The sequence below is a fragment of the Kitasatospora sp. NPDC056731 genome (assembly GCF_040687675.1).
Taxonomy (GTDB): Bacteria; Actinomycetota; Actinomycetes; order Streptomycetales; family Streptomycetaceae; genus Kitasatospora.
Genome location: NZ_JBFBNR010000016.1, coordinates 1 through 56,908, shown reverse-complemented (window position 1 = coordinate 56,908; position 56,908 = coordinate 1). Strand labels below are relative to the sequence as shown.

At 72.2% G+C, this 56,908-nt stretch carries 46 protein-coding genes, 1 tRNA gene and 2 pseudogenes; 22 read left to right on the top strand and 27 right to left on the bottom strand.

Annotated features, from left to right (window positions below; genetic code table 11):
- Nucleotides 1-61: 61 nt before the first annotated feature.
- The 3 genes from AB0R04_RS18710 to AB0R04_RS18700 all read left to right on the top strand — a co-directional run bounded on the left by AB0R04_RS18710 (nucleotide 62) and on the right by AB0R04_RS18700 (nucleotide 6,219).
- The gene (locus tag AB0R04_RS18710) at nucleotides 62-3,025 is read left to right on the top strand and encodes a BTAD domain-containing putative transcriptional regulator (protein WP_363372465.1); all 2,964 of its coding nucleotides are present in this window, start codon (nucleotides 62-64) and stop codon (nucleotides 3,023-3,025) included.
- 537 nt (nucleotides 3,026-3,562) lie between these two features.
- On the top strand, nucleotides 3,563-4,261 hold the full coding sequence (locus AB0R04_RS18705) for a class I SAM-dependent methyltransferase (protein WP_363372626.1): 699 nt from the start codon (nucleotides 3,563-3,565) through the stop codon (nucleotides 4,259-4,261).
- An 80-nt stretch (nucleotides 4,262-4,341) separates the two neighbouring features.
- The gene (locus tag AB0R04_RS18700; RefSeq protein ID WP_363372462.1) at nucleotides 4,342-6,219 is read left to right on the top strand and encodes an ATP-binding SpoIIE family protein phosphatase; all 1,878 of its coding nucleotides are present in this window, start codon (nucleotides 4,342-4,344) and stop codon (nucleotides 6,217-6,219) included.
- Nucleotides 6,220-6,288: 69 nt separating this feature from the next.
- On the opposite strand, the pseudogene AB0R04_RS18695 reads toward AB0R04_RS18700, so the two are convergent.
- Nucleotides 6,289-8,475 (bottom strand): annotated as a pseudogene (locus tag AB0R04_RS18695) (MMPL family transporter).
- 155 nt (nucleotides 8,476-8,630) lie between these two features.
- On the opposite strand from AB0R04_RS18695, the gene AB0R04_RS18690 reads away from it, so the two are divergent.
- Complete coding sequence (locus tag AB0R04_RS18690) at nucleotides 8,631-9,254, top strand: TetR family transcriptional regulator (RefSeq protein WP_363372459.1); 624 nt, start codon at nucleotides 8,631-8,633, stop codon at nucleotides 9,252-9,254.
- Between the two features lie 21 nt (nucleotides 9,255-9,275).
- Here AB0R04_RS18690 and AB0R04_RS18685 read toward each other — a convergent pair whose 3' ends face one another.
- Nucleotides 9,276-10,226 (bottom strand): LysR substrate-binding domain-containing protein, encoded by a 951-nt coding sequence (locus AB0R04_RS18685; protein ID WP_063347990.1) that lies wholly within the window; start codon nucleotides 10,224-10,226, stop codon nucleotides 9,276-9,278.
- A gap of 192 nt (nucleotides 10,227-10,418) precedes the next feature.
- Between AB0R04_RS18685 and AB0R04_RS18680 the strand changes: the two genes are divergently transcribed.
- Both AB0R04_RS18680 and AB0R04_RS18675 read left to right on the top strand, forming a co-directional pair.
- Nucleotides 10,419-10,970, top strand: a complete 552-nt coding sequence (locus AB0R04_RS18680; RefSeq protein ID WP_063347991.1) for a peroxiredoxin — start codon at nucleotides 10,419-10,421, stop codon at nucleotides 10,968-10,970.
- Between the two features lie 3 nt (nucleotides 10,971-10,973).
- Nucleotides 10,974-11,516 (top strand): alkyl hydroperoxide reductase, encoded by a 543-nt coding sequence (locus tag AB0R04_RS18675; RefSeq protein ID WP_063347992.1) that lies wholly within the window; start codon nucleotides 10,974-10,976, stop codon nucleotides 11,514-11,516.
- A gap of 75 nt (nucleotides 11,517-11,591) precedes the next feature.
- On the opposite strand, the gene AB0R04_RS18670 is transcribed toward AB0R04_RS18675, so the two are convergent.
- The 4 genes from AB0R04_RS18670 to AB0R04_RS18655 form a co-directional block, all read right to left on the bottom strand.
- Nucleotides 11,592-12,983 carry an AI-2E family transporter gene (locus AB0R04_RS18670; RefSeq protein ID WP_363372455.1) on the bottom strand — a complete coding sequence of 464 codons (1,392 nt, stop codon included), beginning with the start codon at nucleotides 12,981-12,983 and terminating at the stop codon, nucleotides 11,592-11,594.
- 471 nt (nucleotides 12,984-13,454) lie between these two features.
- On the bottom strand, nucleotides 13,455-14,213 hold the full coding sequence (locus AB0R04_RS18665) for a transglycosylase SLT domain-containing protein (protein WP_208869075.1): 759 nt from the start codon (nucleotides 14,211-14,213) through the stop codon (nucleotides 13,455-13,457).
- A 433-nt stretch (nucleotides 14,214-14,646) separates the two neighbouring features.
- Nucleotides 14,647-15,981 (bottom strand): PhoH family protein, encoded by a 1,335-nt coding sequence (locus AB0R04_RS18660; protein ID WP_363372453.1) that lies wholly within the window; start codon nucleotides 15,979-15,981, stop codon nucleotides 14,647-14,649.
- 206 nt (nucleotides 15,982-16,187) lie between these two features.
- Complete coding sequence (locus AB0R04_RS18655; RefSeq protein ID WP_208869076.1) at nucleotides 16,188-16,982, bottom strand: isoprenyl transferase; 795 nt, start codon at nucleotides 16,980-16,982, stop codon at nucleotides 16,188-16,190.
- A 443-nt stretch (nucleotides 16,983-17,425) separates the two neighbouring features.
- On the opposite strand from AB0R04_RS18655, the gene AB0R04_RS18650 reads away from it, so the two are divergent.
- Nucleotides 17,426-19,039 carry a glycosyl hydrolase family 18 protein gene (locus AB0R04_RS18650; protein WP_363372450.1) on the top strand — a complete coding sequence of 538 codons (1,614 nt, stop codon included), beginning with the start codon at nucleotides 17,426-17,428 and terminating at the stop codon, nucleotides 19,037-19,039.
- A gap of 140 nt (nucleotides 19,040-19,179) precedes the next feature.
- Here the strand turns inward: AB0R04_RS18650 and AB0R04_RS18645 are convergent, their stop codons facing one another.
- Nucleotides 19,180-19,890, bottom strand: a complete 711-nt coding sequence (locus AB0R04_RS18645; RefSeq protein WP_363372624.1) for a prepilin peptidase — start codon at nucleotides 19,888-19,890, stop codon at nucleotides 19,180-19,182.
- A gap of 99 nt (nucleotides 19,891-19,989) precedes the next feature.
- Between AB0R04_RS18645 and AB0R04_RS18640 the strand changes: the two genes are divergently transcribed.
- Nucleotides 19,990-20,715, top strand: coding sequence for a hypothetical protein (locus AB0R04_RS18640; RefSeq protein ID WP_363372449.1), 726 nt, complete (start codon nucleotides 19,990-19,992; stop codon nucleotides 20,713-20,715).
- Between the two features lie 100 nt (nucleotides 20,716-20,815).
- Complete coding sequence (locus tag AB0R04_RS18635) at nucleotides 20,816-22,030, top strand: pyridoxal phosphate-dependent aminotransferase (protein ID WP_363372446.1); 1,215 nt, start codon at nucleotides 20,816-20,818, stop codon at nucleotides 22,028-22,030.
- A 202-nt stretch (nucleotides 22,031-22,232) separates the two neighbouring features.
- Here AB0R04_RS18635 and AB0R04_RS18630 read toward each other — a convergent pair whose 3' ends face one another.
- Nucleotides 22,233-24,059 (bottom strand): phosphoenolpyruvate carboxykinase (GTP), encoded by a 1,827-nt coding sequence (locus tag AB0R04_RS18630; protein ID WP_363372444.1) that lies wholly within the window; start codon nucleotides 24,057-24,059, stop codon nucleotides 22,233-22,235.
- Between the two features lie 285 nt (nucleotides 24,060-24,344).
- Between AB0R04_RS18630 and AB0R04_RS18625 the strand changes: the two genes are divergently transcribed.
- The gene (locus AB0R04_RS18625; RefSeq protein WP_063351175.1) at nucleotides 24,345-25,040 is read left to right on the top strand and encodes a hemolysin III family protein; all 696 of its coding nucleotides are present in this window, start codon (nucleotides 24,345-24,347) and stop codon (nucleotides 25,038-25,040) included.
- On the opposite strand, the gene AB0R04_RS18620 is transcribed toward AB0R04_RS18625, so the two are convergent.
- The 3 genes from AB0R04_RS18620 to AB0R04_RS18610 all read right to left on the bottom strand — a co-directional run bounded on the left by AB0R04_RS18620 (nucleotide 25,011) and on the right by AB0R04_RS18610 (nucleotide 27,396).
- Nucleotides 25,011-25,493, bottom strand: a complete 483-nt coding sequence (locus AB0R04_RS18620) for a hypothetical protein (RefSeq protein ID WP_159398445.1) — start codon at nucleotides 25,491-25,493, stop codon at nucleotides 25,011-25,013. The two genes, AB0R04_RS18625 and AB0R04_RS18620, sit on opposite strands and share 30 nt — an antisense overlap.
- Before the next feature lie 371 nt (nucleotides 25,494-25,864).
- Nucleotides 25,865-26,713: a hypothetical protein gene (locus AB0R04_RS18615; RefSeq protein WP_363372441.1), complete on the bottom strand. Its 849-nt coding sequence runs from the start codon at nucleotides 26,711-26,713 to the stop codon at nucleotides 25,865-25,867.
- Between the two features lie 8 nt (nucleotides 26,714-26,721).
- Nucleotides 26,722-27,396 carry a papain-like cysteine protease family protein gene (locus AB0R04_RS18610; protein WP_363372438.1) on the bottom strand — a complete coding sequence of 225 codons (675 nt, stop codon included), beginning with the start codon at nucleotides 27,394-27,396 and terminating at the stop codon, nucleotides 26,722-26,724.
- 265 nt (nucleotides 27,397-27,661) lie between these two features.
- Here AB0R04_RS18610 and AB0R04_RS18605 point away from each other — a divergent pair, with 265 nt between their 5' ends.
- The gene (locus AB0R04_RS18605; RefSeq protein WP_079136260.1) at nucleotides 27,662-28,594 is read left to right on the top strand and encodes a hypothetical protein; all 933 of its coding nucleotides are present in this window, start codon (nucleotides 27,662-27,664) and stop codon (nucleotides 28,592-28,594) included.
- A 12-nt stretch (nucleotides 28,595-28,606) separates the two neighbouring features.
- Here the strand turns inward: AB0R04_RS18605 and AB0R04_RS18600 are convergent, their stop codons facing one another.
- Both AB0R04_RS18600 and AB0R04_RS18595 read right to left on the bottom strand, forming a co-directional pair.
- Nucleotides 28,607-29,227 (bottom strand): hypothetical protein, encoded by a 621-nt coding sequence (locus tag AB0R04_RS18600; RefSeq protein ID WP_363372436.1) that lies wholly within the window; start codon nucleotides 29,225-29,227, stop codon nucleotides 28,607-28,609.
- Nucleotides 29,224-30,975, bottom strand: a complete 1,752-nt coding sequence (locus tag AB0R04_RS18595) for an alpha/beta hydrolase (protein ID WP_363372434.1) — start codon at nucleotides 30,973-30,975, stop codon at nucleotides 29,224-29,226. The genes AB0R04_RS18600 and AB0R04_RS18595 overlap by 4 nt, the downstream gene beginning before the upstream one ends.
- Before the next feature lie 106 nt (nucleotides 30,976-31,081).
- On the opposite strand from AB0R04_RS18595, the gene AB0R04_RS18590 reads away from it, so the two are divergent.
- Nucleotides 31,082-31,399 (top strand): hypothetical protein, encoded by a 318-nt coding sequence (locus tag AB0R04_RS18590; protein WP_363372431.1) that lies wholly within the window; start codon nucleotides 31,082-31,084, stop codon nucleotides 31,397-31,399.
- Here the strand turns inward: AB0R04_RS18590 and AB0R04_RS18585 are convergent.
- From AB0R04_RS18585 to mca, 4 genes are all read right to left on the bottom strand, one after another.
- Complete coding sequence (locus AB0R04_RS18585; protein ID WP_363372429.1) at nucleotides 31,390-32,265, bottom strand: GNAT family N-acetyltransferase; 876 nt, start codon at nucleotides 32,263-32,265, stop codon at nucleotides 31,390-31,392. The two genes, AB0R04_RS18590 and AB0R04_RS18585, sit on opposite strands and share 10 nt — an antisense overlap.
- 39 nt (nucleotides 32,266-32,304) lie before the next feature.
- Nucleotides 32,305-34,413: a thioredoxin domain-containing protein gene (locus AB0R04_RS18580; RefSeq protein WP_363372427.1), complete on the bottom strand. Its 2,109-nt coding sequence runs from the start codon at nucleotides 34,411-34,413 to the stop codon at nucleotides 32,305-32,307.
- A gap of 78 nt (nucleotides 34,414-34,491) precedes the next feature.
- Nucleotides 34,492-34,683: a hypothetical protein gene (locus tag AB0R04_RS18575; RefSeq protein WP_063348010.1), complete on the bottom strand. Its 192-nt coding sequence runs from the start codon at nucleotides 34,681-34,683 to the stop codon at nucleotides 34,492-34,494.
- 49 nt (nucleotides 34,684-34,732) lie between these two features.
- Complete coding sequence (gene mca / locus AB0R04_RS18570) at nucleotides 34,733-35,638, bottom strand: mycothiol conjugate amidase Mca (RefSeq protein WP_063351176.1); 906 nt, start codon at nucleotides 35,636-35,638, stop codon at nucleotides 34,733-34,735.
- Nucleotides 35,639-35,878: 240 nt separating this feature from the next.
- On the opposite strand from mca, the gene AB0R04_RS18565 reads away from it, so the two are divergent.
- Nucleotides 35,879-36,295: a DUF4307 domain-containing protein gene (locus AB0R04_RS18565; protein ID WP_363372422.1), complete on the top strand. Its 417-nt coding sequence runs from the start codon at nucleotides 35,879-35,881 to the stop codon at nucleotides 36,293-36,295.
- Nucleotides 36,296-36,736: 441 nt separating this feature from the next.
- A complete protein-coding gene (greA, locus tag AB0R04_RS18560) occupies nucleotides 36,737-37,237 on the top strand; it encodes a transcription elongation factor GreA (protein WP_063348012.1) in 501 nt (166 codons plus the stop codon).
- 108 nt (nucleotides 37,238-37,345) lie between these two features.
- On the opposite strand, the gene AB0R04_RS18555 is transcribed toward greA, so the two are convergent.
- The 3 genes from AB0R04_RS18555 to ilvA all read right to left on the bottom strand — a co-directional run bounded on the left by AB0R04_RS18555 (nucleotide 37,346) and on the right by ilvA (nucleotide 40,765).
- A complete protein-coding gene (locus tag AB0R04_RS18555; protein ID WP_063348013.1) occupies nucleotides 37,346-38,203 on the bottom strand; it encodes an ABC transporter permease in 858 nt (285 codons plus the stop codon).
- Between the two features lies 1 nt (nucleotide 38,204).
- Complete coding sequence (locus AB0R04_RS18550; protein WP_363372419.1) at nucleotides 38,205-39,296, bottom strand: ATP-binding cassette domain-containing protein; 1,092 nt, start codon at nucleotides 39,294-39,296, stop codon at nucleotides 38,205-38,207.
- A gap of 257 nt (nucleotides 39,297-39,553) precedes the next feature.
- A complete protein-coding gene (ilvA, locus tag AB0R04_RS18545; protein WP_063348014.1) occupies nucleotides 39,554-40,765 on the bottom strand; it encodes a threonine ammonia-lyase in 1,212 nt (403 codons plus the stop codon).
- 122 nt (nucleotides 40,766-40,887) lie between these two features.
- Between ilvA and AB0R04_RS18540 the strand changes: the two genes are divergently transcribed.
- Nucleotides 40,888-41,370, top strand: coding sequence for a MarR family transcriptional regulator (locus tag AB0R04_RS18540; protein WP_063348015.1), 483 nt, complete (start codon nucleotides 40,888-40,890; stop codon nucleotides 41,368-41,370).
- A 174-nt stretch (nucleotides 41,371-41,544) separates the two neighbouring features.
- On the top strand, nucleotides 41,545-44,433 hold the full coding sequence (locus tag AB0R04_RS18535) for a SpaA isopeptide-forming pilin-related protein (RefSeq protein WP_363372416.1): 2,889 nt from the start codon (nucleotides 41,545-41,547) through the stop codon (nucleotides 44,431-44,433).
- A gap of 172 nt (nucleotides 44,434-44,605) precedes the next feature.
- On the opposite strand, the gene AB0R04_RS18530 is transcribed toward AB0R04_RS18535, so the two are convergent.
- Nucleotides 44,606-45,760: a cystathionine gamma-synthase gene (locus AB0R04_RS18530; protein WP_063348017.1), complete on the bottom strand. Its 1,155-nt coding sequence runs from the start codon at nucleotides 45,758-45,760 to the stop codon at nucleotides 44,606-44,608.
- A gap of 187 nt (nucleotides 45,761-45,947) precedes the next feature.
- On the opposite strand from AB0R04_RS18530, the gene msrA reads away from it, so the two are divergent.
- Nucleotides 45,948-46,613 (top strand): peptide-methionine (S)-S-oxide reductase MsrA, encoded by a 666-nt coding sequence (gene msrA / locus AB0R04_RS18525; protein WP_363372413.1) that lies wholly within the window; start codon nucleotides 45,948-45,950, stop codon nucleotides 46,611-46,613.
- 138 nt (nucleotides 46,614-46,751) lie between these two features.
- Nucleotides 46,752-47,114, top strand: coding sequence for a cupin domain-containing protein (locus AB0R04_RS18520; RefSeq protein ID WP_363372410.1), 363 nt, complete (start codon nucleotides 46,752-46,754; stop codon nucleotides 47,112-47,114).
- Between the two features lie 26 nt (nucleotides 47,115-47,140).
- Here AB0R04_RS18520 and AB0R04_RS18515 read toward each other — a convergent pair whose 3' ends face one another.
- The 3 genes from AB0R04_RS18515 to AB0R04_RS18505 form a co-directional block, all read right to left on the bottom strand.
- Nucleotides 47,141-48,427, bottom strand: a complete 1,287-nt coding sequence (locus tag AB0R04_RS18515; protein ID WP_363372408.1) for an Ig-like domain-containing protein — start codon at nucleotides 48,425-48,427, stop codon at nucleotides 47,141-47,143.
- A 192-nt stretch (nucleotides 48,428-48,619) separates the two neighbouring features.
- Entirely contained in the window at nucleotides 48,620-48,955 is a 336-nt protein-coding gene (locus AB0R04_RS18510; protein WP_063348021.1) for a hypothetical protein, read from the bottom strand.
- A 500-nt stretch (nucleotides 48,956-49,455) separates the two neighbouring features.
- A complete protein-coding gene (locus tag AB0R04_RS18505; protein ID WP_063348022.1) occupies nucleotides 49,456-50,856 on the bottom strand; it encodes a cystathionine beta-synthase in 1,401 nt (466 codons plus the stop codon).
- Nucleotides 50,857-51,112: 256 nt separating this feature from the next.
- On the opposite strand from AB0R04_RS18505, the gene AB0R04_RS18500 reads away from it, so the two are divergent.
- The 3 genes from AB0R04_RS18500 to AB0R04_RS18490 all read left to right on the top strand — a co-directional run bounded on the left by AB0R04_RS18500 (nucleotide 51,113) and on the right by AB0R04_RS18490 (nucleotide 54,741).
- Nucleotides 51,113-52,195: an SGNH/GDSL hydrolase family protein gene (locus AB0R04_RS18500; RefSeq protein ID WP_363372405.1), complete on the top strand. Its 1,083-nt coding sequence runs from the start codon at nucleotides 51,113-51,115 to the stop codon at nucleotides 52,193-52,195.
- A gap of 62 nt (nucleotides 52,196-52,257) precedes the next feature.
- Nucleotides 52,258-53,478 (top strand): acetyl-CoA C-acetyltransferase, encoded by a 1,221-nt coding sequence (locus AB0R04_RS18495; protein WP_063348024.1) that lies wholly within the window; start codon nucleotides 52,258-52,260, stop codon nucleotides 53,476-53,478.
- Between the two features lie 291 nt (nucleotides 53,479-53,769).
- A complete protein-coding gene (locus AB0R04_RS18490) occupies nucleotides 53,770-54,741 on the top strand; it encodes a hypothetical protein (protein ID WP_363372402.1) in 972 nt (323 codons plus the stop codon).
- Nucleotides 54,742-54,846: 105 nt separating this feature from the next.
- Here the strand turns inward: AB0R04_RS18490 and AB0R04_RS18485 are convergent, their stop codons facing one another.
- The 3 genes from AB0R04_RS18485 to AB0R04_RS18475 all read right to left on the bottom strand — a co-directional run bounded on the left by AB0R04_RS18485 (nucleotide 54,847) and on the right by AB0R04_RS18475 (nucleotide 56,390).
- Entirely contained in the window at nucleotides 54,847-55,215 is a 369-nt protein-coding gene (locus AB0R04_RS18485) for a hypothetical protein (RefSeq protein ID WP_363372400.1), read from the bottom strand.
- Nucleotides 55,216-55,296: 81 nt separating this feature from the next.
- Nucleotides 55,297-56,169: a Bax inhibitor-1/YccA family protein gene (locus tag AB0R04_RS18480; RefSeq protein ID WP_363372398.1), complete on the bottom strand. Its 873-nt coding sequence runs from the start codon at nucleotides 56,167-56,169 to the stop codon at nucleotides 55,297-55,299.
- Nucleotides 56,170-56,308: 139 nt separating this feature from the next.
- Nucleotides 56,309-56,390, bottom strand: a tRNA-Leu gene (locus AB0R04_RS18475).
- A gap of 393 nt (nucleotides 56,391-56,783) precedes the next feature.
- Here AB0R04_RS18475 and AB0R04_RS18470 point away from each other — a divergent pair.
- Nucleotides 56,784-56,908, top strand: a pseudogene (locus AB0R04_RS18470) (ABC transporter ATP-binding protein); the annotation flags it as partial.

Here is a 56,908-nt window from a genome sequence, read left to right as displayed (position 1 = left end):
CGCGGCGGACCGCCGAGCGCCCTTTCACGGAATCGACACCACAGGCCATCGGGGGACTTTCATGGAGTTTCGGGAGACGCCGCAGACCCCTGCGCTGCGCTTCCAAGTCCTCGGTCCGGTCCAGGCCTGGCTCGACGGCAAGCCCCTCTCCCTCGGATCCCCCCAACAACAGGCCGTTCTGACCACTCTTCTGCTGCATTCCGGACGCCCGGTCACCACGCAGGACCTGGTCGACGCGCTCTGGGGCGAGCGGCCCCCGACCCAGGCCGTAGCAGCGCTGCGCACCTATGTCTCCCGTCTGCGCTCCGTCATCGAGCCCCGGCGGGAGGTGCGCCGGCCCGCCGAACTGCTGGTCTCGGTCGCCGACGGCTACGCGCTGCGCATCCCGGGCGAGGCCCTCGACCTGACGGTCTTCGAACGGCTCTCCGCCGAGGCCGCGGCCGCCCGGACCTCGGGAGACAAGCACGAGGCGCACCGACTGCTGGTCCAGGCGCTGGACCTGTTCAGCGGTCGTCCGCTCACCGGCATCCCCGGCCCCTACGCCGACGCCCAACGGCTGCGGCTCGCCGAGCGCCAGGTGGCCGCCGCCGAGGAACTGTGCACCGCCGCTCTCGACGTCGGCCTGCACGCCGAGATCGTCGGCGAGCTCAACGGTCTGACCGCCGGACACCCGCTGCGCGAGCGGCTGCGCGAGCTGCTGATGCTGGCGCTGTACCGCTGCGGACGCCAGGCCGAGGCGCTCGGTGTCTACACCGACACCCGCAAGCTGCTGATCGAGGAACTCGGGGTCGAACCGGGCGCGGGCCTGTCCGCGATGCACAACCGCATCCTCGCGGCCGACCCGGCGCTCACCCTCCCTGCCGTACCCGCCCACGCGATCCGCGAGGACGGTCCGGCCGCTCCCCCGGCACCGGCCCAACTTCCGGCCGACGTATCCGACTTCAGCGGGCGCTCGGAACTGGTGGACGACCTCTCGACGGTCCTGATGAACGCCACCGGCCAGGCCGTGGTGGTGACTTCGCTGGCCGGCATCGGCGGGGTCGGGAAGACCACCCTCGCCGTCCACGTCGCCCACCGCGTCCGCGGCGAGTTCCCGGACGGGCAGCTGTACGTCGACCTGCGCGGCGCCGGCACCTCGCCGGCCGACCCGGTGGCCGTCCTGGGCGACTTCCTGCACGCGCTCGGCGTCACCGACAGCCCCGACTCCCTCGAACAGCGCGCCGCCCTCTACCGGTCGCTGCTCGCCAGCCGGCGGATGCTCATCCTGCTCGACAACGCGCGCGACGCCGAGCAGATCCGGCCGCTGATCCCCGGCGTCTCCGGCTGCGCCGTGCTCGCCACCAGCCGCTCCCGGCTGGCCGGCATCCCGGGTGCGCAGTTGTTCGACGTCGAGGAGCTGACCCCGAACGAAGCGCTGGCGCTGTTCTCGGCCATCGTCGGCGAGCAGCGGGTCGCCGCCGAACCGGAGGCGGCCATGCAGGTGGTCACCGCCTGCGGGTTCCTGCCGCTCGCCGTCCGCATCGCCGCCGCCCGGCTGGCCAGCCGTCCGCGTTGGAGCGTCTCCGACCTGGCCAGACGGTTAGCCGACCAGCGGCGGCGACTGGACGAACTCCAACTCGGCAACCTCGCCGTGGAGACCACCATCGGACTCGGCTACGGCCAGCTCTCGGCGGACGAGGCCCGCGCCTTTCGGCTGCTCGCCCTGATCGACTCCCCCGACATCCCGCTGCCCGCCGCCGCGGCGCTGCTCGGCGCGAACGAGTACACCGCCGAGGACCTCGCCGAGGCGCTGGTCGAGGCGAACATGCTGGAGTGCTTCACCCCCGGCCGCTACCGCTACCACGACCTGCTCCGGCTCTACGCCCAGCGGCAGAACGAGCGGATCGGCGACACCACGGAGCAGGAGCGGGCGGTGCTGCGCCTGCTCGACCTGCTGATCCCGACCGTCCGCAACGCGGCCCAGGTCATCGAGCCGGACGACACGCTGCCCGAACTACTGACCACCCTCACCTCGCCGGGGCTCGACCTGCCGACGAGCCGGGCCGCACAGGACTGGCTGCGTACCGAGGGTGCCCTGCTGCTGAGCGCCGTCGAGGCCGCCGCGAAGGGCCCCAGCACCTTGCAGCGCGCAGCCGTCGACCTGTTGAACTACCTGTTCAGCATCGACCCGGACCCGACCCGCGGACCGCGCGTGGTCCGGGTCCTGGAGGCCGTCGGCGAGGACGCGCAGCGCCGTGCGGACTCCGCCGGGATCGCCCGGGTGTACTTCGCCCTCGGCACCCTGCAGTCCGTCACCAGCGATTTCCAGGGGTCCGAGCAATCCCTCCGCCGCAGCCTGGACCACCAGGAGCCGGGCGAGCCGACCGTCCTACTCCTGGCCACGGCCAACATGCTGGGCGTGATCCTGAACGTCGGCAACCGTCCGGCCGAGGCCCTGATGTTCCTGGAACAGGCCCGGGCCACCAGCCAGGCCGTCGGCGCACCGATCCTCGAGGCGCGGATCGTCAGCAACATGGCCCGGGTCCAGCACCGGCTCGGCATGACCGAGACAGCGGTCCAGTCCGCCGGCGACGGTGTCGCCGCCGCACGGGCGTCCAACAACGGCCCACTGCTCGCCCAGACCCTCTACCAGCTCGGCGTGGTGCTCTCCACCGCCGAGGCCGTCCCCCATCTGCGCGAGGCTCACCAGCTCTACCAGTCCCAGCGCAATCTCCTCTGGGAGGGCTACGCCCAGGCCCGGCTGGCCTCCGCCCTGCTCGTCGCCGGGCAGCCCGCCGAGGCCGCCGAGGCGGCCGACGGGTCGCTGGCGATCGCCCAGGAAATGGACTTCGCCTACTGTCAGGGGCTCGCCAACGCCGCGCTGGGCGAGTCGCTGCTCGCCCTGGCGCAGCCCGCCCGCGGGCTCGCCTGCCTGCGCGAGGCGCACGCGATCTTCACGCGGCTCGGTGTGCCGGAGGCCTCCCCCGTGGCGGACCTCATCTCCCAACAGCACACCGAGCCTCCCCCATCTTCCCCAGCGCCGTAGGTCTCCGCCCCCCGGCAGAGCCCCTACCCCCGTTGTGCGCGTCGGCGCCCCCGCAGCCCCCCGGCTGCGGGAGCGCCCTCAACGCTTCCCCGGCGCTGGACTCCACTCTGCACTCCGGCGATTGACGTTCGATAAACGCCCGACGGCCGGCCCTCGGCCCGGCGAAACCGCAGGTCAGCCGTTCCGCTACGGCGCGCCATGCGGCGCGCGGAGCCCGCGCGCACCACCCCCGCCCGCACCGTCGTGCTTCCGCAACCCCGTCCACACCGGCCCAAGCATGACGAGTTGGCTGGAAAGGGACCCCATGGCGCAGAGATCACGCATATTCTCAGATGCCAGTACACACACGAGTGTCTGCCGGCAACGTGTGGGCCGGCGAGGCAGGACGGGCGCCGGGGCGGACGGCATCCCGCTCCCGTGCGGCCGCGTGCAGCCGGCCGGAGGCCACGGGTGGAAGGGTGCCTCTCAATCGTGACGACCGGACAGATATCCGACTCGTTCCCCGTCGACGAGGACGCGGGAGACGACGGGCCCGACGTGCGGCGGCGCCGGGCGGCGCGTGCCCTGCAAGCCGTCGCCTTCGACACCATCGGCGCCGGGTACGGCGAGGCGTTCCCGGCCAAGGACGGGCAGCTGGCCTGCGGACGGCAGCTGCTGGCCGAGCTCGAACCCGGCGCGCGGGTGCTGGACGTGGGCTGCGGCACCGGGGACCCGACGGTCCGGCAGCTGGTCGCGGGCGGGCTGCGGGTGACCGGGATAGACCTCTCGGACGTGATGCTCTCGCTGGCCCGGCAGGCCCGGTTCCCGGGCGAACACCCGCCGGAGTTCCATCGGATCGACCTGTTCGATCTGGCCACCGAGCGCGCCGGGCAGGTCTGGAACGCCCCCGGACTGGGACCGCTGGGCAAGGACGGGTTCGCCGCCGTCACCGCGTTCTTCTCGCTGATCCTGCTGCCGCAGGACGAGATCCCGACCGTGCTCGCACGGCTGCGCGAACTCCTCCGGCCGGGCGGACTGCTGGCGCTCGGTATGGTCGAGGCGGATCTGGATCACGTTCCGCTTCCGTTCCTTGGCAGAGAGCTGCGGATCAATGGGTACCTGAGGGAGGATCTGGAGCGGGTTCTCGTCACGGCGGGCTTCACCGTCGAGGGGTGCTCGGGGCATCCGTACGCGCCGGCCAGCACCACGCTGCCGCCGGAGGAACAGCTGTTCCTGTGCTGTCGACGCGTCGGCTGACCCACCGGACGGCAGCAGGGCCCGCCAGCAGGACACCGCAGACCACCACAGAGACCACACCGAATCCAGGACAGGCAGCCGTGCGCGACCAGCTCAAGACCGAGGGCGGACAGCCGCCTGCCGTCCCGGGCCAGCGCGGCCTGCCCCTGGCACCGGCTTCAGCACCGGCACCGGCACCGGCACACCAACCGACCGCGCGCCCGGAGCGCGAGGACGTGGCGGGCCGGCTCGGCTACCTCGACCTGGCCACCCGGCGGATCAACAGCGCGCTCGACCTGTCCGCGACGCTGCGCAACATCGGCCGGGTGCTCGTCCCCACGCTGGCCGACGCCGCCGTGGTCCACTTGCGCGATCCACTGCCCAACGTCGAGCGCGAGCCCGGCTTCCCGGACGAGCTGCGGATCCACCACAGCACCGGCACCCGGATCGGACGGCGCGGCCGGCCCAGCGGAGCAGACGACCGGCACCGCTCCCGGTACGGCTCCCGCTCCACCGCCGACACCGGCCCCGCCACCCCGGTGACCCGCGGCGGGGCGCTCGCGCACGCCCTGCTGAGCCGCCGCCCCGCCGAGTCCGCGGTGCTCGGCGCGCCCGGCGCCGAACGCACCGAGGCACTGCTGCGCGAGCTGTACGGCACCCGCGGGCTGGCCCGGCTGGCCGCGGGCACGTCGGTGCTGGCCCTGCCGCTGCGCGGCCGCAAGGCCGTGCTCGGCCTGCTGGTGCTGATCCGCCGCCCTCCTGAACGCACCGGCCGGCCCGCCTTCGACGCCGCCGACACCGCGACCGCCGCGCACCTCGCCACCCAGGCGGGGCTGGCGGTGGACACCGCCCTGCGGTACGCCCGCGAGTGGGAGATAGCCAACGAACTCCAGCGCAGCATGCTGCCGTTGCGCCTGCCGCAGCCGCACGGCGTCCGCCTCGCCCAGCGCTACCTGCCGGGCGAGCGCGGCGCGCAGGTCGGCGGCGACTGGTACGACGCCGTGCCGCTGCCCGGCAACCGGGTCGCCCTGATCGTCGGCGACGTGATGGGCCACTCGCTCACCTCGGCCGCCATCATGGGCCAACTGCGCACCAGCGCCCAGACCCTGGCCGCCCTCGACCTGCCCCCGCACGAGGTGCTCTACCACCTGGACGAGCAGGCCCAACGGCTCGGCCGCGAACAGCACCTGGCGACCTGCGTGTACGCGGTGTACGACCCGATCGCCAACCGGGTGGTGCTGGCCAACGCCGGGCACGTCCCGCCCGTCCTGGTCCGGCCGGACGGCACCGCCGAGTTGGTGGAGCTGGACTCCGGGGCCCCGATCGGGGTCGGCGGGGTGGACTTCAACTCGGTCGAGCTGCCCGCCCCGCCCGGCTCGGCCCTGCTGCTGTTCACCGACGGCCTGGTGGAGACCCGCAGCCGCCCGATCAGCGACGGCCTGGAGGTGCTCCGCGCCCGGATCGCCGCCGCCCGCTGGCAGTCCCCCGAGCAGTTGTGCCAGGAGGCGCTGCGGATCCTGCCGCCCGGCGACCGCGGCGACGACATCGCCCTGCTGGGCGCGTGCTTCGACGGCATCCCGGCCGGGGACGTCGCGCACTGGTACCTCCAGCCGCGCAACGAGACGCCCGGCCGGGCCCGCCGGCTGGCCGCCCACACGCTGCGCCGCTGGGGGCTCGGCGAGCTCAGCGAGGCGACCGAGCTGATGATCAGCGAGCTGGTGACCAACGCCGTCCAGCACGCGACCCGCCCGGTCACCCTGAGCCTGGTGCGCACCACCCGGCTGCGCTGCGAGGTCGGCGACGACAGCCCGCTGCTGCCGCGGCCGCGCCGTACCGGGCCGGAGGACGAACGCGGTCGCGGCCTGCAGATAGTGGCCCGGTGCGCGGACCGCTGGGGCGCCACCCGGCTGGGCACCGGCAAGGTGGTCTGGTTCGAGCAGCGGCTGCCCCAGCCGCCTGTCGAGCCGCGGCTGCCGTAACCGGCCGCAGCCACCCGTCGAGCCACGGCTGCCGCGGCTCGACGGGTGGCTGCGGGCGCCCGGGAGCGATCAGACCCCGGCGGGCTCCTTCGCCTGCTGCTCCGCCGGCTCCAGCCGCGCGATCAGCTGCTCGCCCTCCATGTCGACCCGCGGTACGACCTTCTCCAGCCGCTTCGGGAACCACCAGGCGGCCTTGCCGAACAGCGCCATCGCGGCCGGCACCAGCGCCATCCGCACCACGAAGGCGTCCACCAGCACGCCCACCGCGAGGGCGAAGCCGATCGGCTGCACGATCGGGTCGTGGCCGAAGACGAACGAGCCGAACACCGACACCATGATCAGCGCCGCCGCCGTGACCACCCGGGCGCCGCCGCGCACCCCGGCCACCACGGCGTCCCGCGGCGCCTTCCCGTGGACGTACTGCTCCTTCATCCCGGAGACCAGGAACAGCTCGTAGTCCATCGCCAGCCCGAACAGCACGCCGATCAGCAGGATCGGCACGAAGCTCACCACCGGCCCGACCTTCGGCACGTCGATCAGGCCGTCCAGCCAGCCCCACTGGTAGACCGCGACCACCGCGCCGAGCGAGGCGGTGATGCTGAGCAGGAAGCCGGCCACCGCCTTGAGCGGGACGAGCACCGAGCGGAACGCCAGCGCCAGCAGCACCACCGCGATGCCGACGATCACCGCGAGGAACGGCGGCAGTGCCTGGCCGAGCTTGGTGGAGACGTCGATGTTGGCGGCGGTGGTGCCGGTGACGGCGATGTCCGCGCCGGTCGAGGTCTTGAGCGGCGCGCGCTGGTCGCGGATCTCGTTGACCAGTGTCCTGGTGCCGGCGTCGTCCGGTCCGGTCTGCGGGATGACGGTCAACAGGGCGGTGCGCCCGGCCTGGTCGACGGCCGGGGGCAGCAGTGTCCGCACGCCCGGCAGGGTCTGCAGCCTGGCCGCCACCCCCTGCACCACCTACTCCGGCTGCGACGCGCCCCCGGCGTCCACGACGACCACCAGCGGCGCGTTGAAGCCCGGCCCGAAACTCTCGCCGACCAGGTCGTAGGCCTTGCGCGCATCGGTGCCGGCGGCCTGCGAACCGCCGCCCGGCAGGCCGAGCTGGAGGCTGGCGGCGGGCACCGCGAGCAGACCCAGTCCGGCCAGTCCGACGAGCAGCACGGCCAGCGGGCGGCGGACCACGAAGCGGCCCCAGCGCTCGCCCAGGGTGGTACGGCCGCCGGTGCGCAGCGCCCGCTTCCAGACCGGCAGCCGGTCGATGGCGCGGCCGGCGAAGCCGAGCAGCGCGGGCAGCAGCGTGATCGCGACCAGGACGGCCACCACGACGGCGCCGGAGGCGGCCAGGCCCATCACGGTCAGGAAGGGGACGCCGGCGACGGCGAGCCCGGCGAGCGCCACGACCACGGTGAGGCCGGCGAAGACGACGGCGCTGCCGGCGGTGGCGGTGGCGCGGGCGGCGGCCTCGTCCGGCTCCAGGCCCTCGTCCAGGTGGCGGCGGTGCCGGGAGAGGATGAACAGGGCGTAGTCGATGCCGACGGCGAGACCGACCATCAGGGCCAGCACCGGCGCGGTGGTGATGATCTCGAACGAGCCGGACAGTGCCATGATCGCGGCCATCGCCACGCCGACCCCGACCAGGGCGGTCAGCAGCGGCAGCCCGGCGGCGACCAACGAGCCGAGGGTGATCACCAGGACCACCCCGGCGATGGCCAGACCGATCGCCTCGCCGCCGTCGACCTGCGCCATCCGGTTGTACGCGTCACCGCCGAAGGCGACGTCCAACCCGGCCGCGCGGGCCGGTTCGGCGGCGGCCTTGACGGCCTCGCGCTGCTGGTCGGTGACGTCGGCGAGCTTGTGGTCGAAGGAGACCAGGGCGATCGCGACCCGGCCGTCCGGTGAGACGGCGTGGGTGGCGTACGGGTCGGGCACCGCGGCCACGCCGGGGACGGCGGCGATCCGGGCGACCGTCTCGCTGACCGCCCTGCCCGCCTCGGGCGTGGTGGCGCCGCCGGGCGCGGGGGCCGCGAAGACGACCTGGGCGGAGCCGTGGCCCTGCTCCGGGAAGGTGTCCTTGATCCGGTCCAGGGTGGTCTGCGCCTCGGTGCCCGGCACTTTGAACTCGTCGCTGGTCTTGCCGGCGAAGGCACCCGCGGCCCCGCCGATCGCGATCAGCACGGCGATCCAGACCGCCAGCACCGCCCGCCGTCTCCGGAAGCAGTAGCGGCCCAGTCGGTAGAGGTACGTGGCCATGGGTGACCCCTCGGTCAGATCGTCGGGCAGGCAGGTGCCTGAACAGGTCGCGGCCCACCGTACGCGCAACCTTGTCAGGCGACAAAGTTAGTCGACAGGATCGAGCGACGGAATCGCTCGACGCAGTTGTCCGACCATGGCGATACCCTGGCTGGATGGCTCATGTCCCCGCCTCCGAACGCCGACCGCAACTGGTCCAGGCCGCCCTCGACCTGATGACCCGGGAGGGGGTCGCCGCCGGCAGCACCCGGGCGATCGCGGCCGAGCTGGGCGTGGCGCAGGCGACGGTGCACTACACCTTCGGCACCAAGAAGGACCTCTACCGGGCCGTCGTCGAGCAGCTGACCGCCGAGTTCATCGGCCACGTCCGCGCCGCCTACCCGGGCGACGGCTCCTTCGGCGAGCAGGTCGCCACACTGGTCCACGCGCTCTGGGAGAGTTCGACCGGCACGGACGGGCGCTGCCTGCTGCTGAGCGAGTTCGCGGCGCTGGCGATGCGCGACCCGGACCTCCAGGAGATCATGCGGGCGCTCCAGCACGGGATCGAGCGCACCGCCGCGGAGATGCTCACCACCCTCGCCGAGGCGCACGGCCTCGAACTGGCCGCGCCCGCCGAGGAGATCGCCGTCCACTTCCTCACCGGCTTCGACGGCCTCACCGACCGCTACCTGGCCCTGCGCGCGCCCGGCGAGCAGCCCGACCACGGCACCCTGCGGGCCCTGGACCTGCTGGTGGCCACCACGGTCGGACTCTGCCTCGGCGCCCCGGCGAAGCCGTAGGCACCGAGGCACGCGCACGCCCTAGGAGGCGATCCGGACCGGGAGTTCGGCCAGCACCTCGCGCAGCGCGGCCGCGAAGCGCTCGTACTCGGCGCTGCGGGCCGAGCCCGGGCGGGTGGCCAGCCCGATCCGGCGGCCGGGGGTCGGGGCGGCGAAGCGGACGGCGGCCAGCCGGTCGGTGCGGCCGGCCTCGACGTCCAGCGCGGTGGCGGGCAGCAGCGTCACCCCGAGGCCGCCGGCGACCAGCTGGACCAGGGTGGACAGGCCGGCCGCGCGGGTGGTGGAGCCCCCGGGATCGGCGCCGACCTCACGGCAGATGTCGAGGGCCTGGTCGCGCAGGCAGTGGCCCTCCTCCAGCAGCAGCACGTCCAGGTCGAGCAGCACGTCGCGCGGGACGTCGATCCGCCCGGCGAGCGGGTGGTCGGGCGGGGTGACCAGGACGAAGTCCTCGTCGAACAGCGGGATGTCGCGGGTCGGCGAGGTGCCGCCGGCCGGGAGCGCGAGCAGCAGGACGTCCAACCGCCCGGCGGCCAGCCCCTCCAGCAGCGCGGGGGTGCGCTCCTCGTGGACGTGCAGTTCCAGCTCCGGGAAGCGGTCGCGGACCAGCCGCAGCACGGTGGGCAGCAGGTAGGGCGCGACGGTCGGGATGACGCCGAGGTGCAGCGGCCCGGTGAACGGGCGGCGGGCGGCCTCGACCTCCTCGGTGAGGGCTTGCAGCGAGGCGAGCACCCGGCGTGCGTGCTCGCGCACGCGCTCACCCAGGGGGGTGATAATCACCCTGCGCGTCGTACGCTCGACCAGCTGCGCGCCCAGCGACTCCTCCAGTGCCGCGACCGCCCCGGACAGGGCCGGCTGGCTGGTCCCGGTGGCGGCGGCGGCCTCCCGGAAGTGCCGGTGCTCGGCGACCGCGAGGAAGGCCTTGAGCTGGGCGACGGTCGGCGCCCGGGGGCTGCGGACTGTGGCGCTCGCCACAGCGGCCTCGGGTTTGGCGGCGGCACCCCTGCGGGGGCGGGGCCGCGACGTGGGCGGTTCGGTACTGATAGCCATCTCCGATCAGACACATCAAGTGTAGCTATTTCCCTGATCAGTCCACGATGTGGAACCGTAGGACGTGTCCGGAATCCGGACAAAACTCCCCTCAGTCTCACTTCAGGAGAAGCGAACGTGCTCACGATCGGTGACAAGTTCCCCGAGTTCGAACTCAACGCCTGCGTCGACCTGGACGCCGCGAACGCCTTCGCCGAGATCAACCACAAGTCCTACGAGGGCAAGTGGAAGATCGTCTTCTTCTGGCCGATGGACTTCACCTTCGTCTGCCCGACCGAGATCGCCGCGTTCGGCAAGCTGAACGACGAGTTCGCGGACCGCGACGCCCAGATCCTCGGCGTCTCCGGCGACTCCGAGTTCGTGCACCACGCCTGGCGCAAGGACCACAAGGACCTGCGCGACCTGCCCTTCCCGATGCTGGCCGACGTCAAGCACGACCTGATGCGCGCCTGCGGCGTCGAGGGCGCCGACGGCACCGCCCAGCGCGCGGTGTTCATCGTCGACCCGAACAACGAGATCCAGTTCGTCATGGTGACCGCCGGCTCCGTCGGCCGTAACCCCAAGGAGGTCCTGCGGGTGCTGGACGCCCTGCAGACCGACGAGCTGTGCCCGTGCAACTGGACCAAGGGCGAGGACACCCTCGACGCCCAGGCCCTGCTGGCGGGCTGACCCATGGCCCTCGACGACCTGAAGGCCGCCCTCCCGGACTACGCCAAGGACCTCAAGCTCAACCTGGGCTCGGTCATCGGCAACTCCGACCTCCCCGCCCAGCAGCTCTGGGGCACCGTGCTGTCCTGCGCGATGGCCACCCGCAGCGCCGCCGTGCTGCGTGAGCTGGAGCCCGAGGCCAAGGCCAACCTCTCCCCGGAGGCGTACACCGCCGCCAAGGGCGCGGCCGCGATCATGGGGATGAACAACGTCTACTACCGGACGCTGCACCTGCTCTCCGACAAGGAGTACAGCACGATGCGGGCCGGTCTGCGGATGAACATCATCGGCACCCCGGGCGTCGAGAAGGTCGACTTCGAGCTCTGGTGCTTCGCCGTCTCGGCCATCAACGGCTGCGGCCAGTGCCTCGACTCGCACGAGGCCGTGCTGCGCAAGGCCGGTGTCGAGCGCGAGGTCGTCCAGGCCTCGATGAAGATCGCCGCCGTCCTCCAGGCCGTGGCGGGCGTCCTCGACTCCGAGGCCGCCCTCGCCGCCGCCGGCGCCTGACGGACCCCGCACCAACGCCGACGGGCCCTCCCGGACACCACGTCCGGGAGGGCCCGTCGGCGTTGCGCTTCGGCCTCAGCCGTCCGCGGCCGGGGCGGCGGAGGTACGGCCCGCGGCCTCGCGGGCGGCCTCCATGGCGGTGAAGACGGCCTGGCCGGCCTCGTTGCGGCGGCGCAGGTGGGTGATCACGGTGTTGGTGACGGCGATCAGCGGGACGGCCACCACCGCACCGCCGATGCCGCCGATGATGCCGCCGGCCGCGACGCCGAGGACGACGCCCAGCGGGTGCACCCGGACGGCCCGGCCGAGGATCAGCGGCTGCAGGATGTGGCTCTCTATCTGCATCACCGCGACCAGCACGATCAGCACCATCAGCGCCGTCCACGGCCCCTCGGTGACCAGGGCGATCAGCATCGCGACCGTGCCGGTGACGAGTGCGCCGACCAGCGGGACGAAGGCGCCCAGGAAGATGATCACGGCCAGCGGCATCGCCATCGGCACGCCCAGCAGGTCGATGCCGATGCCGATGCAGACCGCGTCGATGAAGGCCACGCAGACGGTGCCGCGCACGTACGCGGTGAGCGTCGCCCAGGCCTTCGGGCCGGCGCCGGCCATGGCGAAGCGGGAGTGCCGGGGCAGTCCGCGCAGCGCCCAGTTCCAGATCCGCGCGCCGTCGTAGAGGAAGAAGAAGGTGGTGAAGAAGGCCAGCGCCACGGCGGTCAGCACCTCGACGGCGATCTGCGCGCCGGTCAGGCTGGCCGAGGTGATCTGGTCGGTGTTGGTGGTGATCGCCTTGCCGATCTGGTCGGCGTAGTCGTTGATCTGCTGCTGGGTCAGGTGCAGCGGCCCGGTGCTCAGCCAGTCCCGCAGCTGGTCGACGCCGTCCTTCACCTTGCTGGTGACCGTCGACAGGTTGGTGGACACCTGCCAGACCACGAACCAGCCGACCAGCCCGATTCCGGCCAGGCCACTCAGGAACACCCCGCCCGCCGCCAGCGAGCGCGGCACCCCGTGCCGGCGCAGCCAGGAGACCGTCGGCTCCAGCAGCGCGGAGATCAGCAGCGAGGCCAGCACCGCGAAGGCGACCAGCCGCAGCATGTCGACGATGTAGAAGACGACGTAGAGCGCGCCGCCGAGCAGCAGCAGCCGCCAGGTCGACTCGGCGGCCACCCGCAGCCCCCAGGGCACGGCCTCGGCCGGGGTGGCGGGCCGGCCGGGGTGGTACTCCCGCGCCAGGCCTGGCGGTGCCACCGGCGAGGGGGCCGCCGGGGCGGCGGCCGGCACCGCGGCGGGTTCGACCCGCGGGGCCGGCACCGGATCGGGCGCCTCGGCCAGTGCGGGGACGGCGAGCTCGTGCGGGTCGGCCGCCATCGCGGCGCGCCGGCGCCGTTCGATCACGGCGGCCGCGCTCGCCACCACGGCCATGCCCTTGGCCACGGCCTTGAAGGCCTTTCCGCCCCGCGCCATCCTCGCTACCACCGCTCCCCTGCTGAGCCGCCGTGCCCGGCGGTACGCCGTGGGTCCCGCCACGGCCGTCAGGGATGACGCTACCCGGCGGGGGCCCGGCCAGTCCGGCCCCCGCCGGGTTCGGCTCGAACAACCTCACCATCAAACCGGGGCAAAACGCCAGGTTTCAGATGGTTTCGGACCGAGATCGCTGGGGAGGAGTCGGGACGAGGCCCCCAGGGGAGAGCGAGGCCTCGGGCCACGGACCAACTGCCGGCGGACCGGCCGGTGCGGGAAGCAACCAGGACCCCTTCCCGCGCCCCGCGTCCGCACCGGGCCCGCACCGCCCGCAGGCGCACTGGTCAGCGCAGCCCGGGCGGCGCGGCCCGACCCGGCTCCCGGTGGGCGGGAACGCGAAGGCCCCCGGTCGCTCGTCGGGCGAGACGAGCGGCCGGGGGCCGTCGGGAGTCCACCGCCGGGCGATGGCTGCTCCTAGTACCAGTTGTGGGACTGCCAGAACGACCAGGCGCCACAGGGGCTGCCGTAGCGGCTGTTCATGTAGCCCAGGCCCCACTTGATCTGGGTGGCCGGGTTGGTGCGCCAGTCGGCACCGGCCGAGGCCATCTTGGTGCCGGGCAGCGCCTGGACCAGGCCGTACGCGCCGGAGCTCCGGTTGGTCGCGGTGTAGTCCCAGCCGCTCTCGCGCTTCACGATCTGGCTGAAGCACTGGAACTGGGTGTCGTCACCGACGACCTGCCGGGCGATGTCCTGGACGGATCCGGGGCTGGTCGAGACCGGCGGGGCGCTGTTGTCGGTGGCGGCCATCGCCGAACGCGCCTTGGAACGGTTGGCAGCGGCCTCGTCGGCCTTGCGCTTGTCCTCGGCGGCCTTGGCAGCCTTGTCCGCGTCGGCCTTGGCCTGGGCATCGGCCTTCGCCTGGGCGTCCGCGGCGGCCTTCTGGCGCGCGGCCTCCTCGGCGGCCTTCTGCTCGGCGGCGGCCTTGGCCGCGGCGTCGGCGGAGGCCTGCTGGGCGGATGCCTGCTGGCCGATGTTGTCACTGATGGTCTGCGCCTGGGCGCCAGAGGGGACTTCGGCAAGCAGGGTCGCGCCCGCGACGTCGACCGTCTGCGTCGTCTTGCCCTCGCTGCCCGAGGCCACACCCACGACGGCACCGACAGCGGTGACGGCGGTGGCGGAGGCCACAGCGACTCCCCGGACCGAGATCCGAGTCACATGGATTCCTTCCAGCATCGCCCACGCGTGACCGTGCGGGCGCAACATGCCCCTTGGCACTGACCTCCGCAGGTGCTCTGGTCACGGGAGGTGCTGGCCCGGCGTCCGGCCGAGGTGAGGCGACCGGGCGTTGGAATCGGGCGGCGTACGGCTCATCGGTCTTCAATTGTGCGTCCACCGACCGGAGTTGGTGGACCATCCGGGGCCGGACTCGTGGAGTCCGGGAGCCCTGCCACGCCGTACGCGGGGCCTGACAGAACCCTCACCATGCCGCACCGGACGCTGTCGACGCAATTCCCGTTCGCGTGGCGCACGTCACATTCACCGCACGGGAGTTCCCCGGCCGGAAAGCACTCGATGTGATGAAAGGGATGAGGGCCCGCCCCGTCAGGAGCGGGCCCCACATCAAGAGTTGACCGTATTGTCCGACTATGTCCTGGTCAGGGACGGATCACGGGTGGATGTCCTCCAGCATCTCCGTGACCAGCGCCGCGATCGGCGAACGCTCCGAGCGGGTGAGCGTGATGTGCGCGAAGAGCGGATGCCCCTTCAGCTTCTCCACCACCGCCACCACGCCGTCGTACCGGCCCACCCGGAGGTTGTCGCGCTGCGCCACGTCGTGGGTGAGCACCACCCGCGAACCCTGGCCGATCCGGGACAGCACCGTCAGCAGGACGTTCCGCTCCAGCGACTGGGCCTCGTCCACGATCACGAAGGCGTCGTGCAGCGAGCGGCCCCGGATGTGGGTCAGCGGCAGCACCTCCAGCATCCCGCGGGAGATCACCTCCTCGATCACGTCCGGGGTGGTGACGGCGGAGAGGGTGTCGAAGACCGCCTGCGCCCAGGGGCTCATCTTCTCCGTCTCGGAGCCCGGCAGGTAGCCGAGCTCCTGCCCGCCGACCGCGTACAGCGGCCGGAAGACCATCACCTTGCGGTGCTGCCCCCGCTCCAGCACCGCCTCCAGCCCCGCGCACAGCGCCAGCGCGGACTTGCCGGTGCCCGCCCGGCCGCCCATCGAGACGATGCCGACGTCCGGATCGAGCAGCAGGTCCAGCGCCACCCGCTGCTCGGCGCTGCGCCCGCGCAGTCCGAACGCCTCGCGCTCGCCGCGCACCAGCCGGACCCGGCCGTCGCCGGTCACCCGGCCGAGCGCCCGGCCGCGCTCCGAGGTGAGCACCAGCCCGGTGTGCACCGGCAGCTCGTCCGCCCCCTCGACGTCCACCGCGGCGTCGTGGCCGGCCGCGAACAGCGCGTCCACCTGCTCCGCCGGGACGTGCAGCTCGGACATCCCCGTCCAGCCGGAGGTGATGGCGAGCTCGGCCCGGTACTCCTCGGCGAGCAGGCCCACCGAGCTGGCCTTGATCCGCAGCGGCAGGTCCTTGGAGACGACCGTGACGTCGTACCCCTCGGCCTGGAGGTTGCGGGCGACCGCGAGGATCCGCGAGTCCGCCTCGCCGCCGCCGACCCGGTAGCCGGCCGGCAGTATCGACAGGTCGGAGTGGTTGAGCTCGACCCTGATGGTGCCGCCGAGCTCGCCGACCGGGATCGGCTCGTCGAGCCGGCCGTGGCGGATGCGGTAGTCGTCGAGCAGTCGCAGCGCCTGGCGGGCGAAGTAGCCCAGCTCCGGGTGGTGCCGCTTGGCCTCCAGCTCGGTGACGACCACCACCGGCAGGACGACCTCGTGCTCCTCGAAGCGGGACATGGCGAGCGGGTCCGCCAGGAGCACGCTGGTGTCGAGAACGTACGTGCGCCGGTCTGGCGTCCGGCGGCTCTTGGAACTGACCACTAGGCCTCCAGAGCGGATGACCCTGCGTCATCCGCGGCAAGCCGGCCCCCGCTGCCCCGGTGGCCTCGGGACCGGACTGCCTGGAGTATTCCCAGGCGAGGGGCGGTGCATTCGCGCCCCCGGCGAACTGACGGATCATTGCCGGTGAACGTTTGGCCTCACCAGGGCTCCGGGTAGGCCAGCCCTACGGCGGTCACTTCACCCGTTCAGAGGCCCAGTCGCCGGTTGCGCTGCTCGAACGCCCGCAGCGCCCGCAGGAAGTCGACCTTGCGGAAGGCCGGCCAGTACGCCTCACAGAAGTAGAACTCGCTGTGCGCGCTCTGCCAGAGCAGGAAACCGGACAGGCGCTGCTCGCCCGAGGTGCGGATGATCAGGTCCGGGTCGGGCTGGTTGCGGGTGTAGAGGTGCTCGGCGATGTGCTCGACGTCGAGGATCTCGGCCAGTTCCTCGATCGAGGTGCCGCGCCCGGCGTGCTCCTGGAGCAGCGAGCGGACGGCGTCGGCGATCTCGTGCCGGCCCCCGTAGCCGACCGCGACGTTGACCGTGATGCCGTCGATGTCGGCGGTCTCCTCGGCGGCCCGCTTGAGCACGTCGGCGGTGTGCTGCGGGAGCAGGTCCAGCGCGCCGACCGGGTGGACCTTCCAGCGGCGGGCGGCGGCCAGCCCGGTGACGGCGTCCTCGATGATGCCCAGCAGCGGGACGAGCTCGTCGGCGGGGCGGTCGAGGTTGTCGGTGGAGAGCATCCAGAGGGTGACGACCTTGACGTGGGTCTCGTCGCACCAGCCGAGGAACTCGCTGATCTTGTCGGCGCCGCGCTGGTGGCCGTACACGGTGGTGCCCCCGGCGGCCTTCGCCCAGCGGCGGTTGCCGTCCAGGATCACGCCGATGTGGTGCGGGGTGCGGGCGAGGTGGACCTCGACCCGGCGGCCGTAGAGCCCGTACATCCCGCCCAGCAGGGTACGCAGACCCGGCGTCCGTTCGGCGACATCGCGCAGACCCATGATTCCCGGCCCCTCCGTGCTCGTTCAGCTGGTGCGTCAACGCCCCGGCGCAGCCTACTCCGGCGGGCAGGCACACGGTAAAGCCGCAGGTAGCGGTCTGGTCACGGTCCTGTACGGAGTCCGTCCCGACGGGCGTGTCACGGGCCTTGCCCGGCGGCTCCGACGGCGGACACGGAACGGTCTCCGAATCCTTAAAGAATCCGTAAGCCGACTGTCCAATGCTTGACGACCGGCAATGGTCTAGTCCAGCTTTTGATCCAAGGCGGAACGAACCCCACGGTCCCGCCCCACCCCCACGCACCACCGTGCACCACCATGCACCGCCGCGGTCGCCCACCCCCACGTACGACGACCCCACGCACCACGACGGACCTCCCCTCCCCCACACGCGGCCGCCGCGCCCCCCACCGCGGCGGCCGCTCCCTCCCCAGGAGCGTCACCCCATGGCCCGTACGCTGAACCAGCCCGCGCACAAGCGCCGGCGCAGCCCCCTCCCGGCCGTCGCGGCCGGCGCCACCGCCCTCGCCCTGGCCGGCGGCGGCCTGGCCCTCTTCGCCGGCGGCGCCAGCGCGGCCGTCGGCAACCTGGTCACCAACGGCGGCTTCGACAGCGGGCTGGGCGGCTGGAACTGCGCCGGCGCGGCGACCGCCGTCTCCTCCCCGGTCCACTCCGGCACCGGCGCACTGCAGGCCACGCCGGGCGCCGGCGACACCGCCGAGTGCACCCAGACCATCAGCGTGCTGCCCAACACCAGCTACACGCTGAGCGCCTGGGTCCAGGGCCCGTACGTCTACCTCGGCGCGCGCGGCACCGGCGGCACCGACCCGTCCAGCTGGTCGAACCAGAACAGCTGGAACCAGCTGTCCTCCACCTTCACCACCGGCGCGAACGCCACCAGCGTCACCGTCTACCTGCACGGCTGGTACGGCCAGAGCGCCTACCTCGCCGACGACGTGAGCCTGATCGGCCCCGGCGGCCCGTCCACCCCGAGCCCGACCGCCACCGCCACCCCGTCGCCGACCGCCACGCCCACCGCGACCTCCTCCCCCACCGCGACCGGCACGCCGACGGCCACCGCCACCCCGACCGCGACGCCCACCCAGACCGCCACGCCGACCCCCACGGCCACCGCGACCTCCACCACCCCGCCCGCCACCGGCCTGCCCGCGCACGCGGTCACCGGCTACTGGCAGAACTTCGACAACGGCTCGACCCCGCAGCGCCTCGGCGACGTGCAGAGCGCCTACGACATCATCGCGGTGTCCTTCGCCGACTCCGTGCCCACCCAGACCGGCGCGATCAGCTTCACCCTCGACCCCGGCCTGTCCAAGGCCCTCGGCGGCTACAGCGACGCGCAGTTCCGCGCCGACATCAAGGCCAAGCAGGCGGCCGGCAAGAAGGTCGTCCTCTCCATCGGCGGCCAGAACGGCGCGATCACCGTCGGCGACGCCACCGCCGGCAACAACTTCGCCAACAGCGCCTACGCGATCATCAAGGACTACGGCTTCGACGGCATCGACGTCGACCTGGAGAACGGCGTCCAGGCCGGCCCGCTCGGCAACGCGCTGCACACCCTCCAGGCCAAGGTCGGCCCCGGCTTCATCCTGACCATGGCGCCCGAGACGATCGGGATGTACAGCACCGCCGGCGCCTACTTCCAGCTGGCGCTGAACACCAAGGACATCCTCACCGTCGTCAACACCCAGTTCTACAACTCGGGCGGCATGAACGGCTGCGACGGCAAGGTCTACAACCAGGGCACCATCGACTTCATCACCTCGCAGGTCTGCACCCACATCCAGGGCGGCCTGCGGCCCGACCAGGTCGGCATCGGCGTCCCCGCCTCCGCCAAGGCGGCCGGCGGCGGCTACGTCTCGCCGACCGTGGTGAACAACGCGCTGGACTGCCTGGCCACCGGCAACAACTGCGGCAGCTTCGTCCCGCCGGCCAAGTGGCCGACCATCCGCGGCGCGATGACCTGGTCCACCAACTGGGACGCCAACAACGGCAACGCGTTCTCCAACGCGGTCGGCCCGTTCGTCCACAAGATGCCGTAACCCCCCACCGCCAATCCCCCACCGGCGCGCCGCTCCTTGAGGGTGGGGCCTGCGCGCCGGCGGCGGGGCCCGCCGTACCCGACCCGGTACGGCGGGCCCTCCCGCGTCCGGGCCGGTCCGGGCGCCACCGGGCCCGGGCGCTACCGGGCCAGCACCGCCAGCAGCGCGCCGAGCAGCAGGAACGGTCCGACCGGGAGGTCGAGCCCGCGCACCGGGCGCCGGCGGGCCAGCGCGACGGCGGCCCGCAGGATCGCCCAGAGCCCGGCGAGCACCACCGCGGCGAACAGCCCGCCGACCGCCACCGGCCAGCCGTACCAGCCGAGCAGCCCGCCCAGCGCGAACCCCAGCGGGGAGTCACCCGGGCCCAACGCGCCGATCCAGACCGCCAGTTCGAGCAGCGCCCCGACCGCGAGGGCCACCAGCAGGCAGCGCAGCAGCGCCCCCGGGCGCCCCTCCACCAGCGCCGCCACCGACAGCAGGGCGGCCACCCCGCCGGCCAGCGGCAGGGTCAGCCGGTACGGCAGCCGGCGCACCCTGGCGTCGACGAAGCCGAGTACCACGCCGAGCCCGGCCGCCCAGCCCAGCGCCGCGGCCGACGGCCCGTCCGCCGCGTACGCCAGCCCGGCGGCGACCACGGCCGCCACCAGCTCCACCGACCAGGCCCCCGCGCCCAACCGCTCCCGGCAGCCCGGACAGCGCCCGGTGGGCGGCAGCAGCCGCACCTCGCGCCCGCACAACGGGCAGGCACCGCACCAGGGTTCGCCCTCCGGCACGGCGAACCGGGCGACCAGCCCGCGCAGCAGCGGAGCCACCAGAAATCCGGCCAGCACCGCACCGACTGCGGCTACCATCACCGGCGCACCCCCTTTTCGATCAACGCCCGCACGTCCGTGCGGCACCCGGGGACCGGGCGGGGCGCACCGACCACATCATCCAACGGGGGAACGACCATGACGAAGACCCAGTCCATCCGGAGAATCGCGGCCGGCCTGCCGGCGGCGGCGCTCGTCCTGGCGCTGTCGGCCTGCGGGCCGGACAACGCCGACCCGGCGGCCGCCCCGAGCGCCCCGGCCGCGCCGCCCACCGGCGCCGCCAGCGCATCCGGCGCCGCCACGGCTCCCGGCGCCCCGACCGGCGCCGCGGCCCCCACCACCCCGGGCGCCCCGGCGGCCCCGACCGCCCCGGCCGGACCGCAGCCGTCCGTCACCGCCGGCGGCAACAACGTCACCCAGGTCAGCTACGACCGCCCGCTGCCGCTCGGCAGCGCCGGCCGCTACGTCGGCAAGAGCTCGGTGGTGGACGCCGCCGCGGTCTCGATCGTCAAGGGCACCGCCGCGGAGATCGCCCCGTTCAACCTCCCGTCGACGACCACCAGCGGCAAGACGCCGTACTACGTCACCGTCTCCTTCACCAACCGCACCGGCGCCCCGCTGGCCGAGGACGCCTACATGATGCGGGTCTGGGTGAAGCCCAAGGACCACTCGGCGGGCGCGCTGCCGGCCGCGACCCTGCAGAAGGCGATCCCGCAGTGCGACACCCGGTCGCTGGTCACGCTCGCGGACGGGCAGTCCGTCAAGCTGTGTGCCGTCTATCTCGTCCCGAACGAGGCCCCGCCCAGCTTCCTCACGTACGGGAACATCCTGGACACCGCGCCCCTGGTTTGGAAGGTCGGCTGACACCCCCGCCTGCCGATCCAAGGAGGCCGCTCCGGGCGGTCCGGTGCGCGTCCCGGGACGCGCACCGGAGTGCCCGGAGGTGCCCCTAAAGTAGGCAGGCATGCAGGTCATCCAGTCCAGCAAGCTCGCCAATGTCTGCTACGACATCCGCGGCCCGGTACTCGACGAGGCGATGCGGCTGGAGGAACAGGGCCACCGCATCCTCAAGCTCAACACCGGCAACCCCGCCGTCTTCGGCTTCGAGGCACCGCCGGAGATCCTCCAGGACATCCTGCGCAACCTCTCGACCGCGCACGGGTACGGCGACTCCAAGGGCCTGCTCGCCGCCCGCCGCGCGGTGGTCATGCACTACGAGGACCGCGGCCTGCACGGGCTGAGCGTCGAGGACGTCTTCCTCGGCAACGGCGTCTCCGAGCTGATCCAGCTGGCCATGACCGCGCTGCTGGACGACGGCGACGAGGTGCTCGTCCCGGCGCCCGACTACCCGCTGTGGACCGCCTCGGTCTCGCTGGCCGGCGGCACCGCGGTGCACTACCGCTGCGACGAGCAGGCCGAGTGGTACCCGGACCTCGCCGACATCGAGGCCAAGGTCACCGACCGGACCCGGGCCATCGTGGTGATCAACCCGAACAACCCGACCGGCGCGGTCTACCCGCGCGAGGTGCTGGAGGGCATCGTCGAGATCGCCCGCCGGCACCGGCTGGTGGTCTACGCGGACGAGATCTACGACAAGATCCTCTACGACGACGCCGAGCACATCCCGCTGGCCACCCTGGCGCCCGACCTCTTCTGCGTCACCTTCAACGGCCTGTCCAAGGCGTACCGGGTCGCGGGCTTCCGCTCCGGCTGGATGGTGCTCTCCGGCGACCGGCAGCGGGCCCACAGCTACATCGAGGGCCTGGCCGTGCTGGCCTCGATGCGGCTGTGCGCCAACATGCCCGCCCAGCACGCGGTGGCCGCCGCGCTCGGCGGCCGGCAGTCGATCCGCGACCTGGTGCTGCCCGGCGGGCGGCTGCTCGCCTCGCGCGACGCGGCGTACCGGCTGCTCAACGAGATCCCGGGGGTCAGCTGCGTCAAGCCCAAGGGCGCGCTGTACGCGTTCCCGCGGCTGGACCCGAAGGTCTACAAGATCAAGGACGACGCCCAGATGGTGCTGGACCTGCTGCGCTCCCAGCGCATCCTGCTGGTCCAGGGCACCGGCTTCAACTGGCCCGAGCCGGACCACTTCCGGCTGGTCACGCTGCCCCGGGCGGAGGAGATCACCGACGCGGTGACCCGGATCGGCGACTTCCTGAGCGGCTACACCCAGCCGTAACGCCGGAACAGCTGCACGCAGCCGCAACCGCAGCCGCGACCCCCGCGCCCGGCGCGCGGGGAAAGCACTACGGCCGGAGTCCCGGCCCGGGCGGTCTCCTTGGTCGGGGAAAGACCGTCCGGGGGAACTCCGGCCGTCCTGTCACTCGGCGGGCGCGCGGTTCGTGCCGCGCGACCGCCTCTCGCTCTGCTGAGGCTCAGGCTCAGCCGAGACGCGCGACGAGGCTCCGGTACTCGTCCCACAGCTCCTTCGGGGTGTGGTCGCCGAACAGCTCCAGGTGGGCCGGCACCAGCGCGGCCTCCTGGCGCCAGATGTCGGCGTCCACGGTGAAGAGCAGGTCGAGGTCCTCCTTGGACAGCTTCAGGTCGCCGAGGTCGAAGCCGTCGACGGTCGGCAGCACGCCGATCGGGGTCTCGACGCCCTCGCCGGTGCCCTCCAGGCGCTCGACGATCCACTTGAGGACGCGGCTGTTCTCGCCGTAGCCCGGCCAGACGAACGCGCCCTCGGCGTTCTTGCGGAACCAGTTGACGTAGTAGATCTTCGGCAGCTTCTCGGCGTCCGCCTGGGCGCCGACCTTCAGCCAGTGGGCGAAGTAGTCGCCCATGTTGTAGCCGCAGAACGGCAGCATCGCGAACGGGTCGCGGCGCAGCTCGCCGACGGTGCCCTCGGCGGCGGCGGTCTTCTCGGACGCGATGTTGGCGCCGAGGAAGACGCCGTGCTGCCAGGTGAAGGACTCGGTCACCAGCGGGACGGCGGTGGCGCGGCGGCCGCCGAACAGGATCGCCGAGATCGGCACGCCCGACTGGTCCTCCCACTCGGGCGCGATGGTCGGGCACTGCGCGGCCGGGACGGCGAAGCGGGCGTTCGGGTGGGCGGCCGGGGTGCCGGACTCGGGGGTCCAGTCGTTGCCGCGCCAGTCGGTGAGGTGCGCCGGGGGCTCCTCGGTCAGGCCCTCCCACCACACGTCGCCGTCGTCGGTCAGCGCGACGTTGGTGAAGACCGTGTTGCCCCACAGGGTGTCGATGGCGTTGGCGTTGGTGTCCACGCCGGTGCCGGGGGCGACGCCGAAGAAACCGGCCTCGGGGTTGATCGCGTAGAGCTGGCCGTCGGCGCCGAAGCGCATCCAGGCGATGTCGTCGCCGATCGTCTCGACCTTCCAGCCCGGGACGGTCGGCTGGAGCATGGCCAGGTTGGTCTTGCCGCAGGCCGACGGGAAGGCGGCGGCGACGTACTTGACCTCGCCGGACGGCGGGGTGAGCTTCAGGATCAGCATGTGCTCGGCCAGCCAGCCCTCGTCACGGGCCATGGTCGAGGCGATGCGCAGCGCGTAGCACTTCTTGCCGAGCAGGGCGTTGCCGCCGTAGCCGGAGCCGAAGGACCAGATCTCCCGGGTCTCCGGGAAGTGCGAGATGTACTTGGTGCTGTTGCACGGCCACGGCACGTCCGCCTGGCCCTCGGCCAGCGGGGCGCCGACGGTGTGCACGGCCTTGACGAAGTCGCCGTCCTCGCCGAGCTGGTCCAGCACCGCCTTGCCCATGCGGGTCATCACGCGCATCGACACGGCGACGTAGGCGGAGTCGGTGATCTCGACGCCGTACGCGGCCAGCGGGGAACCGACCGGGCCCATCGAGAAGGGCACGACGTACATCGTGCGGCCCTTCATCGCGCCGCGGAACAGTCCCTTCTCGCCCTGGAAGACCTCCCGCATCTCGGCCGGGGCCTTCCAGTTGTTGGTCGGACCGGCGTCCTTCTCCTGCTCGGAGCAGATGTAGGTGCGGTCCTCCACGCGCGCCACGTCCGTCGGGTCCGAAGCGGCGTAGTAGGAGTTGGGGCGCTTTTCCTCGTTGAGCTTCTTGAAGGTGCCCTGAGCCACCAGCAGGTCCGCGAGGCGCTGGTACTCCTCGTCGGAGCCGTCGCACCACTCGATGCGGTCCGGCTGGGTGAGCTCGGCGATCTCGTTCACCCACGCGAGCAGGCGCTGGTGGCGGGTGGGCGCGGAGGCGCTGAGAGCAGAGATCTCGTACGACACGATCGCTCCGTTTCACACCATCTCGGCGAGGAGGTGGCGTAGCGGGGGTCTGAGGGTGCTTGCAGCGTAGCTCCGGCTTCGACGCCAAACTGAGGCACAGCGTCGAAATTGACTCATCTTTTACTACAGTAAGTACGATTACCGGCCAGTAATAGGTCGTCCACATCCCGGCCCGGACGCCCTCGCAGGCACCTCGAACACTCCAAAACGTCCAAGAGTGATGATCGCCACTTTCCTACGCGTCAGTAACCTACGGCCCCGTAGGTAGCGGGTAGCATGCTGCGCATGACTGCTGAGCTCGTCGAGAGCACGGAGAACGAGGGCGCGGAGAACGAGGCCTCGGGACGCAAGCCGAAGTGGCGCGGCTGGCTGCACGCCGGGATGTTCCCCGCCACCGTCGCCGCCGGGATCGTGCTGATCTGCCTGGCCGACTCCACCCCCGCCAAGATCGCCTGCGCGATCTACTCGATCAGCGCCTGGCTGCTGTTCGGGGTCAGCGCGGTCTACCACCGCTTCGACTGGGGCCCGCGCGGGGACGCCGTGCTGCGGCGGCTGGACCACGCGAACATCTTCCTGATCATCGCGGGCACCTACACGCCGTTCACGATCCTGCTGCTCAAGGGCGCCGACCAGCAGGTGCTGCTCTGGGTGGCCTGGGGCGGCGCGCTGGCCGGAATAGCGTTCCGGGTGTTCTGGGTCGGCGCGCCGCGCTGGCTGTACACGCCGGTGTACATCGCGCTCGGCTGGGCCGCCGCCTTCTTCCTGCCGGACTTCCTGCACGCCGGCGGCGTCGCCGTCCTGGTGCTGATGATCGTCGGCGGAGTGCTCTACAGCATCGGCGGCGTGGTGTACGGGCTCAAGCGGCCCAATCCGTCACCTCGCTGGTTCGGCTTCCACGAGGTGTTCCACGCCTTCACCCTGGGCGCGTTCATCGTGCAGTACGTCGGGGTCTCACTGGTGGCGTACAGCGCGGCCGGCTGAACCCGGCGCGCCACGGCGGGCGGCCGCGCGGTCCACAGACCGGGCGACCGCCCGTTCCGCTGTCCAGGGGCGCTCGTACGGCGCCCGGCCCTGCGGCCGGCGCGAGTACGGCGGGTGGTCCGCCGCGCCGGCCTCCGGCCACGGCTCCACCGCCGGCCCGGCGGTGCGGCCACGCGCCTGCCGGGCGTCCAGCGCCTCGCGGGCCCGGCGGCAGCGCTCACAGTGCGCGGCGTCCGGGGTGACGGCCGACGGCCGGTGCCCCCGCGGGGCGGCCGGCCGGTGCAGCGCCCGCCAACGGCGACCCACGTAGACCATGAGCAGCAACACCTCGACCCCGGCGACGACCAGGACCAGCATCGCCCCGTTGATCAGATAGGCCGCGACCACGGCGAGCGCGGACGCCACCACCACCGCCGCACCCCACACCTGGGCGCTCGACTCCCTGCCGGCCATTCGACTCCCCTTTCCCGGCGCCGGGCTCGTGGTCGGCTCCGGCCGCCCCACCCCTTCTCCGCTCTCGGCACGCGTCAGTCAGCACTGACCGATTGCCACATGGTATCTACCGTCCGTCACCCGGAGCTGCCCCCGGGCGGCGAACGACAGATCAACGTTGCGTCAATTCCTTGTGCGGAAGCATTACTTCCAGGACACACCACGCAGCGCGCCCGCTCGGCTACAGGTTGACGCGCCGGGGCCGCACGCAGCACGGCGGGGCCCGGCTGTATCAGCCGGACCCCGCCGCATGTCTCGCATGGCGTACGTGTCGTACACGTCGCACACGTCGTGCACGTCGCACACGTCGTGCATGTCGTACCCGAGAGGCCCTACCCCCGTCGGACACCCGCCCTGCGCCGCACGGCCGCACCCGCGCCCACGAGCGCGGTGACGCCCAGGGCCGCGGCCGCCGTCACGGCCGGCAGCGCCGAACCGCCGCCCGCCGCCCGCTCCTGGTCGGCCGCCAGCTGGTAGCCGCCGCCCTTGCCCTCCCGGTCGTACGCCGAGCCGGGCAGCTTGTCCCCGTACCGCTCGTGCACCAGCTTCTGGTACGCGGCCAGCGACACCCCGCCCGCGCCCACCGAGCGCCGGGCCTCGTCGTCCAGCGGCAGCACCCGGCCGTCGCGCAGCACGTACCAGGCGTTCACCTGCGGCTCGCGGAACGCCGTACCGCCACCGCCGCCGGCCGCCTTCGCCGCGTAGTCGCTCTCGTCACCACCGGAGGCGATGTTGACCACCCGCCAGGAGTCACCCTGCCGGATCGTCCACACCGAGGCCGTCTGACCGTCCGCCGCGACCACCTTGCTCGCGGTGAACTCGGCCTTCGCCACCGGCGCACCCGGGGCGCCGGCCACGAAACCCGCGTCCAGGGTGTACACCGGCACGGTGTCGCCGGCCAGCCGCGGCGCGGCCGCGCTCGCCGCCTGCGCCTCCTGCGCCGCACCGATGGTCAGCTGCTGGGTCGGCGGGACGCCCTTGCGGGCGAAGAAGTGGCCCACCTTGTCGAGGACGGCCTGGTCCTGGACCACGCCACGGGCGTTCGCCAGGTCCGCGGCGGGCACCGGCACCGGGGCGCCGGCCGGCCCGTCCGCGTGCGCGGCCGGGGCCAGCGCCAGCCCGAGGCCGGCGGCGAGCAGGGCGGTGACGGCGGCCCGACGGGCCTTTCCGAGGTCAGTCATGGTCGCCCTCACGCGCCGATCCGGTACAGGGAGTGGGTCCACGAGAACGTGTTGTTGTTCACGTAGTAGTTGTAGTCCGCCCAGTTGTAGCGGTAGTTGGACGGCCACGGGTCGCCCCAGTACACCCAGTTGCTGCTGGTGTCGTAGCCGTAGACGACGTGCATGTGCCCGCCGCCGGAACTCCACTGGATCCGGGTCTCGATCGGCCGGTTCGCGTCCACCTCGGCCTGCACGGTGCTGTAGCGCAGGTAGCCGGTGACGTACGAACCCGGGTTGATGCCGGCCCAGTCCAGCCCGTTCTGCACATCGGCCAGCGAAGCCTGGCTGTTGGGGCAGCTGGAGTTGGCCGAACGGCCGAACGCGGCGTTGCAGAACTGGTTCTGGCTGTAGTTGTAGCCGAACCAGGTGGCGATGGTGTTCCCGCTCGCCGCCCAGCACCAGTTGGTCTGCTGTTGCTGCTGCATGGTGATGTTGAGCTTCTTGAACGTGCCGGCCAGATCGGCCGTGCTGCCGGGCGCGGCAACCTGGCGAACCTGCGCCGGGGCGCGGTCCTGGACGGGAGCGAGGTCCTGTGCGGGGGCGGCGAGCGCCGGAGCGGCCGCCACCGCGGTCAGCGCCGGGCCCAGCACGCCGAGGGCGAGCAGCGAGACCGCGCGGCGCAGCCGTATCCGTGGAACTGGCATGGGGGAAATGCCTCCTTGCACAAGCGGAGCGAGGTGCTGTGTGGGGGCGCGGTCCGGATCGCGCCATGAGCATCCCGCCACCCTCGGAGGCCGGTCAACGACCCTAAGGACCACCACAGTTCAGGTGTGAACGACCGGTCACAGGTGTGAACGCCACCCCGAAAACCCCCGCGTGGCACACCAGGACCGGTGACAAACCGCCGCCCTGATGTGAATATTCACGGTCAAACACGGTCTGCCCGAACCCGTCCCCCAGGAGGCCGTCATCCACCGCACCGACCAGGCCGACCTCACCGCCGCCCTCCGCACCGGCCCCTTCCACCTCGCCCTGCGCACCGCCATCGCCACCCGCGGCCTCACCCTCCACCGCATCCGACGCCACCTCGCCCTGCGCGGCGTCCACGTCGGCCTCACCAGCCTCAGCTACTGGCAACAAGGCCGCCGCCGCCCCGAACGCCCCGAATCCCTCCGCGCCGTCACCGCCCTCGAAGACGTCCTCGACCTCCCCGAACACTCCCTCACCCGCCTGCTCGGCCCCCGCCGCGCCGCCGACACCACCCCCGCCGGCCCGCCCGTACGCCCCTACCGCGACCTCATCTCCCCCGCCACCGCCGTCGACGACCTGCTCGCCACCATCGCCGGCCCCCGCGACACCGGCCTGCACACCATCACCCACATCGAACGCATCCGCCTCGGCCCCGACCGCCAACTCGCCCGCCGCGACTCCCAACACGCCCTCCGCGCCCACCGCGACGGCATCGACCGCTACCTCGCCCTCTACCAGGGCGACCCCGGCAGCGACATCACCCGCGTCGGCGTCCGCGCCGAAGAGAACTGCCGCCCCGGCCGCATCCGCCGCGACCAGACCCACCACCTGCTCGTCGCCGAACTCCTCCTCGACCGCCGCCTACGCGCCGGCGACACCCACCTCCTCGGCTACGGCTTCGACGACACCCCCTCCCCCGACCCCAGCTGCGAATACGTCCGCGGTTTCAACTCCGGCGCCGGCCAGTACGTCCTCCAGATCACCTTCCACCCCGCCGCCCTCCCCGTCCGCTGCCACCGCTTCGCCCTCCACTCCCCGGGCGAAGCCCCCTACGAAACGGAGGAACTGACCCTGGACGGCCACCACTGCGTCCACCTGGTCGCAACGGCACTGCGGCCGTGCCTGCTGGGAATCAGGTGGGACTGGGAGTGACGGGGGGCGGCGTCAGTGCGACCAGTACGGGTCGTCGACCACATCGACCTTGGCGTCGAGCGATGTTCGGACGAGCGGGGGCACGAGCTTGTACTCATGGGCGGGCTGGTACAGCACCCCATAAGCCGCTGCCCTGAACGTCACCAAGTAGGTCGAGTCCTGCTGTGGCCTCGCGTAGAACGTCAGGAACGTCTCACCGTCGAGCTGTCCGATTCCCCTCAGGGACTGGACCTCTTCAGAGGGGGCCGACCGGTCGGCCCCTCGGCTCCCGAGTGCGTTCCAGGCCTGAGTCACCTGGTCCATCAGGGTCGGCAGTTTCGCCCGTGAGATCACGGTCCTACTGATGACGACCTCCGTGACAACCGATCCCATGCTCGGCTCGCCGTCCCAGAGGTCGTCCTCCCGCTGCACCTCGAACTCGGCCCCCGCGTGGGTGAGTGAGGGTGAAATACCGTCCATGGTGACGCGCAGCACATGGTCGATCCGGCTCTTCGCCTCGCCCGTACCCACCCGGCCCGATCGATCGGCCAACGCCAATGGCCCGTACCCGTTGGCGAACAGCACCGCGCCGAGGGCCACCGTGACGACGAACGACAGCACGATCGAGCCGATCACCTTCCAGCGGGTCGTCATCGGCCCTCCGTCAGGTGAACGTCGTCGGCCTTGCCCGTCACGATCGAGGCGATGTTGCCCAGCGAGGGGCCGCCGGTCTCCGGGGCCAGGTACTTGGTGTGCATCCCGAAGTCCTCCCAGCTCCACGACTTGCTCCAGCCGTCGACGGTGAAGCGCTTGGCCCCGAAGGACTCGCTCGCCGGGTCTCTCCCGTACCAGAGGTCGTGCGGGTCGGCGCCGACCAAGCCGCCGAAGGGCCAGGGCACCGTCGCGGCGGTTGCCGAGGGGATTTGAGTGACCGGGTCATTGCCGGCCGCGCCCGCCCACACATGCCCGGCGGGCATCCCCAGGTCCGAGGCATGCGTCACGCCGACACCGGGACTACCGATGATCACCACGTCGTCCGGCAGCGTGTAGTTCCCCTGGTGGGCGGCCATCTTCGTGGCCTGTCCGACGAGGAGCGAGCCGTAACTGTGCCCCATCGAGGTGATGTGCGGGCCCTGGCCGCTCGTATTGGTCGCCCGGAGCCCGGTGACGAACCTCGCGTAATCAGGTGCACCCTTGACCGCCCGCTCAGGCGTGGCCGCTTTGATGTCGATGTCCGGCGGGTCGTAGCCGAGCCAGATGATGGAGGCCGCCGATCCACCGGGCTTGATCTTCTTGTTGGCCTCTCGCCAGACGTTCAAGGCGTTTTCCGCCTCGTTGGTGCCGGGCGTGGTGTCCGGCTTCGCCGGGCCGAGCGAGCCGGGAGTGGTGGTGATTCCTGGCACGTAGGAGGAGATGTCGGTGGCGGTATCGGGGTTCCCGAAGGAAAGGATCGCGCGGCCCTGGCCTTCGGTGCCGATGCCGATCAGGTAGGTGCGCGGCCGACCGTCCGTCGCCTTGGAGTCCTGGTAGAGGCGGTCCCGGATGGGCCTGAGCTTCTTGTACTCCGCCTCTTCCTCCTTCGTCCGGTTCCTGCCTTCGAGTTCCTTCACTCGCTTCTCCAGGTACGTCTGGTTGACGCCGTCCCGCACCTCCACCGGGACCCCGTCCAGGTTTCCGATGTTCTCCGGGTGGTGGTCGATGTACCACTGCCGGCCCGCCGGGTCGAGGCCGTTCCACCAGTTGTTGACCTCCGTCGGGGGCGCCCCCACGGCGGGCATGTCCCTGAGGTAGGGGGAGCCCGGGCTGTTCGCGGCCTTCTGGTCGGCCTCGGCGACGGCGAGGGTCAGCCCCGACTTGCTGGTCGCGTGCTGGGTGAAGCCCTTGAGCAGCCCCGCCAGGGCCTGGTCGGCCGCACTCGCCTCCGTGATGGCGGCATTGATCCGCTTGGCGACGTCCTCGGCCGCCGTCTTCTGTTTCGTCTCCCAGGTGGCGTCCACGGGGCCGGTCGCCGGGGGCCAGCTCACCGTCCCGGTGTCGCTGACCGTCAGTCCCTTGGCGGTGGCGTCGACGAGGGCCTGCCGGAGTTTCGACTGGGCGAGCCCGAAGAGGTCCGCGTGGTCCCGTAGGGTCTGGCCGATGGCGGCCAGTTCGGTTTCGGCGGCGTGCAGTTGGCTGGTGGTGCCGTCCAGTGAGCGGAAGGCGGCGTCGGCCGCCGGGCCGGTCCAGCCGGATCCGTGGACCCGGTCGGCGGTACCGCTCTTCCAGTCGGCGGTGTGCTGCGTGTACGCCTTGTGCAGCGCGTCGTAGGCGTCCGCCGCCGTGTGCAGGTCCTCCGGCTTGGCGTTCTTCAGGCTCGCGAGATCGAGGCGGTTCTCTCCCGCTTGCCGATCCGTGTCAACCATGAGTGCACCCCCCAGTACTCGCCGCTACCATAGCCCACGACCGACATCGGACGTCCGGGGGGACATCGTGCCGAGCGACCCAGGATTCACCGTCAAACCGGGCGAGTTGACCGCGGCCGGGAACAGCGCGCTGACCGTCGCCGGGAAAGTGCCCGACGAGACCGCGAAGTTGGCCGAGCCGAGCGCCAAGGCGGCCGGGAGTCTGGCGGGTTGGCAGAGCGGGGCGGCGTTGCAGGGGTGCGGTGCGGCCTGGAAAGCGATGTTGGACGGCCTGGCCGGTGACATGAAGTCGGCCGGCGGCAATCTGCTGACCTGCGCGCAGACGTATGTGAACGCGGACCATCTGCCGGCACCCGTCGCGACTTCGGCCGCCGACCCCTTCAACACGAAGGTGGTCGGCGGCCGTCCGGTCGACTACGCGTGACTTCCGTCCTGCGTCGTGAAGTTCAGGGTCAGGCAGTCCTCGACCGGCCGGTAGCCGATCTGCTGGTAGATGGAGTTGCTGGTCGGGTTGGCGAGGTCGGTGTAGAGCAGGACCTCGGCCGCCCCCTGGGCGAGGGCGTGGGCGGAGGCGGCGGCGGTGACGGCGCTGGCGTAGCCGCGTCCGCGCTGGTCGGTCGGGGTGTAGACGGGGCCGATGCGGGACATGCCGGCGATCACCGGGCTGCTGCCGGCCAGGGCGACGGGGCGGCGGCCGTCCTCCCACAGGTGGAGGCCGCCGGTGGCGATCCGGTCGTCGACGGCCTGGGGGATGTTGGGCAGGTCGACCCCGGCTTCGACGAGGAACTCCTCGTACCAGCGGATCGCCAGTTCGCGGTCGGCCGGTGTGGCGGGTCGGTGGTGGCCGGCGGGCGGGCGGGGCGGGTCGGTCAACTCGCCGAGCCGGTAGAGCCGTTCGTTGAAGCGGACGGACTGGTCGGCGCCGGTGGCGGCGGTCCAGGCCGCGGCGAAGGCCCGGACCGCGTCCGCACCTCCGCCGACGCCGGACACCTCGGTGAACTCGCTCCCGGCGGCGGCCAGTTCGACCGCCAGCTCGGCTGCCGCCGCCGGTGTGCAGGAGAGCCGGGGGCTGAACGGCGGCGTCTGGAGGAAGGCTCCTTCGACCGGGCCGCCGTCCGCCGGGTGCCACCAGCCGAAGACCGGTGGCCGCTGCCCGAACACGTCCAGGCCGCGTTCGGCCAGCCGGTGGACGACCGTGAGCAGGACGGTGCTCTCGGCCGGGCGGGCGGCGAGGAACTCTTCCGCGTGGCGCCGGAAGTCGTCGAACGAGCTGCTCAAGGTCCAGGTCATGGCCCATTCTGGCCCGGCCGCGCCCCTCCCACCAGCGGATTATTCGACGACGACGCCCAGCCGCTCGCCGAGGACTGCCGGGTCGGTGGTCGGCGCTTCGCAGGCGAAGTGCCGGCAGACGTAGGCGGCGGGCGCTCCGCCGACCAGCGGCCGGTCCGCCAGCAGCGGCACCTCCGCGCCACCGTCCTCCGCTGAACCGTCCGCCGGACCATCCGCCGGGCGCGCCGCCGAACCGTCCGCCGGGCCCGCCGGCGAGCCCACCGCGACGACCGCCCCGGGCGCGGTGCCGAGCAGCGCGGCCCGGCGCAGTGCGGCGGTGGCCGGGTCGTCGGCCGGGCCGACGACGGCGACTTCGCGCGGCCCGTCGAGCAGCGCCTCGGCGACGGCGAGGCCCCAGCCGATGAACCGGGGGGCCCGGGACGCGAGCGAGCCGACGATGCCGAGGGCCCGTTCGGCGGCCGTCCGGTGCCGGTCGGAGCCGGTGTAGGCGGCATAGGTGAGCAGGGCGCCGGCGGCGGCGGTCCAGCCGGACGGGGTGGCGTTGTCGGTGGGGTCCTGGGGGCGCCGGATGAGTTCCTCGGCGTCGTCGGCGGTGTCGTAGAGCGCGCCGGAGGCCTCGTCGGTGAAGTGCTTGAGCACGGTGTCGAGGAGTCCGCCGGCCAGTTGCAGCCAGGCGGCGTCGCCGGTGACGGCGTACAGGGCCAGGAAGCCCTCGGCGGTGTCGGCGTAGTCCTCCAGGACGCCCGCGTTGGTGCCGGCCCGGCCGTCGCGGGAGGTGCGCAGCAGCCGGCCGTCGGGGGTGAGGTGGACGGCGAGCAGCAGGTCGGCGGCGCGTTCGGCGGCCTCGACGAGGTCGGGGCGCTCCAGGAGGGCGCCGGTCTCGGCGAGGGCGGCGATGGCGAGGCCGTTCCAGGCGGCGACGACCTTGTCGTCGCGGGCGGGGGCGGGCCGCCGGGTGCGGGCCTCGAACAGCCGGGCGCGGATGGTCTCGCACTCGGCGAAGTCCTCGGGATCGGCGAGGAGTTGGAGGACGGAAGTGCCGTGTTCGAAGGTGCCGCCGGCGGTGACGGTGAACAGCCGGGCGGCGGTGGCCGCGTCGGCGGGGCCGAGCAGGTCGACCAACTGGCCTGGCTCCCACACGTAGTAGGCGCCTTCGGTGGACTTCCCGGTCTCCTCGTCGAGGCTGTCGGCGTCCAGCGCGGATGCGAACGCGCCTTCCGGGGTGCGCAGTTCGCGCAGCAGGAAGTCGGCGGTGGTCAGCGCGGTCCGGCGGGCCAGCGGGGAGCCGGTGGCCCGCCACAGGTGCAGGTAGGCGCGCAGCAGCAGGGCGTTGTCGTACAGCATCTTCTCGAAGTGCGGCACGACCCAGCCGGCGTCGACCGCGTACCGGGCGAAGCCGCCGCCGAGTTGGTCGTGGATGCCGCCTCGGGCCATCGCCTCGCCGGTGCGGACGGCCATCTCCAGGGCCGCCTCGGAGCCGGTGCGGGCGTGGTGACGCAGCAGGAACTCGACGGCCATGGCCGGCGGGAACTTGGGCGCGCCCCCGAAGCCACCGTGCCGGTCGTCGAACTCCCGACTGAGGGTGACCAGCGCCTGGTGCAGATCGGCACCGGCGGGCGGGTGGTGGGCACCGGCCGAGTAGACGGCGGCACGCTCGGCGAGGTCGGCCCGGATCCGCCCGGCGACCTCCGCGACCTCCTGCCGCCGGCCCCGCCAGGCGGCGTCGACGCCTTCCAGCACCTGCCGGAAGGACGGCATCCCGTGCCGGGGCTCGGGCGGGAAGTAGGTGCCGAAGTAGAACGGCTCCTTGTCGGGCGTGAGGAACACCGTCATCGGCCAGCCGCCCTGCCCGGTGGCGGCCTGCACGGCCTCCATGTAGACGGCGTCGACGTCGGGCCGCTCCTCCCGGTCCACCTTGACGGCGACGAACCGCTCGTTCAGGTACCCGGCGACCCCGGCATCCTCGAAGCTCTCGTGGGCCATCACATGACACCAGTGGCACGCGGCATACCCGACGCTGAGCAGCACCGGCACCCCGCGGCGCTCCGCCTCCGCGAACGCCTCCGGCCCCCAGGGCCACCAGTCGACCGGGTTCTCGGCATGCTGCAGCAGGTACGGCGAGGTCGCGTCCGCGAGACGGTTCGGCATGCCCCCCATCCTCGCGCATCGGGGGCCGGGCGCCGGGACGCCGGCTGCGGCGAGCCGGGCCCCGCACGCGCCCGCGCGCTACTCCTTGGGGGCTTCCGGCTCCTCCGCGAAGTCGACCTTCTTGAACTGCCGGTTCATGGACTTGGCCAGGAACCAGGTGGCCACGCCGAGGGCGGCGAAGACGACGAAGCCGAGGAGTCCGGGGGTGACCTTGGCGTCGTCGACGGCGAGGTCGGCGGCGAGGTTGACGAGGTTCACGGGGGCGCTCATATCTCTATGGTGGCCCGGCTCACGGGGAGCCGGGCCATCGGGGGGTGGTTCAGTCGCGCGTGTCGGCGGCCTCGACGGCCAGGGTGGGGGTGCGCAGGCCGGCGAACAGGTCGTCCTCCGGCAGGTCCACGTCGATCAGGGTACGGGCGAGTTCGTAGTCCTCGGTGGGCCAGACCTCGCGCTGGACGTCCAGCGGGACGCGGAACCACGGCCCGTCGGGGTCGATCTGGGTGGCGTGGGCGATCAGGGCGCGGTCGCGGGTCTCGAACCAGTCGCCGCAGCTCACCCGGGTGGTGATCTCGCGCTCCTGGCGGCCGCTCTTCTCCCAGCCCGCGATCCACTCTCCGTACGGCGAGTCGTGGCCGTGCTCGGTGAGGTACTGGTGCAGGGCGCGGATGCGGCCCATCGGGAAGCCGTGGTTGTAGTAGACCTTCAGCGGCTGCCAGGGCTCGCCGGCCTCCGGGTAGGCGTCCGGGTCGCCGGCGGCGTCGAAGGCCAGCATGGTGATCTTGTGGGTCATGATGTGGTCGGGGTGCGGGTAGCCGCCGTTCTCGTCGTAGGTCGTGATGACCTGCGGCTTGAACTCCCGGATCAGCCGGACCAGCGGTTCGGCCGCCTCCTTCACGTCCTCCAGGGCGAAGCAGCCCTCGGGCAGCGGGGGCAGCGGGTCGCCCTCGGGCAGGCCCGAGTCGACGAAGCCGAGCCAGGCCTGCTTGACGCCCAGGATCGCCCGGGCCTCGTCCATCTCCTTGCGGCGCACCTCGTGGATGTTCTCCTCGATGTACGGGTCCCCCTGGAGCTTGGGGTTGAGAACCGACCCGCGTTCGCCCCCGGTGCAGGTGGCCACGAGCACGTCCACTCCCTGCTCGACGTACATGGCCATGGTGGCCGCGCCCTTGCTGGACTCGTCGTCCGGGTGGGCGTGCACCGCCATCAGTCGCAACTGCTCAGTCAACGCCTTGCGTTCCTTCCACATATCGGGCGTTCCGCGAAGTCCGGTCCGCCCACCGTACGAGCCGCTCACGTCGGGGCCGCGTCGCCGCGGGACCGGCCGCGGACGTACCCCGGCCCGGTCGAGCCCCGCCCCCGCCGGACCGGCCGCGGGCGTGCCCCTCCTATAGTGACGGACTGGAGGAGCGTCGCATTCCCCCGCACCACTCGCGCGGCCCCTCCCGTCAGGAGAGGACTGGGTCCGATGAACGCGAGCACCACCACCCCGCAGCTGCCCGAGGGGCGCTACGGCCGGCGCGGCGACCGCGATTCGGACCGCCGCCTGAAGGTGGCCGGCGCGGTCTGCGGCGTGCTGGGCCTGGGCCTGGTGGCCTGGCTGGGCGGCTCCTACCTGCTGCGCGAGACCACGATCAACGGCTCGGTGCCGACCTTCCAGGCGGTCTCGGACTCCGAGGTCGAGCTGCACCTGGCGGTACGCAAGAGCGGCGGGACGGCCGGCAGCTGCACGGTCCGCTCGCAGGGTTCGGACGGCTCGGTGGTCGGGGTGGCCGACTTCCCGGTGCCGGCCGACGGCTCCAGCTACGACGCCGTGGTCACGCTGCGGACCACCGCCCGCGGCACCACCGCCGAACTGCTGGGCTGCACGCCGGCGAAGAAGTAAGCCCCCCGCGAAGAAGTAGGCCCGCGAAGAAGCGCGAAGGAGTGGGCCCGGCCGCCTGCGCAGGAGGCCCGCCCGCCGAGTCGCACCGGCACCGCGTCCCGCTCACCGGTACTCTGCCGGGCACCACCGGTACTCTGCCGGACACCGGCGCATAACCGATCGGGAGAACGGGCATCCGTAGGAAGTCCCGCACCCGGCCCGGAACGCACCACCGCCGTACACCGTGGCGCATTCGCTGTACACCGTGGCGCAACGCCGACGTCAATGGCGCGCCAACGACCCTTCTGCTTGTCGGCAGGACTTGTTAGGCTCGTGGTTTCGCCCCTTCCGCACCGGATGGTACGGGAGCGGGCGTTGCTTTGTAGTTACGACCGATATCACCACCAACCCTGCTGACGACTCACACCCGCAGCACAGCCCCAGCACCTACGAGGAGCACCCGTGACCCAGACCAGTGAGAACGTGACCTGGCTCACTCAGGCCGGCTACGACCAGCTGAAGGCCGAGCTGGATCACCTGACCGGGCCCTGGCGCATCGAGATCGCCCAGAAGATCGAGGCGGCGCGCGAGGAGGGTGACCTCAAGGAGAACGCCGGCTATCACGCGGCCAAGGAGGAGCAGGGCAAGTACGAGCTGCGCATCCGCCAGCTGACCCAGCTGCTGGAGCGCGCCAAGGTCGGCGAGGCGCCGGCCGACTCGGGTGTGGTGGCCCCGGGCATGGTCGTCACGGTCGCCTTCGACGGCGACGAGGACGACACCATGGAGTTCCTGCTCGCCTCGCGCGAGGTCGCCGGCTCCGACACCATGGACGTCTACTCGCCGCAGTCGCCGCTGGGCCGCGCGATCGACGGCAAGCAGATCGGCGACGAGGCGACCTACGAGCTGCCGAACGGCAAGCCCGCCATGGTGAAGATCGTCAAGGTCGTGCCGCACGCCGGCTGACCAAGCCTGATCCGGCCTGCCCAGGCCTGACCAGACCTGACCGACCGACGAGGGCGGCCGCGGAGTCCAGGGACTCCGCGGCCGCCCTCGCGGCGTACCGGGCGCGGTTCAGCCCACGGCCGAGCGGTACTTGCGCACCGACAGCCAGGAGAACACCGCGGTGATCAGCACCGACCAGAGCACCGACACCAGCGCGGCGTGCTGCATCGGCCAGGTGGCGTCCACCGGGCCGACCTGGTTGCCGAACAGGTCCCGGCAGGCCTGCACGGTGGCGCTGAACGGGTTCCAGTACGCGACCGTCTGCAGCCAGCCCGGCATCGAGCTGACCGGCACGAAGGCGTTGGAGACGAAGGTCAGCGGGAACAGCCAGATCAGGCCGGCCGAAGTGGCCGCCTCGGGGCTGCGCACCGAGAGGCCGATCAGCGCGCCGATCCAGGAGAACGCGTAGCCGAGCAGGAGCAGCAGGCCGAAGGCACCGAGCGCGTTGAGCACGCCGTCGTGGATCCGCCAGCCGACCAGCAGCGCGACCAGGGCCAGCACGATCACGGTGAACGCGGTCTGGCACAGGTCGGCCAGGGTGCGGCCGACCAGCACCGCCGAGCGGGCCATCGGCAGCGAGCGGAAGCGGTCCACCAGGCCCTTGGTCATGTCCTCCGCGATCCCGGCGGAGGCGCCGGCGACGGCGAAGGTGACGGTCTGGGCGAAGATGCCGGCCATCAGGAACTGGATGTACGAGTCGGAGCTGGAGCTCGCCCCGGGGATCTTGATCGCCCCGCCCATCACGTACGAGAACAGCAGCACGAACATGACCGGCTGCATCAGCCCGAAGACCACGATCTCGGGGATCCTGGTCATCCGGCGCAGGTTGCGCTTGGCGACCACCCAGGAGTCGTGCAGGGTGGCGGCGATGCCGCGGCGCTGCCTGGGCATCGCCTCGCCGATGGCGTGCTCGGTGGCGGTGCTCATCTCAGCGCTCCGTTCCGGCCGCGACGGCCTGCTTGTCCGGTCCCTGGCCGTCGGAGCCGTCCGGCCCCTCGGCGGACGGCCCTTCGGCGGGCGGCCCGCCCTTGCCTCGGCCGCCCCGGCCGCGGCCGCCGGAGCCGTTCTCCTCCTCCACCGCCTCGGCGACGTGGCCGGTGAGGGTGAGGAACACGTCGTCCAGGGTCGGGCGGCGCAGGCCGATGTCGTCGATCTCGATGCCGCGGGCGTCCAGTTCGCGGATGACGTCGGCGAGCACCCGGGCGCCGCCGCTGACCGGCACGGTGATCCGGCGGGTGTTCTTCTCCACCGCCGGCTCGCCCAGCGCGTACCCGGACAGCGCCGCGACCGCGTCGGCGACCAGGCCCGGCTCGTGCACCACGACCTCTATCCGCTCGCCGCCGATCTGGGCCTTGAGCTGGTCGGCGGTGCCGCGGGCGATCACCCGGCCGTGGTCGACGACGGCGATGTCGTGCGCCAGCCGGTCGGCCTCCTCCAGGTACTGGGTGGTGAGCAGCAGCGTGGTGCCCTGCTCGACCAGGGTCTCGATGACCTCCCAGAGCGCGAGCCGGTTGCGCGGGTCGAGGCCGGTGGTCGGCTCGTCGAGGAACATCACCGGCGGCCGGACGACCAGCGCGGCGGCGAGGTCGAGGCGGCGGCGCATGCCGCCGGAGTAGGTCTTGGCGGTGCGGTCCTTGGCCTCGGTGAGGTTGAACCACTCCAGCAGCTCCAGCGCCCTCACCTTCGCCTGACGGGCGCTCATCTGGTAGAGCTCGCCCACCATCTGGAGGTTCTCGAAGCCGGTGAGGTACTCGTCGACCGCCGCGTACTGGCCGGACAGGCCGATCAGGCTGCGGACCTTGTTGGGGTGCTTGAGCACGTCGACGCCGGCGACCACCGCGCGGCCCGAGTCGGGGCGCAGCAGGGTGGTGAGGACCCGCACGGTGGTGGTCTTGCCGGCGCCGTTCGGGCCGAGCAGCCCGAGCACCGTGCCCTCGGGGACGTCGAGGCTGACGCCGTCCAGGGCTCGTACGTCGCCGAAGGTCTTGACCAGGTTCTCGGCTTGGATGGCTGGCGCCATGGCCTGCCTCATCTCCTCGGACGAATATGGGCGATCTGTCACACTCTGCCCCTTTTTCGGGCATGCGGGCGACTCGGTTTTCGCCTACCAGGGCACAGAACGCGATGTATCGCGAGTCTGGCAGCACGCGATATATCGCGTCAAGGCATAGGGCTCCGCCATCGTGACAGGGACCACTGACATCCACCGAGGCCCGCCCCGCACCGTCCGGCGCCCGAGACACCCAGCCCCCCAAGCGCCTCAGGCGCCTTCCGAACTCAGCTGGAAACGACGTACCCCGCGTCCCGCAGCTCGCCGACCACGGCCGCGCAGTGCTCCGGCCCCTTGGTCTCCAGGTGCAGGTCCACCTCGACCTCGGTCAGCCCCAGCCGCGGGTCGATCCGCACGTGCGCGACGTCCAGCACGTTGGCGTCCAGCCTGGTCAGCACCCCCAGCAGGTCGGCCAGCGAGCCCGGCTTGTCCGCCAGCCGCACCCGCAGCGACAGGTACCGGCCAGCCGCCGCCAGCCCGTGCCGCAGCACCCGCTGCATCAGCTGCGGGTCGATGTTGCCGCCGGACAGCACGGCCACCACCGGCCCCTCGAAGGAGTCCGGCTGCTCCAGCAGCGCCGCGATCGGGGCCGCCCCGGCCGGTTCGACCACCAGTTTCAGCCGCTCCAGGCCGAGCAGCAGGGCCCGCGACAGCGCGTCCTCGGAGACCGTCCGGACGCCGTCCGCCAGCGAGTTGATCACCTCGAACGGGATGTCCCCGGGCCGACCGACCATGATCCCGTCGGCCATCGTGGCGTAGTGCTCCAGTGACACCGGCCGCCCGGCCGCCAGCGAGGGCGGGTACGCGGCCGCGCCCGCCGCCTGCACCCCCACCACCCGGACGTCCGGCCGCAACGGCTTGACCGCCGCCGCGATCCCGGCCAGCAGGCCACCGCCGCCCACCCCGACCAGGATGGTCCGCACCTCGGGGCACTGCTCCAGGATCTCCAGCCCGACGGTCGCCTGGCCGGTGACCACGTCCCAGTGGTCGAAGGGGTGGATGAACACCGCGCCGGTCGCCTCCGAGTACCGCTGCGCGGCCTGCAGCGCCTCGTCCACCGTGGCGCCGTGCAGCCGCACCTGCGCGCCGTACTCCCGGGTCGCCGCGACCTTGGGCAGCGGCGCCGCGACCGGCATGAACACGGTCGAGTGCACCCCCAGCAGCGCGGCCGCCAGCGCCACCCCCTGCGCGTGGTTGCCCGCGCTCGCCGCCACCACCCCGCCGGCCCGCTGCACCGGCGAGAGCCCGGCGATCCGCACGTACGCGCCGCGCAGCTTGAACGAACCGGTGCGCTGGAGGTTCTCGCACTTCAGGTGGACCGGCGCGCCGATCAGCCCGGACAGGTACCGGCTGCCCTCCATCGGCGTCACCCGGGCGATTCCGGCGAGCATCTTCTGGGCGCCGCGGACGTCGTCGAGGGTGACCGGCCAGTTGTGCATAACGCCAGCCTACGGTGGTCGACACCGGCAATCCGGGATGCCGGGGCTGTTCCCGGGCCCGCTCCGCCCGCGTACGCTGCTGCTTCTGAGCCTCCCTCACCGCACGACGATCGTGAGCCGCGATGACGACGACCTCGCCCCAGGCCACCGACCGCACCGACCCCGTGCACGCCCGACTCCAGTACCAGCTGGCGGTGTTCGCCCGCCGGATGGACCAGGTCCGGACCACCGGCGGCGGTCTCGGCGCGCTGGACCGGGCCGCCTACCTGCTGCTCGACCGCCTGGAGCGGCACGGGCCCGCCAACGTCAAGGCGCTGGCCGAGTCGCTCGGCGTCGACTCCTCCACGGTGACCCGGCAGGTCGCCCCGCTGGTCGCGGGCGGGCTGGTCGGCCGGGTCCAGGACCCGGCCGACCGCCGCGCCGTACGCCTCGCGCTGACCCCGGTCGGCTCCGGCCGACTGGCCGAAGTCCGCGACGGGCGGGCCGAGTTGACCCGCCGCCTGACGGCCGACTGGCCGCCCGAGGAGCAGCAGGCGTTCTGCGCCCTGCTGGCCCGCTTCAACCACGCGATGGAGTCGTACACGGCGGACCAGCAGGGCCAGTGACCGCCGACGGCCGGAGGCCGTCCCTCGCGCCCGGACCGATCGGCCGTCGACACACAGCCGAACGGGTGCATTAACACGATTTTCAGATGACAACACCAGTGAGTCGCGATGCTCGGCCCTCCAGCCCGGAACACTCCGAGGGCCCCATTGGGTCCACATGGTGAGAGGACTGAGGTGAAGCCCAGTCAGAACCCGGTGACCACCGTCACCTGGAGACGCCGACTCGGCAGGACGGTGGGTTCCGTCCTGGCCCTGACGCTCGTGCCCTTCGGCATGTCACTCGTCGCACCACCGGCCGCGTACGCGGCCGGTCTCCCGGGCGGCCTCGGGCCGTGCCTGGGTGCGGACTGTCCCGCGACGTTCCCCCCGGTCAACAACGGTCCCTTCGCAGGCCGCGACGCCGGAATCAACATCTTCGTCGGCGGCGACTTCAACGTCGGCGGTTCCGCCGCGGAGGCCGAGGGGCACGTGGTGACCCTCGGCAACTTCGACCTGAACAAAGCCCCGGGAGCCAGCTCCGTCTACAACATCGGCATCGTCGGCGTCGGCTCACGGGTCCCCCCGCCGGACGGCGCCGACTTCCTCACCGCCGGAGGCAACGTCACGGTGGCCCCGGGGCAGAGGCTCCTGGCGGAGGGCGGCGTCGTCCGCTACGCGGGCACGGCCACGGGCACCATCGTCGGTACGAAGGTCCAGGAAGCACAGGCCGTGGCCGCCTACACGCCACTGCGCGGCCAGCTGCAGACGGCGAGCGAGTGCTACGCCGGGGTCGGCACACCCCGCCCCGCCACCGGAACCGCGGTCAACCAGGGGTTCCAGACCCTGTTCACCGGTGACGGCACCTCCGCACTCCAGGTCTTCAACGTCGACTTCGACATCGCCGGGAACGGAGGCTCCACCCAGGGCATCGCGTTCGCCGGCATCCCCGCGAACGCGACGGTACTCGTCAACCTCGTGGGCGGCGCCCGCACCATCAACACCTACAGCGGGAGCCTCCAGGACACCGACCCCTGGAACCGGCTGCGCGAGCGCCTCCTGTGGAACTTCCCCGCCGCGACGTCCGTCACGCTCAAGGGATCGGGGCAGTTCCAGGGCAGTGTGCTGGTCGGCAACCCGGCCAGCACCGCCACCATGAGCCTGCCCGGTCTGAACGGACGGTTCTTCACCACCGGTTCGCTGCTGCAGAACTCCGGCTCGGGGATGACCGGGACCGAGTTCCACGCCTACCCCTTCAACGGCGATCTTCCGGCGTGCGGAAGTCCCACTCCCACCGCCTCGACCAGCGTGACGAAGGTCGACTCCGTCACGGGGCAGCCCCTGGCGGGGGCCACCTTCCAGCTGTGGCGTGAGACCAACGGCGTCCCCGGCCTCCAGACCTCGGGGGCCACCCCGGACACCGAGGTGGGCGCCCCCTGCACCACCGGGGCTAACGGCGTCTGCTCCACGGCCGGTCTCCCGCTCGGCACCTACTACTGGCAGGAAACCGCCGCACCCCCCGGCTACGACCTGCCGCAACCCGCGGTGACGACCGTGGTCCTCGACACGAACGGGCAGAACGTCCCGGTCACCGTCCAGGACACCAAGTCCCCGATCGTCGAGACCGGGTCCACCAGCGTGACCAAGGTCGACTCCGCCACCGGGCAGCCTCTGGCCGGCGCGACCTTCCAGCTCTGGCACGAGACCAACGGCGTCCCCGGCCTCCAAACCACCGGAACCAACCCCGACACCCCCGTCGGCTCCCCCTGCACCACCGGAGCGAACGGCACCTGCTCCGCAACCGGCCTCCCCCTCGGCACCTACTACTGGCAGGAAACCGCCGCACCCCCCGGCTACGACCTGCCGCAGCTCAACGTCACCACCGTCGTCCTCAACACCAACGGACAGAACGTCCCGATCACCGTCCAGGACACCAAAGCCACCGCCCCGACCGCGTCCACCAGCGTGACCAAGGTCGACTCCGCCACCGGGCAGCCTCTGGCCGGCGCGACCTTCCAGCTGTGGCACGAGACCAACGGCGTCCCCGGCCTCCAAACCACCGGAACCAACCCCGACACCCCCGTCGGCTCCCCCTGCACCACCGGAGCGAACGGCACCTGCTCCGCAACCGGCCTCCCGCTGGGCACCTACTACTGGCAAGAAGTATCGGCGCCCAACGGCTACGACCTGCCGGAACTCAACGTCACCACCATCGTCCTCAACACCAACGGACAGAACGTCCCGATCACCGTCCAGGACACCAAGACCATCGCCCCGACCGGCTCCACCACGGTCACCAAGGTCGACTCCGCCACCGGACAACCACTGGCCGGCGCCACCTTCCAGCTCTGGCACGAGACCAACGGCACCCCCGGCCTCCAAACCACCGGAACCAACCCCGACACCCCCGTCGGCTCCCCCTGCACCACCGGAGCGAACGGCACCTGCTCCGCAACCGGCCTCCCGCTGGGCACCTACTACTGGCAGGAAACCGCCGCTCCCCCCGGTTACGACCTGCCGCAGCCCGCGGTGACGACCGTGGTCCTCGACACCGACGGACAGAGCATCCCCGTCACCGTCCAGGACACCAAGACCACCACCCCGACCGGCTCCACCACGGTCACCAAGGTCGACTCCGCCACCGGACAACCACTGGCCGGCGCCACCTTCCAGCTCTGGCACGAGACCAACGGCGTCCCCGGCCTCCAAACCACCGGAACCAACCCCGACACCCCCGTCGGCTCCCCCTGCACCACCGGGACGGACGGCGTCTGCTCCGCGGACAACCTTCCGTTCGGCACCTACTACTGGCAGGAGACCACCGCTCCCCCCGGCTACGAACTGCCCCAGACCGCGGTGACCACGGTCGAACTGACCGCGGACTGCCCGTGTGTGACGATCACGGTCGAGGACAAGAAGTGCCCGCCGAAGCCGTGTCCGCGCCCGCCTCACCCGCCACGCTCATGGGCCTCGGCGGACTCATGGACCACGTGGGGCGAATGGAACCTCTGGGACCTGGTGCGCGGCGAGCCCGGCCCGAAGGAGGATTGCACGTCCGCGTCCCCCACCTCCTGGAAGCGCTCCTGAAGGACCGCCCCGGCGCGAGCGCGTGAGGGCATGACGCAATGAACCGGCCGGAGGAGCCCGCAGGGGCTCCTCCGGCCGAGTGCGCCGACAGCGCGTCAGGTGACCATCGCGGTCCCCAGCCCGCTCACCGAGGCCGGAGATCTTCGACAGACTCCGGACTTCTGGGCGCGTCCTAGCCCAGCGCCTGCTTGAGGTCGGCGAGCAGGTCGTCGATCGACTCGATGCCGACCGAGACGCGCACCAGGTCGGCGGGCACCTCCAGCGCCGAACCGGCCACCGAGGCGTGGGTCATCCGGCCCGGGTGTTCGATCAGCGACTCCACGCCGCCGAGCGACTCGCCGAGGGTGAACAGCTGCGCGCGGTTGCAGACCTCGACCGCCGCCTCCTCGCCGCCCTGGACCCGGAACGAGACCATGCCGCCGAAGGCCTTCATCTGCTTGGCGGCGATCTCGTGGCCGGGGTGCTCGGGCAGGCCCGGGTACAGCACCTGGCTGACCTTCGGGTGGCTCGCCAGCAGCTCGGCGACCTTCTCCGCGTTGGCGCTGTGCCGGTCCATCCGGACGCCCAGCGTCTTGATGCCGCGCAGCACCAGCCAGGCGTCGAACGGCCCGGAGACGGCGCCCATCGCGTTCTGGTGGTACGCCACCTCCTCGCCCAGGCTCGCGTCGGCCAGCACCAGCGCACCGCCGACCACGTCCGAGTGGCCGCCCATGTACTTGGTGGTGGAGTGCACGACCGCGTCCGCGCCGAGCGCGATCGGCTGCTGCAGGTACGGGCTGGCGAAGGTGTTGTCGACCACCAGCAGCGCGCCGGCGCCGTGCGCGACCTCGGCGAGCGCGGCCAGGTCGGTGATGCCCAGCAGCGGGTTGGACGGGGTCTCCACCCAGACCGCGCGGGTGTTGGGGCGCAGCGCGGCCCGGACGGTCGCCAGGTCCTGGGTGTTGGCGACGGAGAACTCGACGCCCCAGCGGGTCAGCACCTTGGCGAACAGCCGGAAGGTGCCGCCGTAGGCGTCGTTGGGGATCACGATGTGGTCGCCCGGCTTGAGGATGGTGCGCAGCAGGGTGTCCTCGGCGGCCAGGCCGGAGGCGAAGGCGAGGCCGCGGGCGCCGCCTTCCAGTGCCGCGAGGCACTCCTCCAGCGCGGTGCGGGTCGGGTTGGCGCTGCGGCTGTACTCGTAGCCGCCCCGCAGGCCGCCCACCCCGTCCTGCTTGTAGGTGGACACCTGGTAGATCGGCGTGACGACGGCCCCGGTCTGGGGGTCTGCTTCCTGACCCGCGTGGATGGCGAGGGTCTCGAAGCCCTGGGGAAGCTGGTGCTCGGTCATGGGTCGAGCCTAGTGGCCGTACGGGCCGGTGCCCTCCGGAACGTCCCAGCCCGCCGTGAACCGGGCCGGCCGTGAACCGGGCCGGCCGCGAACCGGGCCGGCGGCGGAATCCGGGCGGCGCCGGAATCCGGGGGCGGCCCGCCGCGTTGAATCCTGCGCAACCCTCCCTACCCAGCTGGAGCAGGCCGTGCTGTTCAACCGCCACAAGACCTCGCTCGTTCCCGCCGACCAGGCGCTGCCCGGCCGGGAGTCGCCGGGCTTCGCGCTGCGCGAGCCGCACACCGTGCTCGGCCACCCGCTCACCGGGCCGTACCCGGACGGCCTGGAAGTGGCCGACTTCGGGCTGGGCTGCTTCTGGGGCGCCGAGCGGACGTTCTGGCGCCTGCCCGGCGTCTGGACGACGCTGGTCGGTTACCAGGGCGGCTACACCCCCCACCCGACGTACGAGGAGGTGTGCAGCGGGCTGACCGGGCACACCGAGGCGGTCCGGGTGGTGTTCGACCCCTCGCTGGTCTCCTACGAGCGGCTGCTGAAGACCTTCTGGGAGGCGCACGACCCGACCCAGGGCAACCGCCAGGGCAACGACGTCGGCACCCAGTACCGCTCCGCCGTCTACACCCACTCCCCCGCCCAGGCCGCCGCCGCGGCCGCCGGCCGGGACGCCTTCCAGCCGGCCCTGACCGCGCTCGGCTACGGCCCGATCACCACCGAGATCGCCCCGGCGGGCCCGTTCTACCCGGCCGAGCCGTACCACCAGCAGTACCTGTCCGACGCCAAGAACCCGAACGGCTACTGCGGCCTCGGCGGCACCGGCGCCTCCTGCCCGATCGGCGTGGCCCGCACGCAGGGCTGACCGTCCGTGACCGTTCCGGCGGGCCGGCCACCCGAGGTGACCGCCCGCCGGTCGGGGCGCAGACTGGAAGGGCCAGCAGGCGGGCCTGCCTCCTCTCCACGCGGGCGGCCGGGCCGTCCGCGTGGAGAGGAGCGCGCCATGTCCGGTCTCGTCCGCATGAACTTCGACGCCCCCGAGGAGGTCCGCCCCTTCGAGGAGGGCACGGGGGAACTGCGTCTGGTCAACCTGGACGCCGGCCCGGTGGGCCGGGCCGTGTTCCACCCGGGTTGGCAGTGGTCCAAGCACGTGAAGCCGATCGCCAAGACCGACAGCTGCCTGGCCGCCCACACGGGGTACGTGGTCTCGGGCCGGATGAGGATCGTCATGGACGACGGTCAGGAGACCGAGTTCGGCCCGGGCGACCTGATGATCTGCCCGCCCGGGCACGATGCCTGGATCGTCGGCGACGAGCCGTGCGTGATCGTCGACTGGCAGGGTTTCGCCGACTACGCCAAGCGCTGACCGGCGCTGACCGGCGGCTCCCGGCGTCAGACCGCGCTGCCGGCCTTCCAGGCGGCCCAGCCGAGGTTCCAACCGTTCAGGCCGTTGTCCGGCGCGACGGTCTTGTCACCGGAGTTCACGACCTCGACCACGTCGCCGACCATGGAGCTCTTGTAGAACTTGTAGCCGTCCGTGCTGCCGTCCTGCGCGCCCTTGGCGTCCTGGAGGCCGATGCAGCCGTGGCTGGTGTTCTGGCCGCCGAAGATCGACGACGGAGACCAGTAGTTTCCGTGGATGAAGGTGCCCGAGGTGGTGAGCCGCTGGGCGTGCGGCACGTCCGCGATGTCGTACTCGCTGCCGAGGTTGACGGTCTGCGAGTTCATCCGGGTCTGCTGGAACTGCTCGGAGATCACCATCTTGCCGCCCCAGGTGCGGTGCTCGGGCGAGCCGCCGGAGATCTTGTAGACGGCGCTGACCTGGCCGTCGGTGGTGACGGTGAGCTTCTTGGCGGCGAGGTCGGCGACGCTGGTCTGGGCGCGGCCGATGGTGAAGCGGACGTCCTTGGACTGGGTGCCGTAGACGCCCTTGGCGCCCTCGACGTCCTTGAGCCGGAGCTTGAGGGTGACCTTGGTGCCCTTGGCCCAGTACTCCTGCGGCCGGAAGTCGAGGCGGGTGCTGGAGAACCAGTACCCGACGATCTCGACACCCGGCTCGGCTATCACGGTGATCGCCTGCTGGACGGCCTTGCGGTCCGTGATCGGCTTGCTGAAGGTGATCGAGACGGGCATACCGACGCCGACGACCGAGCCGTCCTCGGGCGTGAAGTAGCCGACGAAGGTGTTGGCCGGGGTGGCCGTGGTGAAGGTGGCGTTGGCGTCCGCCTCCAGCTTGTCCTTGTCGAGGGCGGTGGCGGCCACGGTGTACTTGGTGCCGCTGGCGGGGGCGGCGGCCGAGGTCCAGCTGGCGCCGTCGGAGGCGAGCTGGCCGGCCAGTTCCTTGCCCGTGGAGTCGGTGACCTTGACGGTGCCCAGGGTGCCGTTGCTGACGGTGACCTTGACCGGCTCGCTGAAGCTGGCGGAGGCGGCACCGTCCGCAGGCGTGACGGTGATGACGGCGGTCGAGGTCTTCGGCGCGCTGCTGGTCCCGCCGGAGCCGCTGCCGGCACCCGGGGTTCCAGCGGAACCGCCCGAGCCGCCGGAGCCGTTGGCGTCGGCGCTCTTGGTGTCGTTGCAGGCCGCGAGCAGCAGGACCGGCGCCCCGATCAGGCCCGCGAGCACTCCGCGCCGGCTCCAGTTGCCTCCGCCTGCCCGCCCCTGACCGTCCCGTGCCGTCACGTCGCGTCTCCCTGCTGATCATCCCGGGCATTTACGGATACAGAAACGCAATCCGCCCGTGCACGGTTCCACCTCCGAAGGGTAAGCGATCGTATGAGATGACCCAACTTCCCGGTGAACAGGGAAAAAACGCCCGGCCTGCGGGGCAGACCGGGCGTTCACGAGCGGTGACGAGCTCGCGGGGCGAGGCCGCTACTCGGCGGACTCGTCCACCACGTACTCGTCCCAACCCTCGTTCTCGGGGTCGAACTCGGTCTGCGCCGACTCCCAGGTCGCCGAGGCCAGTTCGACACCCGGCACGTCGCCGAGCAGCGCCACCGGGTCGATGAAGTGGGCGAGCGAACCCGACGGGTCCACCTCGATGGCGTCGACGGACTGGGCGCGCTCGTCGTCGTCGAGGTACTCGTCCTCGGTCACCTGCTTCAGGGCGGCCGCCTTGAGCGCGCCCTCGTCGGTGATCTCCGCGATGAGCTCGATCTTGAGCCGGACGTAGCGCGGCTCGTCCTGGGTGGTTTCAGTGCTGGTCATGCGTGTGAGCGTACGGGAAGGGCCGGTCCCTCGGAGAAGGACCGGCCCTGCCGTTCTCCGCCTCGGTTCCCCCACCCGGGAACCGCGGAGACGCGCCGTGCGGCGCGCGGTACCGCGGGAGCCGCCGCACCCTGTCGACCGGCCGAAGCCGGACAGGGGCGGGACGACGGCACCTCCCGCGGAGGCCCCTCTCCCCCGTTGCCGGGCTGGAGGGCGGACACGGCGGGCCGGGTCAGGACCGCCCGACGTGTCCGGAGCCGACCGCGTCCACCGGGGAGCCGCTCCCGGACGGTTGCCGTCGTCTCGCTCGGCGTCTTGCCGTTGACCACCACGATGCCGGACGGTTGTTAACCGCGTGCTGCGGGCAGGTGACGCCGGTGTACCACTTCGCCCGTGGGCGAACCGCGGGCAAAACGTGGGCGAAACCTCGGCCGCCCCGCCGACCGGAGCCGGTGGCGGGGTCGGGGTCGGTCAGGGCCGGTCAGGCCGGGGCCGACGGGTCAGTGCGCGGCGCGGCCGGCGAGGAAGCCCAGCAGGTCCTGGCGGGTGACGATGCCCTGCGGCTTGCCGTCCACCAGCACCACCGCGGCGTCGGCCTTCTCCAGCACGGTCATCAGGTTGGTGACCGTCTCGCCCGCACCGACGACCGGCAGCGGCTTGGACATCACCCGGTCCAGCGTGTCGGTCAGCTCGATCTCCTTCGCGAAGACGCCCTCCAGCAGGAGCTTCTCCGCCACCGAGCCGATCACCTCGCCGGCCATGATGTCGGGGTGCCCGGCACCCGGGGAGACCACCGGCATCTGCGAGACGCCGTACTCGCGCAGCACTCGGACCGCCTCGGCGACCGTCTCGTTCGGGTGCATGTGGACGAACTGCGGGATGCCCTCGTGCTCGATGGCGTCCTTGCGGGCCAGCACCTCGCCGATGTGCGCCTCGTCGGTGGCCGAGGGCAGGAAGCCGTAGTCGGCCATCCAGTCGTCGTTGAAGATCTTGGACAGGTAGCCGCGGCCGCCGTCCGGCAGCAGCACCACCACGACGTCGTCCGGGCCCAGACCCTTGGCCACCTCCAGCGCGGCCACCACGGCCATGCCGCAGGAGCCGCCGACCAGCAGGCCCTCCTCCTTGGCCAGGCGGCGGGTCATCTGGAAGGAGTCCTTGTCGGAGACGGCGACGATGCCGTCGGCGACGTCACGGTCGTAGGCGGTCGGCCAGAAGTCCTCGCCCACGCCCTCGACCAGGTACGGCCGGCCGGTGCCGCCCGAGTAGACCGAGCCCTCCGGGTCGGCGCCGATCACCTTGACCTTGCCGCCCGAGACCTCCTTCAGGTAGTTGCCGGTGCCGGAGATGGTGCCGCCGGTGCCGACGCCCGCCACGAAGTGGGTGATCCGGCCCTCGGTCTGCTCCCACAGCTCCGGACCGGTGGAGTGGTAGTGCGAGGCCGGGTTGTCCGGGTTGGAGTACTGGTCCGGCTTCCAGGCGTTCGGGGTCTCCCGGACGAGCCGGTCGGAGACGTTGTAGTACGAGTCCGGGTGCTCGGGGGCCACGGCGGTGGGACAGACGACCACCTCGGCGCCGTACGCGCGCAGGGTGTTGATCTTGTCGGTGGACACCTTGTCCGGACAGACGAAGATGCACTTGTAGCCCTTCTGCTGGGCCACGATCGCCAGGCCGACACCGGTGTTGCCGGAGGTCGGCTCGACGATGGTGCCGCCCGGCTTCAGGGCGCCCGAGGCCTCGGCGGCCTCGATCATGCGCATCGCGATGCGGTCCTTCACCGAGCCGCCGGGGTTGAAGTACTCGACCTTCGCCAGCACTGTCGCGCTGATGCCCTCGGTGACCTTGTTCAGCTTGACCAGCGGCGTGTTGCCGACGAGGTCGATGATCGAGTTGTGGTACCGCACGGGGGTCCTCCCGGTTGTGGGCATGCGAGTGCTTTCGGTACTGCAAAGCCTAGGCCGTGCCGCCCGCCCCAGCCCGCCCTTCCGCCCCACCCGCCCCTCGCCCCGCCCCGGCCCCGCGCGGCGGCCCCGCCACCCGCCCTCCTCCTCCAATGGCCCAGCCCCGCAGGTAGCCCCGGCCCCCGCGCGGGTAGGAGGGGGGTGCAGGCATCGCCATGGCCCCGGAGGGGGCGGCACCAGGACGCGAAGGGGGCATCGGATGCCAGGGGCACAGGACTCGCGGGCCCGGGTGGCCCGCCGGATCGCCACCGCGGCGGCGTACGGCGGCGGCGGGCTCGGCCTGCTGGGCGTGGGACTGGTGGGCGTGCTGCTCACCGAGAGCAAGCTGGCGATCCAGGCCATCGGCGTGCTGGAGGGCGATCCGCCCAAGGCCGACGGCGTCTACGGCGAGGCCTTCGCCGACAGCTCCGCCGCCACGCAGCCACCGCTGGTGCTGGCCGTCCTCGGCGACTCCACCGGCGCCGGCCTCGGCGTGCTGCGGGCCCGGGAGACCCCGGGCGCGCTGCTCGCCGCGGGCCTGGCCTCGGTGGCCGAGCGCCCGGTCCGGCTGGTCAACGTGGCCCGCTCCGGCGGCCGTTCCGCCCACCTCTCGGGCCAGCTGGAGCAGGCACTGCCGCACCACCCGGACGTCGCCGTGCTCATGATCGGCGCCAACGACGTGACCAGGCACAGCCCGGCCCAGCTGGCCGTCCGCCAGCTCGGCGAGGCCGTCGCGGCGCTGCGGGCGAACGGCTGCGAGGTGGTGGTCGGCACCTGCCCGGACCTCGGGACGATCAAGCCGGTGCACCCGCCGCTGCGCTGGGTGGCCCGCCGGCTGAGCCGCCAGCTGGCGGCCGCGCAGACCATCGCGGTCGTGGAGGCCGGCGGCCGGACGGTCTCGCTGGGCTCGCTGCTGGGCCCGGAGTTCGCGGCGCGCCCGGAGATGTTCGCCGCCGACCGCTACCACCCGTCCGCCCAGGGCTACGCGACGGCCGCGATGGCCGTGCTGCCCTCGGTGTGCGCCGCGCTCGGCCTCTGGCCGGAGGAGGAGCGCCCGGCCGCACCCGTGCCGGGCGGGACGGTGCTGCCGGTGGCGATGGCCGCCGCCGCCGCGGCCGGGCGTTCGGGCACCGAGGTCGCGGCCGTCGAGACGGAGGGCGCCGGCCGCCGCTGGGCGTTGCTGCGCCACCGGCTGCGGGTCGGGCTGCCCGGCTCGTGGGCGCCCGAGGAGGTCCGGGAAGGAGCCGTTCCAGAGGCCGGCGACACGTCGGCCAGCTCACACGCCGGGACGGGTGACGCCTGATCTACCAGGCGGTAACTTTCCTCCCGGACGCCAGTCCGCCGTCACCCAGCGAGGAGCCCGCCATGCCCGAAGCCGTCATCGTCAGCGCCACCCGTTCGCCGATCGGCCGGGCCTTCAAGGGCTCGCTCAAGGACGTCCGCCCCGACGACCTGACCGCCCACGTCATCCAGGCCGCGCTGGCCAAGGTCCCGCAGCTCGACCCGCGCGAGATCGACGACCTGATGCTCGGCTGCGGCCTGCCCGGCGGCGAGCAGGGCCACAACCTGGCCCGCATCGTGGCCGTCCAGATGGGCATGGACTACCTGCCCGGCGCCACCATCACCCGCTACTGCTCGTCCTCGCTGCAGACCACGCGGATGGCACTGCACGCGATCAGGGCCGGCGAGGGCGACGTCTTCCTCTCGGCCGGCGTGGAGACCGTCTCGCGCAGCGTGAACGGGACCTCGGACGGCATGCCGGGCACCACGAACCCGGTCTTCGACGAGGCCCAGGCCCGCACCGCCAAGCGCGCCGAGGAGGGCGGCGGGGAGTGGCACGACCCGCGCGAGGACGGCCTGCTGCCGGACGCCTACATCGCGATGGGCCAGACCGCCGAGAACCTGGCCGCGCTCAAGGGGATCACCCGTGCCGAGCAGGACGAGTTCGGCGTCCGCTCGCAGAACCTCGCCGAGGCCGCCATCAAGGCCGGCTTCTGGGAGCGCGAGATCACCCCGGTGACGCTCCCGGACGGCACCGTGGTGAGCAAGGACGACGGCCCGCGCGCCGGCGTCACGCTGGAGGGCGTCTCCGGCCTGAAGCCGGTGTTCCGACCGGACGGCACCGTGACCGCCGGTAACTGCTGCCCGCTGAACGACGGCGCCGCCGCGCTGGTCATCATGTCCGACACCAAGGCCCGGGAGCTGGGCATCACCCCGCTCGCCCGGGTGGTCTCCACCGGCGTCAGCGCGCTCTCCCCCGAGATCATGGGCTACGGCCCGGTCGAGGCCTCCCGGCAGGCGCTGCGGCGGGCCGGCCTGACCATCGACGACATCGACCTGGTCGAGATCAACGAGGCCTTCGCCGCCCAGGTGATCCCGTCCTACCGGGATCTCGGCATCGACCTGGACAAGCTGAACGTCAACGGCGGCGCGATCGCCGTCGGCCACCCGTTCGGCATGACCGGCGCCCGGATCACCACCACCCTGATCAACTCCCTGCAGTGGCACGACAAGCAGTTCGGCCTGGAGACCATGTGCGTCGGCGGCGGCCAGGGCATGGCGATGGTGATCGAGCGCCTCAGCTGACCCCGCCGAGCCGCCCCGAAAGGGTCTGGACCACCCATTTGGAGTGACCGTGAGTAATTGAGGGCCGGATCACATCGCGAGGTCGATCCGGCCCTCTTTTCGCTCGTTTTCGGCCCGGAAATCGACACTGCGGAGCGGATCAACTCCACTGCGTAGAACGGTGTTACCTAACAATTTGGGGACAAGAGCGAAAGTCCCCCACAAATTAGACATTCGCCACTGCGGCAACAGCCCCGGATGCGGCAGTGTGGACACGTAACCCCGTTCCGCTCCTCGCTAGGAGTACGTTCCGTGAGCGCCGTCTACACCATCCTGCTGCTGATCCTGATCACCGTGTCGACCGCCGTGCTGCTCCACCTCCGGGGACTCTCCCGCCGGCTGGACGCGCAGGCCGCGGCCCAGGCCGCACCCGCCCCGGTGGACCAGGCCGCGATACGCCAGGCCGTCACCGAGGCACTCGCCGTCGACCGCGAGCGGGAGATCACCGAGGCCCGGGCGTTCTGGGCCGAGCAGGAGGCCCGCGCGGCCGAGGACGCGCCGCTGTTCGACTCCCCGTACACCGGCGCGTTCGCCAGCACCGACGAGTGGCCGCTGTTCTTCCCCCGCCCCACCGGCCCGCAGGACGCCGTCGACAACGCCGGCACCATGGACCCGGAGTTCGGCGAGGCGCTGCGCTCCGCGCTGGAGGACCTGATCAACGAGGGCCCCGCCGAGCCCGGCCCCGAGGGCGGCTCGTCGCCGTTCCCCGGCCAGGGCTCCGGCGCCTCCGCCGGCACCGCCTCCGCCTCCACCGGCTCCGCCGAGCCCACCGGGGACGCCCGCGCCCGCCGCGAGGCCGACCTGCTGGCCACCGGCCTGGAGGCCGGGCTGCTGGACGCCGACCAGGCCGTCGAGGACGCCCCGGTCGCCGCGCCCGACCCGCGCCGCCACCCCTCCCACCCCGACTTCGTGCCCAGCCAGGCGCCGTCCCGCGAGTGGACCGACACCCGGCTGGCCACCCTCGCCGACGAGGCCGTCGCCCTGATCGACGTCCGCCCGGGCCCGCTGGGCACCCTGGACGTGTACGCCTTCGCCGACGGCACCACGCTCTGCGTGGCCCCGGGCGACCGGGAGGCCGCCTACCGGCTGATCGACGCGGTCCGTGCCGGTGAGCACGTCCGACTGCTCGGCGGCTCGCGCTTCTCCGGCTCGTACTCGCTGACCTTCTCCACCGACGAGGAGGCCGTCTACGTCCTCGCCGACCGGGTGGTCGCCAGCATCTGACGCCGCCCCAGCAGCGCGGCAGCACGGCACACACAGCGCAGCACACCGAAGGCCGGCCGGGTCAAGGGGTTACCGACCCGGCCGGCCTTCGGCGTGTCCGGACGTCTAGCCGCAGAGCGCCGCCGTCGCGCGCACCGCGGCCACCGCTTCGGCCAGCACCTCCGCGGCCGCCACCGGCCCGTCCGCCAGGGCGACCGCGGCGCCCTCCGGCAGGGCCGTCAGCGCGGCCGCCAGGTCGTGCCCGGCGACGGCCAGTTGGTCGCCCACCGCGAACGCCCCGGCCTCCGGGAACTCCCGCTCCGACCCGCCCTCCGCCGCCAGCGCGAGGGCCGCCAGCCGCCGGGCCAACGCCAGTGCGGCCGCCGCCCGGGACTCGTACCCGGGCACGGCGCCCAGCAGTTTGCTCTGCGGCAGCGAGCGGAAACGATCCGCCAGGGAGTCGACGGCTTCGACCAGGAGCTGTACGTCATGCATGACAGGGAGCCTAAACGCCGCCGGGCCCCCGGAGCGTTTCGCTCCGGGGGCCCGGCGGCAGTGGGTACGGCGGGACCGCGATTAGTCGTCGCCGCGCAGGATCGCGATCAGACGCAGCATCTCGACGTAGATCCAGACCAGCGACAGGGTGAGCCCGAAGGCGGCCCGCCAGGCCTCCTTCTGCGGCGCGCCCTGGGCGATGCCCTCCTCGATCGCCGCGAAGTCCAGCGACAGGAAGAAGGCGCCGAGGGCGATGCCGATCAGGCCGACCACGATGCCCAGCGGGCCGGAGCGCAGACCGAGGTCGGCGCCGAACGCCATCGCGATCATGTTGACCAGCATCAGCAGCACGAAGCCCATGGCGATCGCGATGCCGATCCGGGTGTAGCGCGCGGTGACCCGGATCCGGCCGCTCTTGTAGGCGAACAGCATCGCCGCGAAGACCGCCGCCGTACCCAGCACCGCCTGGATCGCGATGCCCTCGACGACGGTGTTGAGCACGTGCGTGACCGCGCCGAGCGCGAAACCCTCAAGAGCCGCGTAGGTCAGGATCAGCGGCGGGCTGACGCTGCGCTTGAAGGAGACCACCAGGCCGACGACCATGGCCACCAGGCTGGCGCCGATCGCGAAGCCGAAGTTCTCGAACGGCAGCACGAACCAGGCCACCGCGCCGGCGGCGACCAGGGTCAGCAGCGTCATGGCCGTGCGCGCGACCACGTCGTCGAGCGTCATCCGCCCGGTGGCGGCGGGGCCGGCCGACGGCCCGTTGTACATCTCGTACAGCTGCTCGTCGGTCAGCGGGCCCTGTGCCTGCGGCTGCTGGGCGTAAGGGGTCCCCGCGTAGGGGTTGTTGCCGTACTGGCCCCCGGCCTGCGTGGTGGTACCGAACCCCGCGTAGCCGGGCTCGCGGGTGAAGGACCCCTCCCGCGAGAAGACCGGGTTGCTGCTTCTCATTGCACATTCCCTCCGTGGCGGCACTGCACCGCCCAGCCACCAGGGTAATGGCTTGGCAAAAATATCGGGATACGCCGCGAGGAGGATCACTGAACGACTCCCGGCGGGGACGCCGTCGGCGCCCCCGCGAGTCGAGCGGTGCCCGGAGCCGGACTCGAACCGGCACGGCCTCGCGGCCAAGCAGTTTTAAGCTGCCCGTGTCTGCGTTCCACCATCCGGGCGTCCTGTGGACGGGCCGCTCCATCGGCCGGAGAAGAAACGCTCCGCCCCCGGTGCGGGCCACCCCAGAGCCTAGTCGCCCGCCTCACCCTTTCGCATGTTCCCAGCCAGGGAAGTTGTCATGTTTCCTTGCGATCTGACGAACAGTCCGCAATTCGGCCACGAAGTGCACGAGTTCCGGCCACCGACTCGCGCTCAGGGTCGGCGTCATACCCCAGGAGGAGGGCGTCACCTGGCCGTACGCCCAGCGGCGGTCAGGCCAACCGTCCGGCGGAGCGACGAGAACTCATGATCACACGGCGGAGCATGGAGGTACGGCCGGGCGCCCCTGGCGGCCCGGCCGTCCAGGCGCCCAGCGCGTCTCCCGCAGCCCGCGACCACCAAGGAGCACCCCCGTGACCACGTCGACCGCAACCGCCGTCCGGACCGGCCTGGCGGCCGCCCGCGCCACCGGCCTCAACAAGGTCTACGGGGACGGGGAGACCCGCGTCGTGGCCCTCGACAACGTCAGCGTCGACTT

Excerpts from the sequence above, each read along its gene's own strand:
- AB0R04_RS18710 (WP_363372465.1), top strand. The coding sequence starts at position 62 with ATGGAGTTTCGGGAGACGCCGCAGACCCCTGCGCTGCGCTTCCAAGTC.
- AB0R04_RS18690 (WP_363372459.1), top strand. The coding sequence starts at position 8,631 with ATGGCTCATGTCCCCGCCTCCGAACGCCGACCGCAACTGGTCCAGGCC.
- AB0R04_RS18675 (WP_063347992.1), top strand. The coding sequence starts at position 10,974 with ATGGCCCTCGACGACCTGAAGGCCGCCCTCCCGGACTACGCCAAGGAC.
- AB0R04_RS18670 (WP_363372455.1), bottom strand. The coding sequence starts at position 12,983 with ATGGCGCGGGGCGGAAAGGCCTTCAAGGCCGTGGCCAAGGGCATGGCC.
- AB0R04_RS18665 (WP_208869075.1), bottom strand. The coding sequence starts at position 14,213 with ATGCTGGAAGGAATCCATGTGACTCGGATCTCGGTCCGGGGAGTCGCT.
- AB0R04_RS18655 (WP_208869076.1), bottom strand. The coding sequence starts at position 16,982 with ATGGGTCTGCGCGATGTCGCCGAACGGACGCCGGGTCTGCGTACCCTG.
- AB0R04_RS18650 (WP_363372450.1), top strand. The coding sequence starts at position 17,426 with ATGGCCCGTACGCTGAACCAGCCCGCGCACAAGCGCCGGCGCAGCCCC.
- AB0R04_RS18645 (WP_363372624.1), bottom strand. The coding sequence starts at position 19,890 with ATGGTAGCCGCAGTCGGTGCGGTGCTGGCCGGATTTCTGGTGGCTCCG.
- AB0R04_RS18640 (WP_363372449.1), top strand. The coding sequence starts at position 19,990 with ATGACGAAGACCCAGTCCATCCGGAGAATCGCGGCCGGCCTGCCGGCG.
- AB0R04_RS18635 (WP_363372446.1), top strand. The coding sequence starts at position 20,816 with ATGCAGGTCATCCAGTCCAGCAAGCTCGCCAATGTCTGCTACGACATC.
- AB0R04_RS18625 (WP_063351175.1), top strand. The coding sequence starts at position 24,345 with ATGACTGCTGAGCTCGTCGAGAGCACGGAGAACGAGGGCGCGGAGAAC.
- AB0R04_RS18620 (WP_159398445.1), bottom strand. The coding sequence starts at position 25,493 with ATGGCCGGCAGGGAGTCGAGCGCCCAGGTGTGGGGTGCGGCGGTGGTG.
- AB0R04_RS18615 (WP_363372441.1), bottom strand. The coding sequence starts at position 26,713 with ATGACTGACCTCGGAAAGGCCCGTCGGGCCGCCGTCACCGCCCTGCTC.
- AB0R04_RS18610 (WP_363372438.1), bottom strand. The coding sequence starts at position 27,396 with ATGCCAGTTCCACGGATACGGCTGCGCCGCGCGGTCTCGCTGCTCGCC.
- AB0R04_RS18600 (WP_363372436.1), bottom strand. The coding sequence starts at position 29,227 with ATGACGACCCGCTGGAAGGTGATCGGCTCGATCGTGCTGTCGTTCGTC.
- AB0R04_RS18595 (WP_363372434.1), bottom strand. The coding sequence starts at position 30,975 with ATGGTTGACACGGATCGGCAAGCGGGAGAGAACCGCCTCGATCTCGCG.
- AB0R04_RS18585 (WP_363372429.1), bottom strand. The coding sequence starts at position 32,265 with ATGACCTGGACCTTGAGCAGCTCGTTCGACGACTTCCGGCGCCACGCG.
- AB0R04_RS18580 (WP_363372427.1), bottom strand. The coding sequence starts at position 34,413 with ATGCCGAACCGTCTCGCGGACGCGACCTCGCCGTACCTGCTGCAGCAT.
- AB0R04_RS18575 (WP_063348010.1), bottom strand. The coding sequence starts at position 34,683 with ATGAGCGCCCCCGTGAACCTCGTCAACCTCGCCGCCGACCTCGCCGTC.
- AB0R04_RS18565 (WP_363372422.1), top strand. The coding sequence starts at position 35,879 with ATGAACGCGAGCACCACCACCCCGCAGCTGCCCGAGGGGCGCTACGGC.
- AB0R04_RS18555 (WP_063348013.1), bottom strand. The coding sequence starts at position 38,203 with ATGAGCACCGCCACCGAGCACGCCATCGGCGAGGCGATGCCCAGGCAG.
- AB0R04_RS18550 (WP_363372419.1), bottom strand. The coding sequence starts at position 39,296 with ATGGCGCCAGCCATCCAAGCCGAGAACCTGGTCAAGACCTTCGGCGAC.
- ilvA (WP_063348014.1), bottom strand. The coding sequence starts at position 40,765 with ATGCACAACTGGCCGGTCACCCTCGACGACGTCCGCGGCGCCCAGAAG.
- AB0R04_RS18540 (WP_063348015.1), top strand. The coding sequence starts at position 40,888 with ATGACGACGACCTCGCCCCAGGCCACCGACCGCACCGACCCCGTGCAC.
- AB0R04_RS18530 (WP_063348017.1), bottom strand. The coding sequence starts at position 45,760 with ATGACCGAGCACCAGCTTCCCCAGGGCTTCGAGACCCTCGCCATCCAC.
- AB0R04_RS18520 (WP_363372410.1), top strand. The coding sequence starts at position 46,752 with ATGTCCGGTCTCGTCCGCATGAACTTCGACGCCCCCGAGGAGGTCCGC.
- AB0R04_RS18510 (WP_063348021.1), bottom strand. The coding sequence starts at position 48,955 with ATGACCAGCACTGAAACCACCCAGGACGAGCCGCGCTACGTCCGGCTC.
- AB0R04_RS18500 (WP_363372405.1), top strand. The coding sequence starts at position 51,113 with ATGCCAGGGGCACAGGACTCGCGGGCCCGGGTGGCCCGCCGGATCGCC.
- AB0R04_RS18495 (WP_063348024.1), top strand. The coding sequence starts at position 52,258 with ATGCCCGAAGCCGTCATCGTCAGCGCCACCCGTTCGCCGATCGGCCGG.
- AB0R04_RS18485 (WP_363372400.1), bottom strand. The coding sequence starts at position 55,215 with ATGCATGACGTACAGCTCCTGGTCGAAGCCGTCGACTCCCTGGCGGAT.
- AB0R04_RS18480 (WP_363372398.1), bottom strand. The coding sequence starts at position 56,169 with ATGAGAAGCAGCAACCCGGTCTTCTCGCGGGAGGGGTCCTTCACCCGC.